Consider the following 54739-nt stretch of genomic DNA (forward strand, 5'->3'; position numbering starts at 1 on the left):
CCAGCTGCGGCGGGTCCTGGCCATCTCGCTGCTGGTCGGCTGCACGCTGAGCAGCCTGGAGCTGGTGGGGCCGCTGCACGTCGCGGCGCTCACCGGCAGCCGGGCGGAGGGCGCGGCGGTGTTCGGCGTCGTGATGGCGGTGTCGTACGCGGCGGCCGGCGTCGGCGCGCTGCTGGCCCCCCTCGCCCGGCGCGGCGCCCGGGGGTCGGCCGGCCGGGCCACGGCGGGGCTGGCGGTGCTCGGCGCGGCCGCCGTCGCGCTCGTCCCGCTCGGCGGTGCGCCGGCCCTCGGCTGCCTGTTCGCCGTCTTCTACGTCTCGAACGCCGCGGCCTGGCCGCTGTGGAAGGACGTCCTGCACGCGCGGGTGGCCGCCGGACAGCGGGCGACCGCGCTGTCGGCGTCGTCGCTGGCCCTGCAGGTCGGCGGGCTCGCCGCCAGCCTGCTGGTGCTCCGGCTCGCCGACGCCACCGGCACCCCCGCCGGCTTCTGGGTGGCCGCGGGCGCCCTGGTCGTCGTCGCGCTGGTGTCCCTCGGCCTGCGCTCGCGGGCGGCGACCCCCGCGCCGGTGGGGTGACGCGGCTCCCGGTTGCCGCCCCGTGACGCGGGTAGCGCCCTGGCATGGCTGAGCTCCCCAGTGCCCACCTCAACGGCCTGAAGGTCGCCGTCACCGGCGCGAGCGGCAACGTCGGCACGGCCCTGCTGCGGCGGCTGACCGCCCCGGGCAGCGGCGTGGCCGAGGTGCGCGGGCTCGCCCGCCGGCAGCCGCCGGACCTCGAGCCGTACTCCTCGGTCACCTGGTACACCGCCGACCTCGGCGAGACCGCCAGCGAGCAGGCGCTGACCAACCTGCTCGAGGGCGTCGACGCCGTGGTCCACCTGGCCTGGGTGCTGCAGCCGGGGCGCAGGACCGAGCAGCTGCACGAGGCGAACGTCAACGGCACCCGCCGCGTGATGCGCGCCGCGGTGGCCGCCGGGGTCCGGCACGTGGTGCACATGTCCTCCCTCGGCGCCTACGCCGCGGGCGGCGGAGCCCGGCCGGTGACCGAGGACTGGCCGGTCACCGGCATCCCGAGCTCGCAGTACAGCCGGCAGAAGTCCGAGGCCGAGCGGGTCGTGCGCGAGGTCGTCGGCCGGAAGCAGGACGTCACGCTGACCGTCGTGCGGCCCACGCTGGTGCTGCAGCCGGAGGCCGCCAGCGAGATCGGCCGCTACTTCCTCGGGCCGCTGCTGTTCGGCGCCGCCCGGCTCGTGCCCGGCCAGGTCGCCTCCCTGCTGCCACTGCCCCTGCCGTCGCTGCAGGTCGGGCTCGTGCACGCCGACGACGTCGCCGACGCGATCACCCGCATGCTCGACCGGCGCGTGCCGGGCCCGTTCAACCTCTCCGCCGACCCGGCGCTCGACGCCGACGGGATCGCGCGGGCGCTGGGCACCACCCGGGTGCCGGTGCCGGCGATGGTCCTGCGCGCCGGGCTGACCGCCGCCTTCCGTGCCCACCTGACCCCCACCGAGCCCGGCTGGCTGGACCTCGGGCTGCAGTCGCCCGTGCTGGACACCGCCCGCGCCCGCACGCAGCTGGGCTGGCAACCGGCCCACCGCGGCGACGACGTCCTGCGCCAGTTCGTGGCCGCGCTCGGCCGTGGCGACGGCGGCCCGGGCCCGCTCCTGGCCGCGAGCGGCGGACGCGAGCACGACCCGGCCGGCGACCCGCGGAACGTGCCCGACCCGCGCTGAGGACCCCGCCGCCGACCTGAGCCGCGGCCTGGCCCACGGGCCGGGCCACGGCCGCTCCCCGCCTCCGGTGAGCGCTGACCTCGGTCGGCGGACGTCTCCGTGTCGAGCCGCTGACCAGCGCCTTTCCGGTCCACAGGTCTTGCTGGGGACCCGGTTCGAACGTATGATCGAACGCGTGATCGGATCCTCGACCGCGGTGCTCGACGCGCCGGTCTTCACGCCTCCGGGTGTCGGCTGGGCGTCGGGGCCGCTGGGTGAGGTGCAGGCCGCCGACCGGGAGATCTCGCGCCAGACGGCACGGCGGTACCGGGCGATCGCCGCCTTCGCCGCCACCCGCCCGGCCTCGGCCGACCGCGCGCAGGGTGAGCCCGGGGCGATGTCGGCCGAGCGGTGGGCTCGGCGGTCTGCGGTGTTGCGGCCGGTGAGCGAGTGGGCCACCCAGGAGCTGGCGGTCGCGCTGTCGCTGTCGGCCGAGGCGGCGCAGGCGCTGCTGGAACGCTCGCTCACGCTGGTGCACCGGCTGCCGGCCACGCTGGACGCATTGGAGGCCGGGGTGCTGCACGCCGGGCACCTGTGGCCGCTGCTGGACAGGGTCGCCCCGATCGCCGACGACGCGCTGCGCACCCGGCTGGAGACCGACCTGCTGGCGTGGGCGGCGGGGCGGGTGACCACCCCGGCGCAGCTGGGCGACAAGGCCCGCCGGGAGGTGCTCAAGCACGACGCCCGCGCCGCGGCCGACCGGCTGGCCCGGGCGGTCCGCGAGCGGGGCGTCAGCGCCCGGCCGGACCGGATCGAGGGGACGAGCGTGGTCTCGGCGCTGCTGACCACCCCGGAGGCGGCCGCGCTGGTGGCGGCGCTGGGTGCCTACGCCGACACGCTGCCCGCCGACGGGCGCAGCCGCGGGGAGAAGATGGCCGACTGCCTGCTCGATCTGGTGCTGCGGCCCGGTGAGACCGACCTCCCGCCGGTGCAGGTGGCGCTGTCGGTGGTCGCCCCGCTGGGGGCGCTGCTCGGCGGAGACGCTCCGTGCGAGATCGACGGGCAGGTGGTGCCGGCGGAGACGGTCCGCGCGCTGCTGGCCGCGCTGACCGGCCACCCACTCATCACCCCGGCCGACACCGGACCCGCCGAGACCGCACCGGCCGACAGCGCGGCCAGCAGCACCGCACCCGCCGACTCTCGGCCCGCCGGCAGCCATGACCTTGGCCCGATCGAGGTCCCGGTCCGGCCGGCCGTGCCGGTGGACCCGGAGTTCGCGCGGTGGTGGACGGCCACCGTGCGCCGCGTGCTGACCGAGGAGCTGACCGGCCGAGGTGCACCCCGCCTCGACCTCGCGGACGTCGAGGCCGCCTGGGCCGCCGACAATCCGCCGCCGGATCTCGCGACCCGGTCTTGCTCCGACAGGCCACCCATCGACGCCGACACCCAGGACGATGGTCGGTGGGCGCACGCGGATCGCGCGGTCGACGCGGCCGGCGATGCGGTCCTCGCCGCCCAGCAGGCACTCGGTCGTGCCCGCCGGCTGGTCACCACCGCCGCCCGAGCCGGCACCGCGGACGAGGCCGCCTGGGCGAACAGCCCCGCCGGGCGGGTCACCACCGCACCCGACGCCCTGACCGCCGCCACCGACCACGCCCGCGCGGCCCTCACCGGCCTGCTGGCGCGCACCGCCGGCGGCGGGCTCGCCGACCGCCCGCGCCTGGTGCTCACCGACGCCCTGACCGGCGCGCTGCTCACCCTCACCGACCTGCCCGCCCTGCGCCGCGCCGCCCGCCACGGCACCGACCTCGGCCCGCCCGGGCTCACCGACGGCTACCGCCCCGGCGCCGCCCTCGACCGGCACGTCCGCACCCGCGACCGCCGCTGCCGCTTCCCCGGCTGCCGCCGCCGCGTACCGAGGAACGGCGACCTCGACCACGCCGTCCCCTGGCCCACCGGACCCACCACCGCCGCCAACCTGGTCGGCTACTGCACCGGCCACCACCGCGGCAAGCACCAGGCACCCGGCTGGCGACACACCCTCGCCCCCGACGGCACCCTCACCGTCACCACACCCACCGGCCTCACCGCCGCCACCACCCCACCGCCCTACTGAGGCGCACCGGGGCAGGGACCGTCAGGCGTCGGAGGACGAGGTCCAGGCGCCGACACTGCGGCCGGTCGCGGCGAAGACGTCGGCCGCCCGCTCCGGCCGCAGCGCGACGAAGAGGCCCTCCGCCTCGGCGAGCACCACCTCGGGACTCTCCTCGGCCACCAGCCGGGCGTGCGCGGTGGTGCGCCGGCCGACGGTCTCGCCCATCTCGGCGGTGAGCAGCAGCGGCACACCGAGGTGCACCGGACGCCGGTAGGTCACCGTGAGCGTCGCGGTCAGCCCGCCCCGGCCGGCGGCGCGGAGGGCGCGGGCCAGGACGTGGTCGAGCAGCGTGGCCACCACGCCGCCGTGCACGAGCCCGGGCGGACCCTCGTGCGGCTTGCCCACGGTGACCCGCCCGGTCGCCGTCCCGTCGGGGGTGTCCGAGGCGACCAGCGGCGGCGCCACCGGGCTGCCCGGGCCGTAGACCGGGCTGTACCAGCGCTCCCCGGTCTCCGGGTGGTCGACCCGGGCGATCTCGTGCAGGTCCCGCCCGTGCGTCCGCAGCCGGGCGGTCAGCTCCCGTGCGGCGACGGCTGCGGCGGCCAGCTCGGCGTCGTCGACCTCGGTGCGGACGGCGGCGTCGACCAGCTCGCGCAGCGCGTCGCCCAGCTCCCCGACGGCGGCCCGCCGGGCGGCCCGCTCCTCCGGGGACAGTGCCGGCGGCTCAGCCACGCGGCATGCCGGCCGCGCGCAGCAGCCCGCCGCCGACGATCACCCGCTGCACCTCGCTGGTGCCCTCGTAGAGCCGGTACAGCCGGGCGTCGCGGTAGAAGCGCTCGACCGGCGTGGTGCGCAGGTACCCCAGGCCGCCGTGCACCTGCACCGCGCGGTCGGTGGCCCGCCCGACCATCTCGCTGCACCACAGCTTCGCCGACGACGGCCCGATCCCGGTGTCCTCGCCGGAGTCGTAGCGGGCGGCCACCTCGCGCACCATGGCCCGGCCCGCCAGCCACTCGGCGTGCATGTCGGCGATCAGCGCCTGCACCAGCTGGAACCGCCCGATCGGGGCGCCGCCCTGCCGTGCGGTGGCCGCGTAGGCGACCGACTCGTCGAGCACCCGCTGCGCCATGCCCACGCACAGCGCCGCGATGTGCAACCGTCCGCGGGACAGCACCGTGAGCGCCTTGGAGTAGCCGCGGCCCTCCTCGCCGATCAGGGCGTCGGCGGCCACGCGCACGTCGTCGAAGAACACCTCCGACGTCCAGGCACCCGACTGCCCCATCTTCTTGTCCCTGGGCCCCAGCGTGACCCCGGGCGCCTTCGCGTCCACGACGAAGCTGGAGATCCCCCGGCCGCCCTTCTCCTGCGGGTCCGTCCGGGCGAAGACGACGAACAGGTGGGCCAGCGGCGCGTTCGTGATGTAGCGCTTGGCGCCGCTGATCACCCAGCCGTCGCCGTCGCGGCGGGCGCTGGTGCGCAGGCCCGCGGGGTCGGAGCCGGCCTCGGCCTCGGTGAGGGCGAAGGAGCCGATCAGCTCACCTGCGGCCAGCCGCGGCAGGTACGCCTTCTTCTGCTCCTCGCTGCCGAAGCGCGCGATCACCTGCCCGGCGATGCCGTTGTTGGTGCCGAACAGCGAGCGGAAGGCCGGCGTGGTGTACCCGAACTCGAAGGCCAGCTCGACGTCCTCGCTCATCGAGACGCCCAGGCCGCCGTACTCCTCGGGCAGGGCGTAGCCGAACAGGCCCATGTCGGCGGCCGCACCACGGAGCTCCTCGGGGATGCGGTCGTCGAGGTCGATCTCCTCCTCGCGCGGGACCACCACCTCCCGCACGAGCTGGCGAACAGCGTCCCGGATCTGCGTGAAGTCCTCGGCGTCCACGCGCCCATGGTGCCGCCTGGAGCGGTCCCCCGACGAGCCGGGGGTGCAACACCACGCGGAGGTTGTTGCAGGCGGGGACCGCCGACTGACGGTTGCGGATCGAGCACTCCCCGTTGCCGGTCACCGTGAGCCGCACTAGCGTCACCCACGGCTCCCGAACCAGCGGTGCCGCGTCCACTCCCGGAGTCCCCGTGCACCTCTCCGTCGCCGTCGTGCCCGCTCCCGGCCAGGTCGTCGTCCGCATCACCGGCGACGCCGGCCGCCCGACGCTGCCCCGCCTCGCCGCCGGCCTGACCCGGGCCGCCGAGCACGGCACCGCCAGCGTCGTGGTCGACGTGGCCGGCGCCCGGTTCCACGACGGCACGGCCCTGCGCACCCTGGCCGGCTTCAGCGACACGCTCACCGCCGCGGGACGGCAGTGCCGCGTGGTCGGCGCCCCGGCGGTCACCCGGCGCCTGGTGGCCGAGGCCGGCCTCGCCGGCGTCCTCGAGCTCGACGGGCCGCTCACCGGCGCGGACCCGGTGCGGCCCCGGCCGCGGCCGGCGGCCGAGCCCCCCGCGCCGGCGGCGGACTGGCAGCCGCCGGCGCGCGAGGAGGCCCGGCGGCCCGGGCCGCCGCGCACCCCCTGCGGGGACCCGCCGGCGCGAGCCGCCACCGGGTCCCCGTGCCGCTCGACCGCTGGCGCTGAGGACTCAGGCGAGGGCGTCCAGGCGGGCCATGTCCTCGTCGGAGAGGGTCAGGCGCGCCGCACCCATGTTCTCGGTGAGGTGCTCCACCGACTTGGTGCCGGGGATGGGCAGCACCACCGGCGACTTCTGCAGCAGCCACGCGAGCGCGACCTGCGCCGGGGTGGCGTCCAGCTCACGGGCGACGTCGGCCACGGGGCTGTGCGGCGCGGCGAGGTCGCCGGTCGCGATCGGGAACCACGGGATGAAGGCGATCCCGTTCTCGGTGGCGTGGTCGAGGACGTCCTGCGACTGCCGGTTGGTCAGGTTGTAGAGGTTCTGGACGCTGACGACGTCGACGATCTCCCGCGCCGCGCGCAGCTCGTCCACCGAGACCTCGGAGACGCCGACGTGGCGGACCTTGCCCTCGTCCTGCAGCTCCTTGAAGGCACCGAGCTGGTCGGCCAGCGGCACGTCGGCGTCGATGCGGTGCAGCTGGATGAGGTCGATCCGCTCCACCCGCAGGTGGCGCAGCGACAGCTCGACCTGCTGCTTGAGGTACGCCGGGCGGCCGACCGCCGTCCAGATGCCCGGGCCCTGCCTGGTCAGCCCCGCCTTGGTGGCGATGACCAGGCCCTCGGGATAGGGGTGCAGGGCCTCGGCGATGATCTGCTCGCTGATGAACGGCCCGTAGGAGTCGGCGGTGTCGATGAGGTCGACGCCCTGCTCGACCGCGGCGCGGACCACGCGGAGCGCACCGTCGCGGTCGGCCGGCTCGCCCCAGACGCCGGGGCCGGGCAGCTGCATGGCGCCGTAGCCCAGCCGGTGGACGGGCAGGTCGCCGCCGATGGCGAAGGTGTCGGCAGGTGTGGTGGCGGTCATGGACCCTCCCGGTGCGTGTGCCCCGGGCCGGTCGCCCGGGGCCCCGCTTCCCGCCAGCACGGCGACCCGCGCGGCTCTTCCCGGCACCCCGGGATGTGACCGTCGACACAGAGCAGGAGAGGACGGCGATGGGCGAGATCCTGGTGCTGCGGCACGGCGCGACGGAGTGGAGCAAGAGCGGCCAGCACACCGGCGGGACCGACCTGCCGCTGCTGCCCGAGGGCGAGGAGCGCGCCCGGTCGCTGGCCCCCGCCTTCGCCCGCCGGCACGTCGTGGAGGTCTGGGTCAGCCCCCTGCAGCGGGCCCGGCGCACCGCCGAGCTGGCCGGGCTGACCGCCACCGCCGTCGACGCGGACCTCGTCGAGCTCGACTACGGCGGCTACGAGGGCCGCACCACCGCGGAGATCAGCGACGAGCTGGGCCGCGAGTGGTCGGTCTGGCGGGACCCCGTCGTCGCGGGCGAGACGCCCGGGGAGACCCTCGCGCAGGTCGGCGAGCGGGTGGACCGGGTGCTCGAGCGCGCCCGGGCGCGGCTCGCCGACGGCGACGTCGCCCTCGTCGCGCACGGGCACGTGCTGCGCGTCCTGACCGCCCGCTGGCTGGGCCTCGAGCCCGCGGCCGGGGCGCTGTTCGCGCTGCCGGCCGGCGCCTACGGCGCGCTCGGGCACGAGCACGCCCGCCCGGTCCTCACGGGGTGGGGGCTGGGCTGACCTCCACCGGCTCGGTGGCGGCGGGCGCCGCGGGCCGGCCGAACAGCCACCCCTGGGCGAGGTCGGCACCCAGCGCGGCGGCCTCCTCGGCGACCTCCTCGGTCTCCACGCCCTCCGCGACGACGACCGCGCCGAGCCGGTGCGCGTGCTCGGCCACCGTCCGCACCACCGCGCGGGCGCCGTCGTCGGGCAGCGCGGACACCAGCGCGCGGCCGAGCTTGACGACGTCGGGACGGACGACGTCGAGCAGCGAGCGGCTCGACCAGCCGGCGGCCACCTCGTCGAGGGCCACCCGCCAGCCGCGCGCCCGGTAGGACTCGAGGACGGCGAGCAGGTGCCCGCGGTCGGCGACGGCGGCGCGCTCCCCCACCTCGAGCACCAGCTGCCGCGGCCGCAGGCCGGCGGCCCCCACCGCCTCGGCGGTGCTGGCGAGGTCGGCGTCGGGGTGCAGCACCGAGGTCGGGTGGGTGTTGACGAACAGGTCGGCGTCCCCGAGCCAGCCGGCCGCCCCGGCGATGGCGCACTCGCGGCCCACCCGGTCCAGTCGCGGCAGCCACCCGGCGGAGTCGGCGACGAAGAACAGGTCGCCGCCGTCGACGGTGCGCCCGTCGGAGTCGCCCCGCAGCAGCGCCTCGTGCGCGACGACGGCGCGGTCGGCCAGGGCGACGATCGGCTGGTACGCCGACCACAGCTCCGCCTCGGCCAGCACGCCGACCTCGGCGGTGACCGCCCGGCGCGCCAGCTCCTGCGCCAGCGTCGGCGCGGTGAGCAGGCCGGTCACGAGCGGGGTGTACTCACCGGCCGGGTCGGTGGCCACCCGCACCGCCTCGGCCTCCGCACCGGTGAGCGCGCGGGAGAGCCGGTCGAAGAACAGCTCGACGCCCACACCCTCGCGCTCGTCGGACAGGTCGAGCAGGCCGGGGGTCGAGAACACCGACAGCCCCACCGAGCGGGCGACGGCGGCCACGGCGGGCAGCACGTTCTCCTCCGCGGTCGCCAGGAGCACGCGGGTCGCGGCCTCGGGCAGGGGCCACTCCTCGCGCCGCCGCGCCGCGCCGATCGGACTCGCCACGCGCAGCAGGATGACCGACCCGTCCGGCGGGGACGGGCAGGCGCGCGGACCGGCTCCGGTCGGGCCCGGTACCGCGTCGCGGACCTGCCTCCACGGGCACGAGAAGCCCTAGTGTCGCTCCATGACCGCACTCGTCACCGAGCCGCCGACGCGCGCAGGCCGCGGCGGCCGTCCGCGCGACCCGAGCCGCGACGACGTCATCCGTGCAGCGATCCTGCAGCTGCTCGGCGAGGTCGGCTACGGCGCGCTGACCATGGACGCCGTCGCCGCGGAGGCCGGCGTGGGGAAGGCGACGATCTACCGCCGCTGGCGCACCAAGCAGGACCTCGTCGTCGACACCGTCTCCGACCTCAACCGGGCCTGGACGGTCACCGCCGACACGGGGTCGCTGGAGGGCGACCTGCGCTCGCTGGTGCACCGGATGGTGGAGATGATGGCCAGCCCGGTCGGGGCGGCCACCCGCTCGCTGCTGGCCGCGATGCAGCACGAGCCGGCGCTGATCGAGGCGTTCCGGGACGGGCCGCTGGCGGTGTGGCGGCGGGCCTACGACGAGCTGTGGGCGCGGGCGCAGGGCCGCGGCGAGCTCGGCCCGGGCCTGCCCCAGTCGATCCCGGCCGAGGCCACCACCGCGCTGCTGGTGCAGCGCTGGCTCGTCACCCGCGAGCCGGTGGACACCGCCTACGCCGACGCGGTGCTCGAGACCGTGGTGCTCCCGCTGGTCCGCCGGGCCGGCTGAGCCCCACTCACACCCCCGTCACCAACCCAGCGTCCCCGGCTCGCCCTTGAACGGGCCGACGACGTCGCCGGTGATCCAGCCGCCGTAGAAGTCCCCGGCCTGCGCGCGCACCTGCTCGCCGTCGACCAGCGCCCGCTCCACCCTGCTCGGGTAGAACGCCACCGCGCCGCGCAGGTGCTCGTAGCCCGGCGTCGGCTGCTCGTAGGACCAGCCCACCGCGGGGTACCGCCGGCCGCCGACGACGGCGTCCCAGTAGGTCGCCTGCCCCTTCCACTCGCACCACGACGAGCCCCGGCCCCGCTCCAGCACGCCCGGGACGACGTCGTCACGGGGCACGTAGTAGACCGGCGGGTGGCTGGTCTCGCAGACCCGCACCGCCCGGGTGGTGTCGGCGACGACCTGCCCGCCCATCTCGACGACGACGCGGCGGGGCGTGACCTCGGCCGAGGGCGGGCGCGGGTAGTCCCACACCGACTCCTGGCCGGGACCGACGGGATCCCGGCGGGGCGTGCGCACGCCGGCCGCTCTAGTCCCTGCGGTGGCGGACCTTCTGGACGACGACGAGCGTCACCAGGAGGCCGAGGGCGCCGATGGTCGCCTTGCCGGCGGTCGAGGTCAGGAACCGCTGGACGGCGTCCCTGCCCTGGGCCTTGAGCCGTGTCGGGCTGCCCCGGTAGGCGAGGTGGTCCAGGGTCGCCGCCAGCGACTCACGGGCGGCGTCGATCTCCAGCTGGATCTCTCGAGGGTCGCGAGGCACGGCGACAGCCTGCCAGACAGCGCGCCGACCGGCCCGTTCCGGAGATCGCGGGCACCCGGCCGGGCGACCGCGCCCTAGACTCGGCGGCCACGCGGGAGTGGTGTAACGGCAGCCACGCCAGACTTAGGATCTGGTGCCCTCGGGCGTGCGGGTTCGACTCCCGCCTCCCGCACTCGACGGGCGCTCAGCGCAGGGTGACGGTCAGCTCGACCTGCGGCGAGGGCAGCTCCGGGTCGTCGGCGTCGACGACGGCGAGCAGGTCGACCCGGTCGCCGTCGCCGCTGCCGCGCAGCGCCAGCCCCTCCACCTTGACCACGCGCCCCTCCACCTCCGGGACCGGCGCGACGTCGAGCACCCGCCCGCCCTCGGCCAGGACGAGGGCGGTGGCCACCACCGGGCCGTCGTCGACGGCGTTCGGGGTGTCCTCGGCCGCCGCCGAGAGGACCTCCCGCCCGTCGGGCAGCGCGACGGCGTCGGTGACCGCCAGCCCGACGCCGGCCACCTCGCCGAGGTCGAGCACGTGCGCCGCCCCCAGCCGCACCGACGCGGGGGCGGCGCGGCCGAGCAGGACGGCGACGAGGTCCGCCAGCCGGACCTCGACCCCCGCGTTCGGCACCCCCGCCGCGAGGTTGCCGCGCTGGTACCAGCGGAGGACGTCGCCGGCGCGGCTGGCCCCCTCCAGGTTCAGCTGCCCGGCCGGCACGCCCAGGCGGTCGGCGACGGCGGCGTAGAGCGGCCCGAGGTCGGCCGCCCGCACCGACGGCCGGTCGCCGTCGAGGACGACCAGCACCCCGCGCGTGCGCCGCCCGGTCGAGCCGGACCCGAGCAGCAGGACCGCCTCGTGCCCGTCGGCCTCCACGGGGCACGCGGTCTCGAGGTCCGGCTTGAGCGACTTGGTGCCGGCCGCCTCGGAGAAGCGGTCGTGCCCCTTGACCGGCGGGAGCAGCCGCACCGGCGCCACCCCGCCCGGCCGCTGCCAGGCCGCGGAGGTCGCGTCGTCCTGCGCCACCAGCCAGCCGTCGCCGAGCGGCGCGAGTCCGGAGGCCGCGGTCACGGGCGTCCCGTCGTCGAAGCGCAGGTCGCGCACAGCGGTGAGGTCGACGCGCACGGACCCCCCGTGCCCAGCACGCCGGGATGTCACGCAGCACGGGTGACGAGACCGTCTCTTCGCAGGTCAGCACGCTGGAAACCGGGGAACGCCGCTGCACGGGCGCCCCGTCCGACGTAGTCTCGGGAACGGCCGGCCGGCCGCACGACGGGGTGCCCGGGGCCGGCCCTCTTCCCCGCACGCAGTCCCCCGGACACGACCCGTCGGAGCCCATGACCTCCCCCCGCACCGAGCCCAGCACCTCCCCCGGCGGCACCCCCGAGCCGGTCCCCGACAAGCCCCGCACCTCGCTGAGCGTCACCCAGGTGGCCGCCGGCGCCCTCGCCGCGGTGTCCGCGGCGGTGCTCGCCTCCTTCTTCGGCGTGGCCGGCACCGTGATCGGCGCGGCCCTCGTCAGCGTCGTCAGCACGGTCGGCTCCGCGCTCTACAGCGCGTCCCTCAACCGGACCAGCGAGAAGCTGCGCAGGGCCCGCGAGCAGCTGGCCACCCGGCCGGTCCCCGCCCCCGGCGACGCCGCGACCCGCGAGCTGCCCACCGCAGGGGACGCGGCCACCCGCCGGCTCCCCGCCCCGGGCGAGGCCGCGACCCGTGAGCTGCCGGCTTCCCTCGACCCCCGCCGGGCCCCGGCGCCGAGGCGGCGGATCCGCTGGCCGCGGGTGGCCGTGTACGCCGTCGGCGTGTTCGTCCTCGCCATGGGGATCGTCACGAGCATCGAGCTCGTCGGTCAGCAGCCGGTCTCGGCGCTGGTCGGCGGCACCGACACCTCGTCGTCGTCCACGACGATCGGCGAGCTGTCCAACGCCTCGTCCTCGCGCGACGTGACGCCGTCGGATCCCGACCCGACCGACCCCGCCGGCACCACGACCGAGGCCCCCGCCTCGGGCACGCCGGAGGACGGCGCCGAGGAGTCGGCCACCCCCACCGAGGAGCCGGAGGAGTCCGCGCCCGCGACCGAGAGCGGCAGCGGCGACGAGGAGCCCGGGGAGCCCGGGGAGTCCGCGCCGGCCGAGGACTCCACGCCGGCCGAGCCGTCGACGCAGGCACCGCAGACCGGATCGGGCAGCGGCTCCGGCAGCGGCTCCGGGAGCGGCTCCGGGAGCGGCTCGGGCAGCAGCCCCCAGGCCGACGCGGGCACCGGGGCCCCGCCGGCCGGCTGAGGTCCCCGGTGCCGGGGGTCAGTTCTTCGCGCGCCGCGGGACCAGCTTGAGCAGCGCCAGCCCGGCGAACAGCAGGGTGACGCCGGCGACGACGATCGCCAGCGCGTCGACGCCGGTGTAGGCGAGGGCGGTCGACCCGCCCACGCCGCTGGCCGTCACGTAACCCGCCTTGCTGTACACGTGCACCTCCTCTCGGGGGATCAGCCCGCCGCGGGAGCCGCGACGTGGTGCCAGGTGGCCTCCCGGCGGCGGACGACGTCCGCCAGGGAGCGGACGAAGACGGCCTGGATGAACAGGTCGTAGGCCAGCTCGACCACCAGCGGCGCCGCCAGGAGCAGCGCCCACGCGCCACCCCTGCGGACCGTCACCAGCCGCTCGGCCAGGAACACCAGACCGACCGCGGCCCAGAACCGGTCGAGGTGCGGGGCGCCGTCCCGGAGCAGCACCAGCACGGTGAGCAGCAGGTACGCCTGGAAGGCGAGGACGCCCAGGCCGATGCCCACCTGCTGTCCCCAGTAGCGGACCGTGACCCGGGTGAGCCCGTAGTGCCGCAGGTTCTCCAGGGCGCCGCGCTGCCACCGCATGCGCTGCTTCCACAGGTCCCGCCAGGTCGGCATGATCTCGGTGACCACCGAGCACGCCGCCGGGCTGGTCATGCGCCAGCCGAGGGTCTTGAGGGCGAGGGTCAGCTCGTTGTCCTCGGTGAGCGCGAGGGTGTCGTAGACCTGCCCCTCCCGTCCGGGCAGCGTGGTGCCGCGCGCGGCGGCGACCTCCCGCAGGGCCCGGACCCGGAAGAGGGTCCCCGTCCCGGTCAGGACCATGACCCGGCCGGTCCGGGAGACGTCGCGGCTGTAGCGGAGGTACTCGTTGCGCTGGAGCTGCCCGAGGACACCCGCGCCCGGGTGGCCGTAGAACAGCCCGCCGGCGGCGCCGATGCGCGGTGAGGACGCGAGGCTGGCCGCGGCCGCCTCGAGGAAGCCGGGTGCCAGCTCGGTGTCGGCGTCCATCACGAGCACGAGGTCGTCGTCGTGCAGGTCCGGCGTGGGACCGGCCGGGACGTCGTCGTCCCCCGGGTCCGCGGCCGCCCGGTCCCGGCGCCGGTCGGGGCCGCGACGCGGGTCCTCGGAGGTCCCCCGCCGGTCGGAGGTGGCGGTGCGCCGGAACCGCGCGACGATCGCCTGGTTCAGGGCCCCGGCCTTCTTGTCGGTGTTGCCGACGGTCTCGTAGACCTCGGCGCCGCGCTCGCGCGCGATCCGGGCGGTGTCGTCGGTGCAGTTGTCGGCGACGACGACCACGCGGTCGGGGCGCCGCGTCTGGCGCTGCAGCGCGTCGAGGGTGGTCCCGATGGTGGCCGCCTCGTCGTGCGCGGGGATCAGCACCACCAGCCGGGCCGCCGGTGTCGTGCCGTCCCCCGCCGTGCCGTCCCCCGCCGTGCCGTCCCCTGCCATGCCGGCTCCTCCTGGCGTCGCGTCCCGTCAGGAGGTCAACGGCAGGGTCCGGCCGGGGCTGTCGCGGAGCGGGCCGGGACCACCCCGAACGGGTCAGGAGCCGACCAGCGCCCGGTGCAGGACGGCGACCAGCTCGGCGCGGGTGACGATCCCGGCCAGCCGCCCCTCGCGGTCGACCACCGGAAGGTGCCGCAGGCCGCGGTCGGCCATGAGCCCGACCAGCTCCGAGACCGGGGTGTCCACGCCGACCGTGGTGACCGGGCTGCTCATGACCTCCGCGACCGGGTCGAACGCCACGACGTCGAGGTTGAACAGGTCGTGCACGGTGACGATGCCGACCACCTCGCGGTCGGGCGTGACGACCGGCAGCGCCTTCACCGCGTGCTGGTTCATCAGCATCCGCGCCCGGTAGAGCGTCTCCTGCGGCTGCACGGTGCGGACGTCGCGCTCCATCAGCGCGCCCACCCGCAGCTGCCCGAGCCGGCGGTCCAGGGCGTGCGCCTCGGCGTCGCGGACCAGCGCCAGCACGTCGCCGGGCAGCACGTCGAGGCCGCGGTCCAGCCGCTGCATCGCCGCCGTGACGTCCTCGGCCTGCAGCCCGACCCGCTCGGTGGGGGGCGCGTCGGGCCCGCTCCGCGGCGGCTCGGGGACGTGCGGATAGGGGCGGCCGGTCAGGTTGTTGACCAGCGCCGCGACCAGCAGCAGCACGACGGTGTCGACGCCGACCGGCCACAGCGCGAACGCCCAGCCGTGGTCGGCGACCGCCGCCCCGCCGACGGCGGTGAACAGCGCGCAGGCGCCGCCGGGTGGGTGCACGCAGCGCAGCACCATCATCAGCGGGATCGCGACCCCGACGGCGACCGCGGCGGCCAGCGTGACGTCGTCGAGGAGCTTGCCGGCCGCGACGCCGACCAGCGTGGACACGGTGTTGCCCGCCAGCACGGGGTAGGGCTGGGCCAGCGGGCTGGCCGGGGCGGCGAACAGCAGCACCGCGGTGGCGCCCATCGGCGCGACGATCCACGGCAGCCCCGCCGGCCCGCCGGGGACCGCGTGCGCGGTGACCGCGGCCAGCGCGATGCCGGCCAGGGCGCCCAGCCCGCCGCGCAGCACCTCCGAGCGGCGGTAGCCCACCGGCCCGGGCCGCAGCCCGGCCCTCCACGCCCTGACGTCCGCGCGCACCCCGCTCCCCTCCCGCGGGCCCCGCTGCCCCGCGCGGGCGCAGACAGTACGTCGTCGCGAGCCCTGGTGGGGGCTCCCGGTCAGGACCCGCCGAGGGTCCGGGCCACCACCGGGACCAGCGCGGCGAAGGCCTGGCCGCGGTGGCTGCGCGCGTCCTTCTCCGCCGGCTCGAGCTCGGCCGAGGTGAGGTCCAGGCCGTCGGGCACGAAGACGGGGTCGTAGCCGAAGCCGTTGCTGCCGCGCGGCTCGCGGACCACCCGGCCCCGCCACTGCCGCTCCACGACCGACTCGGCGCCGTCGGGGGTCACCAGGGCGGCGGCGCAGACGAACGCCGCGCCGCGCCGCTCGTCGGGGACGTCGGCGACCTGGGCCAGCAGCAGCGCGGTGTTGGCGGCGTCGTCGCCGTGCCGGCCCGACCAGCGCGCCGACAGCACGCCGGGCATGCCGTTGAGCGCGTCGACGGCGATGCCCGAGTCGTCGGCCACGGCGGGCAGGCCGGTGTGGCGGACGGCCTCGCGGGCCTTGAGCAGCGCGTTCTCCGCGAACGTCGCGCCGGTCTCCGGGGCCTCGGGGTACTCGGGGACCTCGCGCAGGCCGACCACCTCGACGCCGGGGACGGCGTCGGCGAGCAGCCGCTGGAGCTCGGCGAGCTTGCCGGCGTTGCGGGTGGCCAGGAGCAGACGGGTCATCGCTGCAGCGCCTCCTGCTGGACGCGGGTGAGCTCGGCGCACCCGGCGACGGCGAGGTCGAGCAGCCGGTCGAGGGTCGGACGGTCGAACACCGCGCCCTCGGCCGTGCCCTGCACCTCGACGAACCCGCCGTCCCCGGTGCACACCACGTTCATGTCGGTCCCCGCCTTCACGTCCTCCTCGTAGGCGAGGTCCAGGCGCGGCTCGCCGTCGACGACGCCCACGCTGACCGCGGCCACCGACTGCGCGAGCGGGTCCTTCCTCGACAGCTTCCTCCGGTCGCCCAGCCACGACACGGCGTCGGCGAGGGCCACGTAGGCGCCGGTGATCGCCGCCGTCCGGGTGCCGCCGTCGGCCTGCAGGACGTCGCAGTCCAGGGCGATGCTGTTCTCCCCCAGCGCCGCCAGGTCGATCGAGGCGCGCAGCGAGCGGCCGATCAGCCGGCTGATCTCGTGGGTGCGGCCGCCGATCCTGCCGCGCACCGACTCGCGGTCGCCGCGGGTGTGCGTGGCCCGCGGCAGCATCGCGTACTCGGCGGTCACCCAGCCCAGGCCCGAGCCCTTGCGCCAGCGCGGCACCCCCTCGGTGACGCTGGCGGCGCACAGCACGCGGGTGCGGCCGAACTCGACGAGCACCGAGCCCTCGGCGTGGTCGAGCCAGTTGCGGGTGATGCTCACCGGGCGGAGCTGGTCGGCCGCGCGGCCGTCGGGACGGGTCACGGACGCCGAGCCTATCGACGCCGGCTCGCCGTCTCCCGCGGGAGCGGTCACGATCGTCCCCGTGCGATCGGAGCTGCGGACGGTGCGGACCGGCGGGGTGCCGGTGGTGGTCGACCTGACCGCGGAGTGCGAGGACTTCGTCGGCAGCGAGGGCGACGGCCTGCTGCACGTCTTCGTCCCGCACGCCACGGCCGGGCTGGCGGTCATCGAGACCGGCTCGGGCAGCGACGACGACCTGCTCGCCCAGCTCGACGAGCTGCTGCCCCGCGACGACCGCTGGCGGCACCGGCACGGCAGCCCCGGCCACGGCCGCGACCACGTGCTGCCGGCGTTCCTGCCGCCCCACCTGAGCGTCCCGGTGCTCGAGGGCCGGCTGCAGCTGGGCACCTGGCAGCGGATCTGCCTGGTCGACCCGAACCGCGACAACCCGCAGCGGCAGGTCCGGCTGTCGTTCCTCCGCGGCTGACGCCCCACTCGCACGGGCCGTCGCCCCGGCACGGCATCATGCCGGGCATGACCGAGACCGTGCCCGCTCCCGTCCGCCTGGCGCCCGGTGACCCGGCGCCGGACTTCACGCTGCCCGACGCCGACGGCCGTCCGGTCTCGCTCGCCGACCACCGCGGCCGGCGCGTGGTCGTCTACTGCTACCCCGCGGCGCTCACCCCCGGCTGCACCACGCAGGCCGTCGACTTCACCGCCGCGGCCGGCGAGCTGGCCGAGGCGGGGCTCGACATCATCGGCATCTCCCCCGACCCGCCGGAGAAGCTGCACCGCTTCCGCGAGCAGGAGGGGCTGGGCATCACGCTGCTCTCCGACCCGGACAAGCAGGTGCTGACCGCCTACGGCGCCTTCGGCACCAAGAAGCTGTACGGCAAGGAGGTGCAGGGGGTCATCCGCTCCACCTTCGTCGTCGACGCCGAGGGCCGGATCGAGCGGGCCGCCTACAACGTCAAGGCCACCGGGCACGTCGCCAAGCTGCGCCGCGACCTCGGCCTGGGCTGACGGGCCCGGCCGGCCCGGTCAGTCGGCGCGGATCCCCAGCACGCCGGTCACCAGCGCGTCGACCACCGTCGTCGCGGCCTTGAGGTCGGGGTCCCGGGCCACCATGACGTCGGAGTAGAGGAACGACTCCCCCAGCCGGACGACCGCGTAGGACAGCACCGGCAGCGGGACCTCCGAGGACAGCCCGCGTGCCTCGACGTCGCGCTCGAGCAGGTCGGTGTAGGCCTCGACCAGCCGCGGCTGGACCCGCCCGCGCGGGTCGGTGAGCACGCGCAGCGCGGTGGTCGGCTCGTCGTCGATGAACCGCCGCAGCGACGTGGCGGTGCCCAGCACGTTGCGGAAGTCCTCCATGATCGCCAGGCTGCGCAGCCGGCCGGCCGGCTCGGCGCCCTCGGGGCGGGCGTCGTGGGCGTCCGCGGCCCGCTGCAGGGTCCGCTCGGCCAGCCACCACATCGCCTCACCGAGGATGGCGTCGCGGTTGCCGACGCGGCGGAACAGCGTCACCCGGGAGATGCCCAGCTGACCGGCGAGCGTGGTGGTGTCCAGCCGCTCGCCGTCGAGGAGGGTGCGCGCCGCCCGTCGGACGACCTCTTCCCGGGGCGCGATCACGGTGCGAGCGTAGGCGCGCCCGACCTGCGGGTACACGAGCGCGCTCCCGTCCTCACCCGCACAGAGGAGGGCGGGCACCGTGCGTGCACGGTGCCCGCCCCGTCCACGGACTCCCGGGGTCGGACCGGGCAGGTGTTCCGGTGGTCCGGGACGCTGCCGGAGGCGCTCACCGGCGGGCCGGGGCGGAGGAACCGCGAGTACCGGGTGCCGGTCGGGAGACGTCTGATGCGCACGGATGTCCTCTCGACCGGACCGCGGGCACGCAGCACCCACCGCCGGAGGAGGGGAGGCCGCCCCGGCGTCGGGTCCACGGGGTCGTGGTCGCCTGGCGCGCACCGGCTGACCCGGAGCCGGCGGTGTGCACGGGGGCGGCTCAGGCCGTCCACGTGCCCGGGCGCGGCTGCCCGTGACGGCCGCCGTCCCAGCCCGGGTCCCACGGGAAGCACCCCACCGGCGAGGCCCAGGTCAGCACACACGCCGGCACGGAGTAATCCGCCGGGCGCCGGTACCAGCGGTTGGCGCCCAGCAGCACCTCCCCGGGGTTCGGGCACTCCTCCACGACCAGCTCCTCCCGGCCCACCTCCAGCAACTCGCCGGGTACCACCGAGCGGCCGGCGACGACCTCGCCGGCGACCGCGTCGAGCAGGCCGTGGGTGGCCGACGACCCGCGGCCGACGACCACCAGCTCCGGGGAGCCGAGGCCGAACAGGCCGATGGTGTAGCCGAACGCCGGCTCGTCGGGCCGCTCCCCGGGCCCCACGTACTGCACGGCGAAGCGGGCGCGGCGGATGACCGCGGCGAGGTGGGCGTCCTCCTGGTCCAGCCAGGCGGTGGTCTGCGGGTCGTGCGTCATGCCGGGAGCCTGCGGGTCGGCACTGACAGGACGCGCCCGGGCACATCCGGTGGTGGACGGCCGGGCTCCCTGTGGACGACGGGGACCGGATCGTCAGCCCGCTTCAGCCCTCGGTGGCGCGCTTCGCCCGCGCCCGCCGCTTGCCCTCGTGCATCGCGGCCACCCGCGCGACGGGGATGGCATGGCCCTCGGCGAGCAGGTCGGCGGGCAGCTCCTGCGGCTCCGGCAGCAGCGCCGTCCACGGGTCGCCGTCTCCCAGCCGCTCAGGCGCCGTCCCCACCGTGACGTCGCCCGGCCGGACGGAGGGCAGGTCCGCCCAGGCCACCGGGGCCGACACCGGCAGCCCGGGGCGGATCCGCGGGCTGTAGGCGGCGACGATCGTCGACGAGCCCGAGCGGGTCGAGTCCAGGAAGACGCGGCCGTGCCGGTCCTCCCTGATGTAGGCGGTGGTGGCCAGGTCGGGGTCGAGCGCCGCCGCCCGGGCGGCCAGGGCCCGGGTCGCGGCCGCGGCGTCCTCGGGCCCGACCCCGCGGACCGGGACGACGACGTGCACGCCCTTGGACCCGCTGGTCTTCACCGCGCCGGCCAGCCCGGTGTCGGCCAGCGCCCGCCGCACGAGCTCCGCGGCCTGCACGACGACGGCGAAGTCGGCGCCCTCCGGCGGGTCGAGGTCGAGCACGATGCCGGTGGGCTCGGTCTCCGCGCCGGCGCGGAAGAAGGGGACGTGGAACTCCACCGCCCGCTGGTTGGCCAGCCACAGCAGCGTGCGGCGGTCGTCGCAGAGCACCTGGTGCACCTCGCGGTGCGCCCCGGAGGACCACACCGGCACGGTGCGCACCCAGTCCGGCGCACCCTTGGCCACGTTGCGCTGCATGAACGGCTCCTGGCCCGGGCGCACGCGCTTGACCGACAGCGGCCGGCCGGCCAGCTGCGGCACCAGCCGGTCGGCGAACGCGTCGAGGTGGTCGACCAGGTCGCCCTTGGTCACCTCGAGCCCGTCGCCCAGCGGCGCGTCGAGGCTGGTCAGCCGGACGCCGTCCCGTTCGTCGTCGACCACCGGCCCACCGTGCCCGTCGGGGACGGGCGGGGCAACAGCGCCCTACACCTCGTAGGTGGCGCCCGGGCGGACCAGCTCGGCGCCGGGGAAGGCCGTGCGGGCGGCGGCCAGCTGAGCAGCGGGGTCCACCCAGGGCGGGACGTGGGTGACCAGCAGCCGGCGCACGCCGGCGGCGGCCGCGGCCTCCCCCGCCTGCCGGCCGGTGAGGTGCAGGTCCGGCGGCAGCCCGTCGCGCTCGGGGTGGGCGGCCTCGGCCAGCAGCACGTCGGCTCCGTGCGCCAGGTCGACGACGGCCTGCGACGGCCCCGTGTCACCGGTGTAGACCAGCGAGCTGCCGTGGGCGGTCAGCCGGACGGCGTGGCACTCGACCGGGTGCGCGGTGCGCACGGTCTGCACGGTGAACGGGCCGAGGATCGCCGACACCGGCGTGACCGCGAAGTCGAAGACGTCGGTCAGGGGGGCACCGCCGCCGTCGTACACCAGGGCCAGGCGCCGATCGGCGCCGTCGGGCGCGATCAGCGGCAGCCGACGCCCGGACGCGCGGCCGGAGTACCGGTGCCACACCACCAGCGGAGCGACGTCGAGGCAGTGGTCGGCGTGCAGGTGGGAGAGGTAGACCGCGTCGATCGAGTCGGGGTCGACGAGCGCCTGCAGCGCCCCGAACGCACCGCTCCCGAGGTCGAGGAGCACCCGGAAGCCGTCGTGCTCGACGAGGTAGCAGGAGGCCGCCGACGTCGGGCCGGGCCCGCTGCCCGAGCAGCCCACCACCGTGAGCCTCACGCCGCGCTCCCCGGCCGGCCGCATCTCCGCACGCTGTCCATCGCGGGCGCCAGGTTAGCCGTCCGGCAGGACCGACCCGGCGGCCACCGTGAGGACGCCGTCGTCCCAGCGCAGACCGGTGAGGTCCCGGACGACGACGTCGGCACCGGCGCCGACCGCCCGCTCCCCCACCCCGACGACGCGCGCGCCCGCGGCGCGGCCGGCGGCGATGCCCGCGGGGGCGTCCTCGAGGACCACGGTCTGCTCCGGGCGCAGGCCGAGCAGCCGGGCGCCGAGCAGGTAGCCCTCGGGGTCGGGCTTGCCGGTGCGCACGTCGTGCCCGGTCACCATCGCCGCGGGCAGCGGCAGGCCGGCGGCGCGCAGCCGCGCGGTGGCCAGTGCCGGGGTGCCGGAGGTGACGACGGCCCACACCTCCGGCGGCAGGGACGCCAGCAGGTCGGCGGCACCGGCGACGGCGGGGACCGTGCCGGCGTCCTCGAGCTCGTAGCGGTCGATGAGCGCGGCGGCCTCGGCCCGGCCCGGCCCGGCGACGAGGTCGGCCACCGTGTCGGCGGCCCGGCGCCCGTGCACGACGGCCAGGACGCCGGCGGGGTCGAGGTCGTGCTCCACCGCCCAGCGTGACCAGGAGGTGACGACGGCGGCGTCGGAGTCGACGAGGACGCCGTCGTTGTCGAACAGCAGCCCCCGGGCCGGCAGCTCGACCGGCGCGCTCAGGCCCAGAGCTGGCCCTCGAGCGCCGCGGTGGCCTCCTCGACGGTGCCCCCGTAGGCGCCGGTGGACAGGTACTTCCAGCCGCCGTCGCAGACGACGAAGACGATGTCTGCCTTGCGCCCGGCGGCGACCTCGCGGTCGGCGATCCCGAGCGCGGCGTGCAGGATCGCGCCGGTCGAGATCCCGGCGAAGATGCCCTCGCGCTCGACCAGCTGCCGGGTGCGGTGGACGGCGTCCTCCGGGCCGACGGAGAACCGGGAGTCCAGCAGCTCGGCGTCGTAGAGCTCGGGGATGAAGCCCTCGTCGATGTTGCGCAGGCCGTAGACCAGCTCGCCGTAGCGCGGCTCGGCGGCGATGACCTGGACGTCGGGCTTGTGCTCGCGGAAGTAGCGCGAGCAGCCCATCAGCGTGCCCGTGGTGCCCAGGCCCGCGACGAAGTGGGTGATCGACGGCAGGTCGGCGAGGATCTCCGGGGCGGTGCCGGTGTAGTGCGCCTCGGCGTTGGCCGGGTTGCCGTACTGGTAGAGCATCACCCAGTCGTCGTGCTGCGCGGCCAGGTCCTTGGCCATCGCCACGGCCTGGTTCGAGCCACCGGCGGCCGGCGAGCTGATGACCTGCGCGCCGTACATCTCCAGCAGCTGCCGGCGCTCGACCGAGGTGTTCTCCGGCATGACGCAGATCAGCCGGTAGCCCCGCTGCCGGGCGACCATCGCCAGCGAGATGCCGGTGTTGCCGCTGGTCGGCTCGAGGATCGTGGCGCCCGGCGTGAGCGTCCCGTCCTTCTCGGCCGCCTCGATCATCGAGATCGCGGCGCGGTCCTTGATCGACCCGGTGGGGTTGTGGTCCTCGAGCTTGGCCCACAGCCGCACGTCGGAGGTCGGCGACAGGCTCGGCAGCCCGACCAGCGGGGTGCCGCCGAGGGAGTCGACGAGGGAGTTGAAGCGGGCCATGGCAGAGCTCTTCCCGGGGACGAGGGGGACGGGCGGGCGGGGCTGCGTCAGCAGCCGCCGGCGACCGCCGGGAGGATGGTGACCGAGTCGCCGTCCTTGACCGCGGTGTCCAGGGAGCCGGTGAAGCGCACGTCCTCGTCGTTGACGTAGACGTTGACGAAGCGGTGCAGCTTGCCCTCCTCGGTCACCAGGCGGCCCTTGAGACCCGGGTGCTTGGCGTCGAGGTCGTCGACGAGCGCGGCCAGGGTGTCCCCGCTGCCCTCGACGGTCTTGTTGCCGCCGGTGTGGGTGCGCAGGATGGTCGGGATCCGGACCTCGATGGCCATGGCGTGCGGTTCTCCTCGGGAGGGTGGGGACGTGCGGGAGCGCTCGACGTGAGCGCGTGTCGGTGCGGGCAACGCCCGCTCGCCGCGGGTCATTCCGCGGCCGGCCCCGTCCAGGGCACCGCCCCGAGCTCGCGAGGGGTGGGGAGGACGGGGTCCTTCGTCAGTCGTAGACGACGGTGGTCGGCGAGTGGCCGAACAGGTAGGACTCGACGACCTCGACGTCCTCCTCGCTCACCTCGCCGTCGACGATGCGGAAGCTGCGGAACTCGACCTCGTCCCCGGCCAGGCCGGTCTCCCGGCCGTGGTGCCGGGTGGACACGAGCACGTAGTGGGCGCCCGGCTCCGACGCGTAGCTGACGTCGGTCCGCGACGGGGACGCCTCGGTCGCGGTGTGCGAGTGGTAGACGACCACCGGCTCCTCGCCCCGGTCGTCCATGTCCCGGTACAGGCGCAGCAGGTCGGCCGAGTCGAACTCGTAGAACGTCGGCGACCGCGCGGCGTTGAGCATCGGGATGAACCGCTCGGGACGGTCGCTGCCCTCGGGGCCGGCGACGACGCCACAGGCCTCGTCCGGGTGGTCCTCCCGGGCGTGGGCCACGATGGCGTCGTAGGTCGCGCGGTCGATGCGCAGCACGGTCCCAGTCTAGGCGGCGCTCCGACGGCACCGGGACGACGGTCGCCCGACCGGGGGCGGACACCGGCCGGTCGGCCACCGGCTACGGTGCGGACTCGTGGTGCTCGAGCTGATCATGGTGGCCGGCGTGCTCGTCGTCGCCCTGCCGGCGCTGTGGCTCGGCACCCGGGGGCTGACGCATCGCACCGGGCACTACAGCAGCGACGTGGGCGCCGACCGCGTCTCGCTCGTGCTGCTGGTCACGCTGCGCGCGCTCCTGCTGCTGCTGGTGCTGGTGCTGTCGGCCGTCACCCTCGTCTCCGCCGTCGGCGCGCTGGTCCGCGACCTGGAGCTGCCGAGCCTGGTGCTGGTCTTCTTCGTCCTCGACCTGCTGCTCGCGACCCTCGTGGTGCTCACCTTCGGCCGGCGGCGACCGCGTCCACGAGCGACCCCTGCAGCGCGGTGAGCCAGTAGTAGACGGCCAGCTGCTGGCCCTCCTCGCCGGCCGGGTCCTCCGGCGGCTCGGTGTCCTCGGTGATCCCGATCCGCTCGCCCAGCGCCAGCCGCAGGTCGTTGGTGGTGCGCAGCCACGCGTCGGCCTGGTCGCGGTCGAGCCGCACCTCGCCGCCGTCGGCCGGCAGGCTGGCCCGGACGGCGGCCAGGTCGTCGGTCTTCCCCGACCGCAGCGCCGACTCCGTCAGCTCCCGGTAGTCCGCGGCGATCTCGGGGTCGGTGCGGTGGCCGGCGGGCAGCAGCCGCGCGATCACCGGGTCGCCGTCGACGTCGTCGGCGTCGGCCGTGAGCAGCTGCTCGAGCTGGTCGAGCAGCAGCCCGAGGACGCCGGCCTCGGCCGGCTCGAGCCGCGCGACGACGTCCCCGCGCCTGCGCCGGAACGGTCTCATGCGTCCTTCTGGTAGGTGGCCCACAGGCCGTAGGCGTGCAGCCGGCTGGTGTCGTGCTCCATCCGCTCGCGCGGGCCGGAGCTGACGACCGCCTTGCCGTCGTTGTGCACCTGCAGCATCAGCGTGGTCGCCGTCGGCTCGTCGTAGCCGAACAGCTCCCGCAGCACGTGGGTCACGTAGGTCATGAGGTTCACCGGGTCGTTCCAGACGATGGTGACCCAGGGCCGGTCGAGGTCTGCGGTCTCCTCGACCGTGGTCTCGGGCGTCCGTGTCGGCGCCAGGGGTCCGGCCACCCGTCCACTCTAGGACGGCCGCTCCCCCCGCTTCCCGGGTGGAGACGCGGCGGCCGACCTAGAGTCCCGTGCCATGCCGACGGGTCCCGCCCTGCTCACCGACCGGTACGAGCTGACCATGGTCGCCGCGGCCCTCGCCGACGGCACCGCCGACCGCGACTGCGTCTTCGAGGTCTTCGCCCGCCGCCTGCCGCACGGCCGCCGCTACGGCGTCGTCGCCGGCACCGGCCGCCTGCTCGAGCAGCTGCCGTCCTTCCGCTTCGGCGACGACGAGCTGGCCACGCTGCGCGAGCAGGGCCTCACCGACGCCCGGCTCCTCGACTGGCTGGCCGACTTCCGGTTCTCCGGCGACGTGGACGGCTACGCCGAGGGCGAGCTGTTCTTCCCCGGCTCGCCGGTGCTCACCGTGCGCGCGCCCTTCGCCGAGGGCGTGCTGCTCGAGACGCTGGTGCTCTCGGTCCTCAACCACGACAGCGCCATCGCCTCGGCCGCGGCCCGGATGGTCGGCGCGGCGTGCGAGCGGCCGTGCATCGAGATGGGCTCGCGGCGCACGCACGAGCAGGCCGCGGTCGCGGCGGCGCGGGCAGCCCACCTCGTCGGCTTCGAGGCCAGCTCCAACCTCGAGGCGGGCCGGCGCTACCGGGTGCCGACGACGGGCACCAGCGCGCACGCGTTCACGCTCCTGCACGACGACGAGTCCGCCGCCTTCCGCGCGCAGGTCGACACCCTCGGCGTCGGAACCACGCTGCTGGTGGACACCTACGACGTCGCCAAGGGCATCGCCACGGCCGTCGAGGTGGCCGGCCCGCAGCTGGGCGCGATCCGGCTGGACTCCGGCGACCTGCCGACGCTGGCGACCGCCGCCCGCCGCCAGCTCGACGACCTCGGCGCGACCGGGACGCGGATCATCGTCACCAGCGACCTCGACGAGTACGCGATCGCCGGGCTCATGGCCGCGCCGGTCGACGGCTACGGCGTGGGCACCTCGCTGGTCACCGGCTCCGGCGCCCCGACCGCCGGGATGGTCTACAAGCTCGTCGAGCGCGACGGCGTCCCGGTGGCCAAGCGCTCCGAGGGCAAGAACTCCGTCGGCGGCCGCAAGACCGCCGTCCGCCGGCACGACGCCGACGGCACGGCGACCGCCGAGGTGGTCACCAGCGGGCCCGTGGAGCCGCGCGAGGGCGACCGGCAGCTCGTGGTCCCCCTGGTGCGCGGCGGCGAGGTGGTGTCGCCGTCGTCGCCGGCCGAGGCGCTGGCCGCCGCGGTGGAGCACCACCGACGGGTGCGGGATGCGCTGCCGCCGGAGGCATGGGCGCTGTCCCGCGGGGAACCGGTCCTGGAGACGGTGACGGCGTGAACGGAGGGTCCGGGGTGAGGCGCGCACTGCTGGTCGTGGACGTGCAGAACGACTTCTGCGAGGGCGGCAGCCTGGCCGTGGCCGGGGGCGCCGCGGTGGCCGGGGCGATCAGCGAGCACGTGCGGTCGGCCGGGTACGCGCACGTCGTCGCCACCCGGGACCACCACGTCGACCCGGGGGGCCACTTCGCCGAGCAGCCGGACTACCTGGAGACGTGGCCGGCGCACTGCGTCGCCGGCACCGGCGGGGCCGAGCTGCACCCGTCGCTGGACCGCGGGCCGATCGAGGCGGTGTTCGACAAGGGCGAGTACGCGGCGGCCTACTCCGGCTTCGAGGGCCGGGCCGACGGCGTGGGGCTGGCCGACTGGTTGCGCGAGCACGGGGTCGACGCGGTCGACGTCGTCGGGATCGCGACCGACCACTGCGTGCGGGCCACCGCGCTCGACGCGGTCGCCGCCGGGTTCGCCACGCGCGTGCTGCTGCCCCTGACCGCCGGGGTGTCCGAGGCCTCGACCGACGCCGCCCTCGACGAGCTGCGCACCGCCGGAGTCGAGCTGGAGGGCACCGTCCACCGCCCGTGACGTGAGCCGCCCCGCGAGGCGGCGTGAGGAGTGGGGGCCGCAGGCTCCCGCGATCGAACGCGGGAAGGGCTCAGTGCAGCCGGGGGACGGCACCTGGCCGCGATGTCATCCGGAGGACGACGGTGTCGTCGCGTCCATCACCTCGTCCCTCGTGAAGCCGAGGACCTGCAGGACGGCGTCGAGGTAGGGCTGGTTCAGCGCGGTGTGCGCCTGCTCGCGCACGACGGGCTTGGCGTTGAAGGCGATGCCCAGCCCGGCGGCGTTGAGCATGTCGAGGTCGTTGGCGCCGTCGCCCACCGCGACCGTCTGCTCCAGCGGGATCCCGTGCTCGGCGGCGAAGCGCGCCAGCGCCCGGGCCTTGCCCGCCCGGTCGACGATCTCGCCCTCCAGGCCGCCGGTGAGCCGCCCGTCGGCGACCTCGAGGGTGTTGGCCGCGGCGAAGTCGAGGCCGAGGGAGGCCGCGAGCGGGTCGGTGATCTGGCTGAAGCCGCCGCTGACGATGCCGCAGCGGAAGCCGAGGCGCTGCAGTGTGCGGATCAGCGTGCGGGCGCCCGGCGTCAGCTCCAGGTGCTCGCGCACCTCGTCGAGGACCTCCACCGGCAGGCCCGCCAGCGTGGCCACGCGCGCCCGGAGCGACTCGGCGAAGTCCAGCTCGCCGTTCATGGCCGCGGCGGTGATCCGGGCGACCTCGGCGGCCCGCCCGGCGCGGGCGGCGAGCTCGTCGATGACCTCGCCGCGCACGAGCGTCGAGTCCACGTCGAGGACGATCAGCCGCTTGCTGCGCCGGGCCAGCCCGACCTGCTCGACGGCGATGTCGGCACCGGTGGAGGCGGCGACGGCGGCCAGGGCGGTCCGCAGCTCGGTGGCACCGGCCCCCGAGACGGTCAGCTCCAGGCTGGTGACCGGATGGTCCGACAGTCGCCGGATCGCGTCGATGTTGCCGCCGACGCCGGCGATCGCCGTGGCCGCGCCGGCGACCGCGGACGGCGGCACCGGGCGCCCCAGCAGGATGACGTGGTGCGGGCGGCCGGCCGGCGTCCCCCGTCCGCCGCGGCCGGAGGCGGCCTGCACCTCGACGCGGACGCCGGTGGCCCGCGCGACGCCGTCGGCGAGGCGGCCGAGCGCGGCGAGGAAGGTGGTCCCGTCCACCGGACCCTCGTGCGTCGGCAGGGCGCCGACGACCACGCCGAGGACCAGCTGCCCGTGCACGACGACCTGCTCGACGTCGACCACCTCGACCGGCGGGACGCCGTCGCCGCCCTGCGCCAGCGCCCCGAACAGGCGAGCGGTCACCCCCGGCCGGTCGGCGCCGGTGACGGTGAGCAGCGCCCCGGGCCGCGGGGCGGCGGGCTCCGGCGGGACGCGGGGGGCGGGGTCGAGCGGCACGGCCGTCATCGTGCCGCACCGCTCCGCGCCCTCCCCCGGCCGGTCGGGCCCCGGTGGACGCGGCGACGCCCCGCCGGCCGGAGCCGACGGGGCGTCGCAGGGGACCGCGTGCCGTCTGTCAGAACGGGTCCGGGTCGTTGGGACCCTGACGCGCACCGGTGCCGCCGGCGAGTTCGCTCACGCCGCCGTACGGCTCGTGCCGCTTGCCGACGTGGGCCTCGCGGTGCAGCCGCTCGATGAGGTGCGGGTAGTGCGCCTCGAACGCCGGGCGCTCCGACCGGATCCGCGGGATCTCGGTGAAGTTGTGCCGCGGCGGCGGCGAGGAGGTGGCCCACTCCAGCGAGTTGCCGTGGCCCCACGGGTCGTCGCGCAGCGCGAGCCGGCCGTACTTCCACGACTTCGCCACGTTGTAGAGGAACGGGATCGTGGAGGCCCCCAGGACGAACGAGCCGATCGTCGAGATGACGTGCAGCGTCGTGAAGTTGTCCGTGGGCAGGTAGTCGACGTACCGGCGCGGCATGCCCTGGGTGCCCAGCCAGTGCTGGACCAGGAACGTGGCGTGGAAGCCGATGAACGTCAGCCAGAAGTGCAGCTTGCCCAGCCGCTCGTCCATCATCCGGCCGGCCATCTTCGGGAACCAGAAGTAGATGCCCGCGTAGGCGGCGAACACCACGGTGCCGAAGACCACGTAGTGGAAGTGGGCGACGACGAAGTAGCTGTCGTTGACGTGCCAGTCCAGCGGCGGGCTGCCCAGCAGCACGCCGGTGAGCCCGCCCAGGAGGAAGGTCACCAGGAAGCCGATCGAGAACAGCATCGGCGTCTCGAACGTCAGCTGGCCGCGCCACATGGTGCCGATCCAGTTGAAGAACTTGATGCCGGTCGGGACCGCGATCAGGTACGTCAGGAAGGAGAAGAACGGCAGCAGGATCGCGCCGGTGGCGAACATGTGGTGCGCCCACACCGTGACCGACAGCGCGGCGATCAGCAGGGTCGCGCCGACCATGCCCTTGTAGCCGAACAGCGGCTTGCGGCTGAACACCGGGATGATCTCGGTGATGATGCCGAAGAACGGCAGCGCGATGATGTAGACCTCGGGATGGCCGAAGAACCAGAACAGGTGCTGCCACAGCATCGGGCCGCCGTTCTCGTCGGAGAAGACGAGCGCGCCGAGGTTGCGGTCGGCCAGCATGGCCATGATCGCCGCGGTCAGGATCGGGAATGCGAACAGCACCAGCAGGCTGGTGACCAGCGTGTTCCAGGTGAAGATCGGCATCCGGAACAGGGTCATGCCCGGCGCCCGCAGGCAGGCGATCGTGGTGATGAAGTTGACCGCGCCGAGGATCGTGCCCAGACCGCTGACGGCCAGGCCCGCGAACCACATGTTGGCGCCGACACCCGGGCTGTGCACCGCGTCGGAGAGCGGGGCGTAGGCGTACCAGCCGAAGTCGGCGGCACCGTTGGGCGTGAGGAAGCCCCCGACGGCGATCGCGCTGCCGAAGAAGAACAGCCAGAAGGACAGCGCGTTCAGCCGCGGGAACGCGACGTCGGGCGCACCGATCTGCAGCGGCATGATCAGGTTCGAGAACGCGAAGAACAGCGGCGTCGCGAACATCAGCAGCATGACGGTGCCGTGCATCGTGACCAGCTGGTTGTACTGCTCCGGGGACAGGAACTGCAGCCCGGGCTGGCCGAGCTCACCGCGGATGAGCATGGCCATGAGGCCACCCACGAGGAACCAGGCGAACGAGGTGGCCATGTACATCAGGCCGATGGTCTTGTGGTCCGTGGTCCGCAGCAGGTTGGAGAGCCGCGCACCCCGCTGGACCTCGCGAGCCGGGCTGGGCCGGCTCACGATCGGTGCAGGCGCGATCGTCACGGCCGCAGCTTAGACCGTGCCCAGGAGGCCCGTCGGGCTGACCGGACAGGCGCGCCGCCGCACGGAGCGTGCACCCCGGCACTCTCCCGGGTGACGTCGTGGTCACGTCATGATCACGATGGTTTCCGCCCTGCTCAGACCGGGAACAGGACCGTCCGACCCTGGAGATCCCAGGCACGGCCACCCCCGGCCATTCCTCTCAGGAGGTCCTGATGGAGCTTCTCTGGAACATCATCGTGCTGATCGTGGTCGGCGCCATCGCCGGCTTCATCGCACGGGCCGTCGTCCCCGGCAAGCAGTCCATGAGCGTCGGGATGACCATCGTCCTCGGCATCGTCGGCTCCCTCGTCGGCAACCTGCTCGGCAGCCTGATCTTCGAGCCGCACCGCTTCGAGATCGGCACCTCCGGGATCATCGGCTCCATCATCGGCGCCATCGTGGTCCTGCTCGTCTACGTCTTCGCGACGCGGGGACGCAGCCGCGCCGTCCGCTGACGCAGCCTGCTCCGGCGCCTCGGGGGACGGCGGAGCAGCGAGCACGCCCAGGAGGGGCCCGGCCGTCACGGCCGGGCCCCTCCTGCGTCCCCGGGGACCGTCCAGGTCGTGACGTCGACGGCGAGGGTCGCCCGCACCCGCTCCGGCAGCCCGGCGACGGCGGCCGCCAGCCGTTCCGGCGTCAGGTGCCGCGCGTGCGGGCCCATCCCCACGACCGTCCCCACGGTGCGGCGGTCGAGGTCGAGCTCCTCGCGGTGCCGCACCCGCCCGGCCGCGACCAGGTGCGGCTCCAGGGCCGCCGCCAGCCGGGCCTCCTTGTCCGGGTCCACCCGCAGCAGGCCCAGCGGCTCCACGAGCTCGGCCAGGTGCTCGCGCGCGGGGGTGACCACCACGAGCCGGCCGCCGGGGCGCAGCACCCGCGCGGTCTCCGGGCCGTTGCGCGGGGCGAAGACCACCGTCACCCGGTCGACGGCGGCGTCGCGGACGGGGAGCCGCGCCCACGTGTCGGCGACGACCGCGATCACGCGGGGCGAGACCCCGGCCGCCCGGCGGGCCGCGTACCGCGAGGAGTCGAGGACCACCCCGACGGCGTCGGGCAGCCGGTCGAGGACCCCCGCCAGGTGGTGCCCGGTGCCGCCGCCGAGGTCGAGGACGGCCTCCACCGGCCCCTCCCCCGCCGCGACGGCGTCGGCGAGGACCCGGGTCAGGCCGGCGTACGTGCCGGCGGAGAGCACGTCGGCGCGGTCGGCGACCATCGCGGCGGTGTCGCCGGTGGGCGGGGTGTGCCGCGGCGGCAGCAGCGTCACGTGCCCCTGCCGCGCCCGGTCGAAGGAGTGCCCGGCCGGGCAGCGCAGACCCGTGTCGCCGGGCAGGGCCGCCAGCCGCGCACCGCAGACCGGGCAGGCCAGCAGGGCCACCGCCCGCGGCGGCCAGGGCCGCCGGCTCACCGGGCGCCCGCGGCGACGGCCGGCCGCTCGGCCGCCGGGCCGGGGACGACGCCGACGGCCCCTGCCGCGGCGGCCGCGCCGAGGGCGAACGCCGCCGGGTAGCCGGGGCCGCCGTCGGCCAGGAGCGCCGCCAGCGGGACGGTCAGCGCCGCCGCCAGGTTCTGCACGGTGTTGTGCGCGCCGAGCGCCCGCCCCGCCCACGCGCTCCCGGCCTGCTCGGCCACCGAGGTGAAGGCCACCCCGTTGGGGCTGACCGTGGCCACCGCCGCCAGGGCCACCGCGACCGCGGCCGCCGCGGGCCCGAGGACGTCCGGGGTCAGGGCGGCGACGACCGCGAGCAGTCCGACGACCACCGCCACCGCGACCGCGACCTGCCGCAGCGGCCCCAGCCGGCTGCCCACCCGGTCCGACCAGGTCCCCGCACCCAGCCGCGCGGCGACGCCACCGACCTGGGTGACCGCCAGCAGCGTGCCCGCCCCGGCCGCACTCCAGCCGGCCTCGCGCACCAGCCAGTCGAAGGCGAGGCCGGCGACGGCGAACTGCGGCACCACCAGCAGCGTGCTGGCCGCGTGCACCCGCCACAGGACGGGGCCGCGGTAGGGCGAGGGCGGACGAGGGGCGCCGTCGGTGCGCGGCGGGCGGGCGGGGTCGCGGACGAGCAGGCCGACGAGCACGGCGGTGACCGCGCAGCCGGCCGCGAGGAACGCGAAGGCGCCGCCGGGGCCCTCGGTCGCGAGCCGCGGGAGCACGAGGGCGGCCAGTCCGACGCCCAGCGGCTGCCCGGCCTGCCGGATCCCCATCGCGAGGCCCCGCTGCCCGGGCGGGAACCAGCCGAGCACCAGCCGGCCGCTGGCGGCGTGCACCGACGCGCTCCCCGCCCCGGCCAGCAGCAGCCACAGCCCGGTGGGCACGGCGGCGTCGGCCAGGGCGGCCCCGGTCAGGGCCGCGGCGGCCACGGCGAGCCCGCAGGAGAGCACCAGGCGCTCGCCGTACCGGTCGGCGAGGACACCCCAGGCGAGCAGCGCGCAGACCAGGCCGGCGGTGGGCGCGGCGACCAGCAGGCTGACCTGCGGGAGCGACAGCCCCTCGCCGCGCAGCGCCACGGTGAGGAAGGGCAGCCCGTTCTGCGCCGCGCAGGCGGCGACCAGGCCGGTGAGGCCCACGAGGAGGTGGCGCCAGCGGGCGGCCGGCGGGGACGCCGTCGGGACGGCCGTCACCGGGGTACCGGGTGGAGGACCACCTCGGACAGCACTCCGCCGTCGGCCACGGCGGTGAGGAAGGTGCCGTGCGGCTGCCGGCGCCGGTCGGTGGGCGAGCCGGGGTTGAGCAGCCGCAGGCCCGTCGCGGTGGTGGTGTCCCACGGGATGTGGCTGTGCCCGAAGAAGAGGACGTCGGTGTCGGGGAACCGGGCGGCACAGCGGCGCTCGCGGCCCTTCGCGTCGCCGGTCTCGTGGACGACGGCGACCCGCAGGCCGCCGACCTCGGCCCTGGCCACCTCCGGCAGCCGCCGGCGCAGCGGCCCGTGGTCGTTGTTGCCGTACACGGCGAGCAGGCCGCGGGCGCGCGACTCGAGTGCGTCGAGCAGGGCGACGTCGACCCAGTCGCCGGCGTGCACGACGAGGTCCGCGGCGTCGATGGCCTCCCACAGGGGACGAGGTAGGTCACGTGCTCGCCTGGGCAGGTGCGTGTCGGCGGTCACCACCAGCGATACGGGCACGGTCACATGGTCGCAGGGGGTTACGTTGCTGCCTCGGCCGACGATCTCGGCCCCCTGTCTCCACTCCCCGAGGACCTCATGACCCACCCGTCGTCCACCCCCGCCACCGGGCCGGACGCCCCGGCCGCGGAGCCCTACGAGAAGCGCTGGCTGGCCCTCGGCGTGATCGCGATGACCGTCCTGCTGGTCATCCTCGACGCCACGATCGTCAACATCGCGCTGCCCGCGGTGTCGGCGCCCGAGTCCGCGGGCGGGCTGGACATCAGCGCGGCGACCCAGCAGTGGATCGTCACCGCCTACACCCTGACCTTCGGCGGCTTCCTGCTGCTCGGCGGCCGCATCGCCGACTTCTGGGGCCGCAAGCGCACCTACCTGGTCGGTGCCGCCGGGTTCGCCGTCGCCTCGGCGTTCGGCGGCCTGGCCCAGAACGAGGCCATGCTCTTCGGCGCCCGCGCGCTGCAGGGGGTGTTCGGCGCGCTGCTCGCCCCGGCGTCGCTCGCCCTGCTGACCGTGCTGTTCACCGACCCCAGGGAGCGCGCCAAGGCCTTCGGCGTCTACGGCGCGATCGCCGGCGGCGGATCGGCGGTCGGCCTGCTGCTCGGCGGCGTCCTCACCGAGTACGCCGACTGGCGCTGGTGCTTCTGGGTCAACCTGCCGGTGGCGCTGCTCGCCATCGCCCTGGCCATCCCGTTCGTGCCGGAGAGCAAGGCGCCCGGCGACACCAGGTACGACATCCCCGGCGCGATCGTGATCACCCTCGGGCTGGCCGCCATCGTCTACGGGTTCACCCGCGTGGCCGAGGCGTCGCAGAGCAACGCCGCCGACGCCGCGGCGGCCAACCAGCAGGCGGCCGCGCAGGGCAACCCGGCCCTCGTGACGCCGGACAGCGGCTGGACCGACGGCCTGGCGTGGCTGTTCATCGTCGGCGGGCTGGTGCTGGTGGCGCTGTTCGTGCTGCTGGAGCTGCGCACCCGCAACCCGCTGCTGCCGATGCGCATCGTGCTCGACCGCAACCGCGGCGGCGCCTACCTGACCTCGACGCTGGTCGGCGCGGGGCTCATCGGGGCGTTCTTCTTCCTCAGCCTGTACTTCCAGCTGGTGCTCGGCTACGAGCCGCTGGTGGCGGGGCTGGCCTCGCTGCCGACCACGCTGGGCGTCTTCCTCTCCGCCGGTGCGGCCAGCGCGCTGGTGCCGCGGGTGGGACCGAAGCCGCTGATGGTGCTGGGGGGCCTGCTCGCGGCCGCCGGGCTGTTCACGCTGTCGTTCGTCGGCCTGGACACCGGTTTCTGGCAGCTGCCCTTCCCCGGCCAGCTGCTGCTGGGCCTCGGCCTGGGCTTCACCTTCGTGCCGCTGTCCAACCTGGCGCTGGTGGGCGCCGGTGAGCACGACGCCGGGGCCGCGAGCGCGATGCTCAACGCCACGCAGCAGGTGGGTGCCTCGATCGGCACCGCGGTGCTGGTCTCCCTGTCGGTCGGGGCCGCCAGCGCCTACACGGCGGACGTGTTCTCCTCGGGCGCACCCCCGCAGGACCCCGCGGCCGCGGGCCTCGCCGCGCAGGTGGAGGGCTACACGACGGCGTTCACCTGGGCCGCCGGCCTCCTGGTGCTCGGCGCCCTCGTCGCCGGGCTGCTGATCAAGGCGACGAAGGACGACATCCCGACCGGCGACACCGTCGTCCACGTCGGGTAGGTCCCCGCACGGCCCGGCGCCCGCGTCCCCGTCCCGGGGGCGCGGGCGTCCGTCGTCCCGGGCGCCGTCGTCCCGGGCGCCGTCGTCCCGGGTGCCGTCGTCCCGGGTGCCGTCGTCCCGGGTGCCGTCGCCTCAGGTGCCGGAGCGGGCGGCCATCGCCCTGAGACGGGCGTTGTAGGCCTCGAGCTCGGCGTCGTCGGTGCGCGCGGCGGCGCGGTCGAGGCGTCGGCCGCGGCGGTCCTCCGAGCCCATCCAGCTGAACAGCACGACGGCGAGCACCAGCACCGTCGGCAGCTCGCCGAAGGACCAGGCGATGCTGCCGGCGGTGTTCTGGTCGGCGAGCGGGTCCACGCCCCAGCCGGCGGGCGGGTCGGCGAAGGTCCGCACCACCAGCGACGACGACATCATGATCGCGACGCCGAAGAAGGCGTGCAGCGGCATCGGGATCAGCAGCTCGAGCATCCGGCCGGCGTGACCCACCTGCCGCGGCCACGGGTCCTGGGCCAGGATCGGCCCGAAGAACAGCAGGCCCGTGACGGTGAAGTGGGCGAGCATGAACTGGTGCCCGACCGGGTCACCCATGAGGGCGTCGAAGACGGGCGTGAAGTAGACGCCGTAGAGGCTGACCAGGAACAGCGGCAGCGTGAAGAACGGGTTGGACAGGAAGCGCGCCACCCGGCTGTGCAGGGCGTCGAGCAGCAGCGCCCGCGGGACGCCGGCCAGTCCCCTGCCCCGCGGCAGGGACCGCAGCGCCAGCGTGACCGGCCGGCCGAGGAGCAGCAGCAGCGGCGAGACCATCGACAGCACCATGTGCTGGGCCATGTGCACGCTGAACAGCACCATGCTGTAGCCGTTGAGCCAGGTCCCCGTGACGGCGAACAGGGACAGGCAGCCGGCCACCCACGACGCCGTGCGCCACCACGGCCAGGGCACCCCGGAGCGGCGCAGCCGGACGAGGCCGACGGCGTAGGCCAGCACGCCGAGCAGCGCGAGCACCGGCAGCACCGACCACGCGTCGAGGTGGGGCAGGAACACCCGTCCCCACGTGGGTGGCTCGCCGGGCACCCACATGCCCGAGTGGTGCCCGTGCTCCATCTGCCACCTCCGGTCCTCCGCGCTGTGCGCCTCCCACTGTCCCACCGGCGCTAGTCGTGCACCGGGGCCTCGTGACCGGCGTGCGTCTCGGCCTCGATCTGGAAGGTGCAGTGGGCGACGTCGAAGTGGTCGCCGAGGCACGTGCCGAGGGCGTCGAGCACCCGGCCGCCGTGCCCGGCCGCGAGGGCTTCGTCGGTGACGACGACGTGCGCCGAGAGCACGGGCAGCCCCGAGGTGATCGTCCAGGCGTGCAGGTCGTGGACGCCGATGACGCCCGCCACGCCGAGGACGTGCGCCCGGACCCGGTCGAGGTCGACGTCGCGCGGCGCGGCCTCGAGCAGCACGTCGAGGGACTCCCGCAGCAGCGCCCACGCCCGCGGCAGCACCAGGCAGCCGATGAGCAGCGCGGCGATCGTGTCGGCCGGCGTCCACCCGGTGAGCGCGACGACGCCGGCGGCGACGAGGACGGCCACCGAGCCGAGCGCGTCGCCGAGCACCTCGAGGTGCGCCCCGCGGACCGCGAGCGAGCCGCGGCGGCCGCGGTGCAGCAGCGCCAGCCCGGTGAGGTTGGCCGCCAGCCCCAGGGCGGCGACGGCGAGGACGACCCCGGAGGTGATCTCCGGCGGGTCGGCGATGCGGCGCACCGCCTCGACCAGCACCACCACCGCGACGGCGGCCAGCAGCAGCCCGTTGGCGACGGCGGCGAGGATCTCCACCCGCTGCCAGCCGAAGGTCCGGCGGCCCCGCGCGGGACGCTGCGCCAGCGTCACCGCACCGAGCGCCAGGCCCACGCCGAGCGCGTCGGTGGCCATGTGGCCGGCGTCGGCGAGCAGCGCCAGCGACCCGGAGACCAGCGCCCCGACCACCTCGGCGACCAGCACGGCCAGCGTCAGCCCGAGGACGACGGCCAGCCGCCCGCGGGAGGCACCCGCGGCGGTGCCGTGCGCGTGGCCGTGCGCGTGGCCGTGCGCGTGGCCGTGCGCGTGCCCGGCTCCCATCGGCCCACCTCCCCCTGCAGTGTCCTCGCCGACGGCGGCGCCCCCTGCCCGGACCTGCCGGGAGGGGGCGCGTTGTGGTGCCGGTGCGGGGACGCTAGACGGCGACGCCGCGGTCCCGCAGCCACGGGATCGGGTCGATCTTCTCGCCGTCGATGCCGCCGACGTGCACCTCGAAGTGCAGGTGCGGGCCGGTCGACTGGCCGCGGTTGCCGAGCAGCGCGATCGTGTCGCCGGCGCGGACCACCTGGCCGGGCTGCACGAGGATCTCCTCCATGTGCCCGTAGACGGTGACGTCGCCGTTCTCGTGCTGGATGTAGACCGCGTTGCCGAAACCGCTGGCGGGACCGGCCTCGAGGACGACACCGTCGGCGGCCGCGTACTCCGGGGTGAGCATCGGCGCGGCGAGGTCGATGCCGGCGTGCAGCGTGCCCCAGCGCGCACCGAAGGTGCTGGAGAGCCGCGCGCCGGCCACCGGCAGGACGGTCCTGGGCCGGGCGGCCTCCGCGGCCGCCGCGGCGGCGGCCTCCTGCACGGCCCGGTCGGCGTCGGCCTGGACCTGGGCCGCAGCGGCCTCCTGCGCCTCGCGGGCGTTCCGGCTGGCGGTGATCTCGCCGAGCAGCGCGGCGTCGGAGCGCAGGGTCGCCGCCTCCGCGGCGGCGGGCAGGTCCTCCTCGCCGATGCCGAGCTCCTCGGCCACGCTCACCGAGTGGCTGACCGCCGCCGGGCCGTCGGCCTGCGCGACGCGGTCGCCGATCGAGAGCGAGCCGAGGCCCACGGCGCCCACGAGCGCGGCGGCGAGGTAGCAGGCCGGGCGGCGGTGCGGCGTCCGCAGCAGCCGGGCGATCGCCCGGTGCCGGCCGTGTCCGGCGGCGACGGTGACGGGGACCCGTTCGGCGGCACCGGCCTCGTCGGCGACACCCGCGGGGAGCTCGACGGGGTCGGCCGCGACGGCGGCCAGCGCCTGGGCGTCGGCGGCCCCGTTCAGCCCGGCGAGGTCGGTCACCGGCTCGGCGGAGCGCACCTCCTGGACGACGTCGGCGGTGTCGGCGACGTCGGCGGTGTCGGCGACGGCGGCGGGATCGACGGCGACGTTGCCGGTCACCACGACGGTGCGGACCTCGAGGTCGGCTGCGGGTGTCGCTGCGGTCGCGCTGCGCCGGTACGGCGTCGGTCGCGACGGGGGGCTCGGGCGGCGGGCGGGCCGGGACCCGGGACGGGGCTCCCCGGTCGGCGACGTCTCCCCCTGACGTCGGTACGGGGTGGGCCTCGAGGCCCCCGCGGCGTCGGCGGGTCGCCGGTCGGGCGGCGCCGCCGCTGCCGTCCGGAGGGGGGTGCCGGCCGCGGGGTCGGCTGCCGTCCCTCCGTCGAGGAGGCGGTCGGGGTGGAGCTCGGTCATACACCTGGCTTCCGTCGGGGACAGGACGTCGTGCTGTGCCGGGGGAGCGGACGGGGCCCATGTAAACACGCCGTAACCGTTCCGTGATCTGGAGACCTGGGTACGGAGGGCCGGTTCTGTGGCGCGGGCCACGGAACTGCACGGTTGTCGTTCGACACGGTGTCGATCCGGTCTCACGCAGCGTGAGGGACGCGCCGGTCGAGCGTCGAACCAGGAGCGACGAGGCCCACAGCGGGCACGAGGGCCCTGGACACCCCGTCCGACGCCGTCCCTGCTCACGACCCGAGGAGAGGTCTCTCGTGCGCGCAGTCACCTGGCACGGACGTGCCGACGTACAGGTGGACACCGTCCCCGACCCGACGCTGCAGGAGGACACCGACGTCGTCGTCGAGATCACCTCCAGCGGCATCTGCGGGTCCGACCTGCACCTGATCGAGGTGATGGCGCCGTTCATGACGGAGGGCGACGTCATGGGCCACGAGCCGATGGGCGTCGTCCGGGAGGTCGGCTCCGCGGTGACCGCCGTGCGGCCCGGCGACCGGGTCGTCGTCCCGTTCAACATCTCGTGCGGGACCTGCTGGATGTGCTCGCAGGGCCTGCAGTCGCAGTGCGAGACCACGCAGAACCGCGAGCAGGGCTTCGGCGCCTCGCTGTTCGGCTACACGAAGCTCTACGGGCAGGTGCCCGGCGGGCAGGCCGAGTACCTGCGGGTGCCCTTCGGCAACACGCTGCCGATCAAGGTCCCCGACGGCCCGTCGGACGACCGGTTCGTCTACCTCTCCGACGTCCTGCCCACCTCCTGGCAGGCGGTCCAGTACGCCGCGACGCCGCCCGGCGGCACGCTGCTCGTGCTGGGGCTCGGGCCGATCGGCGACATGTGCACGCGCATCGCCTCGCACCTGGGCCTGCGGGTGGTCGCCTCCGACGTCGTCCCCGAGCGGCTGGCGCGGGCCACCGCGCGCGGCACCGAGGTCATCCGCTCCACCGACCAGGACGACGTCGTCGGCGAGATCCGCGAGCTGACCGACGGCCGCGGCGCCGACGCGGTCATCGACGCCGTCGGCATGGAGGCGCACGGCTCCCCCGGCGCCCGGCTGGCGCAGAAGGCCACCGCGGTGCTGCCCGACGCGCTCATGGAGCAGGTGATGAAGGTGGCCGGCATCGACCGGCTGGCCGCGTTCAACACCGCGATCGAGGCGGTCCGCCGCGGCGGCACCGTGTCGCTGTCGGGTGTCTACGGCGGTGCCACCGACCCCGTTCCGCTCATGCGGATGTTCGACAAGCAGATCCAGCTGCGGATGGGGCAGGCCAACGTCTGGCGGTGGGTGCCCGACATCCTGCCGCTGCTGGTCGACGGCGACCCGCTCGGCGTCGACGACTTCGCCACCCACCGCGTGCCGCTCGAGCAGGCGCCGCAGGCCTACGCCGACTTCCGCGAGAAGAAGGACGGCGCGGTCAAGGTGCTGCTGCAGCCCTGACCCGGCTGTGACCACACCCACCGGCCGTGCGGGGCATGTCCCGCCCGGCCGGTGGCTTGCTCCTCCGTAGGACATCCCGGACGACGACGTCCGCGCTCCTCCGTCCGCCTCGTCGTCCCCCTGGAGTCCCCCGTGCCCCGTGGCCTGCTCGCGCTCGCGATCGGCGCCTTCGGCATCGGCACCACCGAGTTCGTCGTCATGGGCATGCTGCCCGAGATCGCCGGCGGCCTCGGCGTGTCGGTGTCGGCCGTCGGCCTGCTCATCTCGGCCTACGCCGTCGGCGTCGTCCTCGGCGCCCCGACGCTCACCGCCCTCGGCGTGCGCTTCTCGCCCCGCCAGACGCTGGTGGCGCTGATGGTCGTCTTCGTCGTCGGCAACGCGCTGTCGGCGGTGGCGCCCACCTACGAGACCCTCGCCGCGGCGCGGGTGCTCACGGCGCTGGCGCACGGGTCGTTCTTCGGCGTCGGCGCGGTCGCCGCGCGCAGGCTGGTCCCCCCGGAGCGGGCCACCCAGGCCATCTCGCTGATGATCTCCGGCCTGACGCTGGCGAACGTGATCGGCGTCCCGCTCGGGACGTTCGTCGCCCAGCAGCTGAGCTGGCGCCTGGTGCTCGGCGCGATCGCCGTCATCGGCCTGGTGACCATCGCCGGGCTGCTGGCCTGGCTGCCCGCGGGCACCGGGGAGCGCGGCGACCTGCGGGCCGAGCTCGCCGCCTTCCGCCGCCCGCAGGTGTGGCTGGTGCTCGCCCTGACGATGGTCGGCTTCGCGGCGCTGTTCGCCGTCTACAGCTACGTCAGCCCGATCCTCACCGAGCTGGCCGGCCTGCCCGAGGGCTGGGTGACCCCGGTGCTCGCGCTGTTCGGCGTCGGCACCACGGTGGGCACGCTGGCCGGTGGGCGGCTGGGCGACCGGTTCGGCTTCGCCTTCGTCGCCGTCGGGCTGTTCGTCACCGCGCTGCTGCTGGGCACCTTCGCCGTCCTCGCCCGCACGCCCGTGGCCGCCGTGGTCCTGCTGGTGCTCTTCGGCGCGGTCTCGTTCGCGATGGGCCCGGTCGTGCAGAACGGCGTCATCGAGGCCGCGCGCGTGCGCGGCGGCAGCCTCGTGTCGGCGGCCAACCAGGCGGCGTTCAACGTCGCCAACGCGATCGGTGCGGCGCTCGGCGCCCTGGTCATCTCCCTCGACCTCGGCTACGCCGCGCCGATGTGGGTGGGGGCGGGCCTCGCCCTCGTGGGCAGCGGACTGGCGCTGGTCGTCCGGCGTGCCGACCGGCGGGAGACCGCGCGGGTGGCGGCCGACGTCCGTGCCTGGCGGACCGAGGTGGCCGGCCGGCTCGACCGGGCCGCCTGAACCGGGGTTCGATCGCGCACGACGGGTAGGAGGTGGTCATGACGACGACGACCGCCGAGCGGTCAGGACAGTTCACCCTCGGGGACCGCCCGGTCCACCGGCTCGGCTACGGGGCCATGCAGCTGGCCGGACCGCACGTGATGGGCCCGCCGGCCGACCGGGAGGCCGCCGTCGCCGTCCTGCGCCGTGCCGTGGAGCTCGGCGTGGACCACATCGACACCAGCGACTACTACGGCCCGCACGTGACCAACGAGGTCATCCGCGAGGCGCTGCACCCCTATCCCGAGCAGCTGACGATCGTCACCAAGGTCGGTGCCCGGCGGACGCCGGAGGGCGAGTGGCCCGAGGCGCTCTCCCCCGACGAGCTCAGGCAGGCCGTGCACGACAACCTCGACCACCTCGGCCTCGACGTGATCGACGTGGTGAACCTCCGGATGCCCGGGTTCGCCGCGCCGGTGGAGCGCTCGCTCGCCGAGCCGTTCGAGACGCTGGCCGAGCTGCAGCAGCAGGGACTCATCCGTCACCTCGGCGTCTCCAACGTGACGACGCAGCAGTTCGCGGAGGCGCGCGCGATCGCGCCGGTGGTGTGCGTGCAGAACCACTACAACCTCGTGCACCGCGAGGACGACCCGATGGTCGACGCGCTGGCCCGCGAGGGCGTCGCCTACGTGCCGTTCTTCCCGCTGGGCGGTTTCTCGCCGCTGCAGTCGGCGGCGCTGGAGACCGTGGCACGGCGGCTGGAGACCACGCCGATGCAGGTGGCGCTGGCCTGGCTGCTGGCGCGCTCGCCGAACGTCCTGCTCATCCCGGGGACGTCGTCGGTGGCGCACCTGGAGGAGAACCTGCAGGCCGCCGCGCGGGTGCTCGGGCCGGCCGAGATGGCGGAGCTCGACCGCATCGGCGGCACCGGGGAGCCCGACGTCGACCTCTGAGCCCGGACGGCGGATCCGGCCCTTCCCGCCGCTCAGGCCCGCCCCACCCCCGCCCCGACCGGGCCGAGCACCCGGTCGAGGTGGGCGTTGGCGAACACGCCGGCCGGGTCGAGCCGGTCCCGCAGCGCGGTGAACTCGCCGAAGCGCGGGTAGCGGCCGGCCAGGGCGGCGGCGTCGAGGCCGTGCAGCTTGCCCCAGTGCGGGCGCCCGCCGGCCGCGCCGGCGATCGCCTCGAACGCCGCGAACCACCCCCCGGAGGGACCTCGGGCGGGCAGGTGGACGGCGACGTAGGCGGTGTCGCGCCCGGAGGCGGTGGACAGCGGGACGTCGTCGGCGGCGGCGACGCGCACCTCCACCGGGAAGGGCACCCGCTCCGCCCCTGCGTCGGCCACCCGCCGCAGCTCGGTCAGCACCTGCGGGGCCGCCTCCCGCGGGATCGCGTACTCCATCTCGCGGAACCGGACCCGGCGACGGGAGACGAACACCCGGTGCGCGACGTCGGTGTAGGTCCGCGCGCCCAGGGCACCGGCGGAGAGGCGGGCCAGCGGCGGCACCAGCGCGGGAACCCGGCGGCCGGCCGCGACGACGGCCGCGAACCCCGCGTTGGCCAGCACCTCGTCGTCCCAGAACGCGCGGGCCCGGCCGAGCGGGGCGACCTCGCTGATCGGCACCCGGGTGTTGTGCTTGGTCAGGCAGCGGTCGGTGTGCGGGAACCAGTAGAACTCGACGTGGTCGGTGGCGGTCACGACCTCGTCGAAGGCCTCCACCAGGTCGGGCAGCCGGGCCGGCCCCTCCTCCGCGCGCAGGGCGAAGGCCGGCACCGCCTGCAGCGTCACCGTGCTGAGCACGCCGAGGGCGCCGAGTCCGATGCGCGCGGCGGAGAACACCTCGGCGTGCTGGTCCCGAGCGCAGCGCAGCACGGTCCCGTCGGCGGTCACGAGCTCCAGCGCGCGCACCTGGCCGGCCAGGCCGCCGAAGCGGGCGCCGGTGCCGTGCGTGCCGGTGGACAGCGCCCCGGCGACGGTCTGCCGGTCGACGTCGCCGAGGTTGGTCAGCCCCCACCCGCGGGCGGCGAGCTCCGCGGTGAGCCGGTGCAGCGGCATCCCCGCCTGCACGGTCACCAGCCCGTCGTCGTCGACCCCGACCAGCCCCGCGTGGTGGTGCAGCGCCAGGGCGACGTCCTCCGGGCGGCCGATCCCGCTGAAGGAGTGGCCGCTGCCGAGCGCGGTGACCCGCCGGCCGGCCGCCGCGGCCGCCCGCACCTCGGCGGCGATCGCCTCCGTCCCGGCCGGGGCGACGACGGTCAGGCCGCTCGCGCGCTGGTTGCCGGCCCAGTTGCGCCAGGTGCCGGTCACGGTCGCCCTCCTCCGGTGTCCGCGGCAGTGTGTCGGCTCGCGGGGAGCGAGTCGAGGCCCGCGGCGCTTGCCCCGGCGCGCCGCCGGACGGGAGGCTCCGGGACCGTGACCTCGGCACGTGCCCGGCTCGACGCCGCGACGGCGGACCTCGACCCGCCGCTCGCCGTCCTCGACCTCGACGCCCTCGACGCCAACGCCGCCGACCTCACCCGCCGCGCCGGCGGGCGGCCGATCCGCGTGGCGAGCAAGTCGGTGCGCAGCCGCGCGGTGCTGCGGCGCGTGCTGGCCCGGCCGGGGTTCGCCGGCGTGCTCGCCTACACGCTGGCCGAGGCGCTGTGGCTGGCCGGCGGGGACGACCCCGTGTGCGACGACGTCGTCGTCGGCTACCCGACCGTGGACCGGGCGGCGCTGCGCCGACTGGTCGCCGACCCGGCGCTGGCGGCCCGCGTGACCCTGGTGGTCGACTCCCCCGACCACCTCGACACCGTCGACGCGGTGGCCCTCCCCGGGAGGCGCCCGCCGGTGCGGGTCTGCCTCGACCTCGACGCCTCGCTGCGGGCCGCCGGCGGCCGGGTGCACGTCGGCGTGCGCCGCTCCCCCGTGCACGACCCGGCCGGCGCGGCGGCGCTGGCGCGGGCGGTGTGCGACCGGCGCGGCTTCACCCTCGTGGGACTGATGGCCTACGAGGCGCAGGTCGCCGGCGTGCCGGACGCGCCGCCCGGCCGCCCGCTGCGCGGCCTCGCGGTGCGCGGTGTGCAGGCGCTGTCGGTGCGCGAGCTGGCCGGACGGCGGGCGGCGGCGGTGGCCGCGGTGTCGGCGGTGGCGCCCCTGCGGTTCGTCAACGGCGGCGGCACCGGCAGCCTCGAGCGGACCGCCGCCGACCCCGCCGTCACCGAGCTCGCCGCGGGCTCGGGCCTCTACCAGCCGACGCTGTTCGACGGCTACCGCGCGTTCCGCGGCCGGCCGGCCCTGCTGTTCGCGCTGCCGGTGACCCGCCGTCCGGCGCCCGGGACGGTGACCGTGGCCGGCGGCGGGTGGATCGCGTCGGGGCCGCCCGGGGCCGACCGGCTGCCCCGCCCCGTGCACCCGCCCCGCCTGCGGCTGCTCGGCACCGAGGGCGCCGGGGAGGTGCAGACGCCCCTGCGCGGGCCGGACGCCGACGCGCTGCGGGTGGGCGACCGCGTCTGGTTCCGCCACGCGAAGGCCGGCGAGGTGTGCGAGCACGTCGACGTCCTGCACACCCTCGCCGGCGACGCGCGCAGCGGCGCCGTCCCCACCTACCGCGGCGAGGGCCGGGCGTTCTGACCGGCACGAACGGCGATCTGCCCCGTTCTAGTCGGCGTCGTTGGCGAGGAGGGCGCGGGCCTCGGCCGCCTCGTCCTCGGTGAACCCGCCCGAGCCGTCGGAGCGGCCGACCTGGGTGTCGATCCAGCGCCGGTGCGCCTCCCACGCCGACTGCCGGGTGGCGCCGAGCGCGCGGCCGATCTGCGCCCAGGACGCCCCCGTCGTCCGCGCCGTGCGCACGGTGAGCTGCCGACCCTGGGCCGCGCGCCGGGCGATCACCTCGCCGAGCGCCAGCAGCTCCAGTGCCTCGTCCCGGGTGAGCGGCCGCGGGCCGTCCGGGTCGTCGGGGTCGGCGAGGGAGTCCCGGGCGCGCAGCTCCTCGTAGCGCCGGACGGCGCTGCCGAGGGTGTGCCGCCGTTCGAGGTCGTCGACGTCCATGACCCAGCGTCCGTCAGGCTGCCCTGACAGTCAAGCCGGCCTGACGGACGCTCAGCGGGCGCGGGCCACCCGCGTCTCGTCGAACACCGGCTCGGCGGACTCGTAGACCCGCCCGTCGGCGCCGAAGACGAGGAACCGGTCGAAGGACCGGGCGAACCAGCGGTCGTGGGTGACGGCGAGGACGGTCCCGTCGAACGCGGCCAGGGCCTCCTCCAGCGCCTCGGCCGACAGGACGTCGAGGTTGTCGGTGGGCTCGTCGAGCAGCAGCAGCGTGGCGCCCGACAGCTCGAGCATCAGCACCTGCAGCCGCGCCTGCTGCCCGCCCGACATGGTGCGGAACGGCTGGTCGGCGGCGTCGGTGAGCCCGTAGCGGCGCAGCGCGGCCATCGCCCGGCCGCGATCGACGCCCGGGCGGCCCGGCTCGCCGTGCCACAGCAGGTCCACCGGCGTGCGGTCCAGCCACTCCGGGTGGGCGTGGGTCTGCGCGAACATGCCCGGGACCACCCGCGCGCCGAGCCGCCAGGACCCGGTGTGCGCGACGTCGGCTCCGGCCAGCAGCCGCAGGAAGTGCGACTTGCCCGCGCCGTTGGCGCCGAGGACGCCGACCCGGTCGCCGTACCAGACCTCCAGGTCGAACGGCCGCATCAGCCCGCTCAGCTCCAGCTGCTCGGCCATGACCGCCCGCACGCCGGTGCGCCCGCCGCGCAGCCGCATCGTCACCTCCTGCTGCGGAGGGCGGTCGGGAGGCGGGCCGGCCTTCTCGAACTTCGCCAGCCGGGTCTGCGCCGCGGAGTACCGGCTGGCCATGTCCGGGGAGTTGGCCGCCTGCTGCTGCAGCGTGCGCACCAGGTCCACCAGCCGCTGGTGCTCCTCCTCCCACCGGCGGCGCAGCTCGGCCATCCGCTCGTGCCGGGCGGCCCGCGCGTCGGGGTAGCCGGCCCACCCGCCGCCGTGCACCCACGCCGTCCGGCCCTCGACGGTCACCACCCGGTCGGCGACGGTCGCGAGCAGCTCGCGGTCGTGGCTGACGAACAGCACCGTCTTGCGCGTCTCGAGCAGCCGCTGCTCCAGCCACCGCTTGCCCGGGACGTCGAGGTAGTTGTCCGGCTCGTCGAGCAGCAGCACCTGCTCGGGCCCGCGCAGCAGCGCCTCCAGCGCCAGCCGCTTCTGCTCACCGCCGGACAGCGTGGACAGCTCGCGGTACTTGCACCGGTCGTAGGGGACGCCGAGAGCCGCCACGGTCACCGTGTCCCAGGTGACCTCGGCCTCGTAGCCGCCGACGTCGCCCCACTGCGCGAGCGCGCCGGCGTAGGCCAGCTGCGCGGGCTCGTCGTCGGTCTCCATGAGGGCGAGCTCGGCGGCCTCCAGGGCGTCCCACGCGGCCCGCACCGCCGGGGCGGAGAGGTCGACGAGGAAGCGCTGGACGGTGGTGTCGTCGCGCACCGAGCCGATGAACTGCCGCATGACGCCGAGCCCGCCGCTTCGGGCGACGGTGCCGGCCTCGGGGACGAGGTCGCCGGAGACGATCCGCAGCAGCGTCGTCTTCCCGGCGCCGTTCTCCCCGACCAGCGCCGCCCGGGCGCCGTCGCCGACCCGGAACGAGACGTCGTCCAGCAGCACCCGGCCGTCCGGCAGCGTGTGCCGGACCCCGCTCACGTCGACGTAGCCCACCCGGTCATCGTCCGGGGTGCGGCAACCGGATTCGGCGGGGGGTCAGCCGACCGACTGCAGCCGGGTGCGCGCGAGCCGCTCGACCATCTCCGGCAGCGCCGTCGCCGGGACGCCGCTGAGGTCCCGGCGGGCGGAGCGCACCACGCGACCGACGACCTGGGGTCGCAGCCGCGTGCCGAACTCGTCCACCAGACGGGTGACGGCCTGCTCGACGGCGGGGTCGACGGGGAGCTGCTCGTGAAGCGTCATGGGCGCGCGGGACTCCTCGTGCGGTCCGTGCGAGGGGGACGGCCTCCACGGTGGCGTGCCGGGACCCGCCGATCCAGGGACCTAGGTCCCTCCCATGGGCGGCTCCGGCGTGTCGGTCAGGAGACGAAGAACGCGTTGCCGCCCGACGACGTGACCGCCGCGGCGTCCCGCACGAGGGCCGCGAGCTCTCCGGCGTCCACCCGGTCGAGGGAGGTGAAGCGGACGCAGCTCCTGCCGCAGGACACCTCCCCGAGCCGCCCGGCGCGGGCCTCGGGCAGGTACTCCCCGTCCACGACGGCGCAGACGTAGAGCGACAGGTGCCGCTTCTGCGCGGCCAGGGCGACCAGCGGCCAGCGGGTGGTCTCCCTCGCCGACCGCGGCCGGTAGGGCAGCAGCCCGTACCCCAGCACCTGCCCGGCGCCGGCCGGGACGAGTTCCCGGTCCAGCCCGGGCGCCGCCTCGCGCACCAGGGCGTCGACCCGCCGCAACTCGGCCTCGCGCGGCCCGGCCGCGGCGAACCACTCCTCGATCGGATCGGGCACGGCCGCCTCCTCAGTCCAGGGCGAGGGAGAGCACCGTCGCGCCGGCCGCCAGCACCATGGCGAGCACGATCACCGCGGCCACCAGCCGCCGTCGCCGCTCGGCACCGGGGCCACCGGCCCCGCCCATCCCCATCACGGCTCAGACGCTAGCGCCGGGGGACGACGGTCGGCGTCCCCACAGCAGGGTGTCCAGCGCGGTCCCGGCGGGCGTCTCCCGCGGCACCGTGGCGAGCCGGTCGACGTCGAGCAGGCCGGCGACCGGGGCCAGCCGGCGCGGGCTGTGCAGGATCGCCGGGTCCTGCGGCCCGCCCACGCCGTGCGCGAGGTTGTCGACGTCGTGGCCGAGCAGCAGGAACCGCCCGCCCGGCCGCAGCCAGCCCACCGCCCGGCGCAGCAGGTCGGTCATCGGCGGGTCCGGCAGGTGCAGGTACGCCACCAGCACGAGGTCCAGCGACCCCGGCGGTGCGGACCACCCGGTGACGTCGGCGGTCACCCAGGTGACCCGGTCGGCGCCGGCCTGGGCCCGCCCGCGCGCCAGGCCGGTGGCGGAGAAGTCGACGGCGGTCGCCCGCCAGCCGAGGCGGGCCAGCCACAGCGCGTGCCGCCCCTCCCCCGCGGCCACGTCCGCGGCGTCGCCCGGCGGGAGGTCCTGCACCAGCGAGGCGACGAGCGGGTTGGGCTCTCCCGACCACTGCTGCCGCTCGGCGTAGCGCGCGTCCCAGTCCCCGGCCTGCACGCGCCGCAGTCTGTCAGTGCCGGGGTGCGCGGAGCCGGGGCGGGACCAGGCTGGAGCGGTGCCCCGCGTCCGGCTCGTCCCCTTCCAGCCGGAGCACCTGCCCGCCGTGCTGCCCTGGTTCGACGACCCGGAGACGCAGCGCCGGCTGGGCGGGCGCGAGTGGCCGCAGCGCGAGTTCGCGCTCAGCACGGCCGCCCGGGACGAGGAGTTCCGCGGCCGCCGGGTGCTGCGGGCCCACAGCTTCGTCGCGCTCGACGACGCCGACCGCCCGGTGGCCCAGATCGGCGGGGACGTCTACGACCGCTGGACGCTCTGGGACCCCGCGGCCGAACGGGTGGTGGAGGTCCTCGAGCGCCGCACCATGGGCTCGGCCTACGTCGTCGCCCCGCCGTGTCGCGGGCACGGGTACGGCAGCGCGACCCTGCGGGCGCTGGTGGCCGCCCCGGAGACCGCCGACGTCGAGCAGTTCGTCCTGGGCGTCGAGCCGGACAACGCGGCGAGCCTGCGGGTGGCCGCCGCCGCGGGCTTCACCCCGCTCACCACCGAGCCCGACACCGAGGACATGGTCTACCTGCACCTCGTGCGCTGACGGCAGGATGCCGGGCGTGCCCGCCGCCGCCTCCGACGTCGACGACCTCGTCCTGCACGGCCCCCGCGTCCTCGGGTTCGCCTCCACCGGCCGGATCGCCGCCCACTACGGTCTCGACCCCGACGACGTCGAGGACCACCTGCTCGGCCACGGCGCCCGCGGCTGGGTGGGCACCGCCTCCTTCGACGGGACCTCCGGCTGGTTCCTCACCGCCGAGGGCCGGGCCGAGGACGAGCGCCGGATGAGCGCCGAGCTCGAGCGGACCGGTGCCCGCGAGATCGCCGGCGCGGCGTACGCGGACTTCCTGCCGCTCAACGCCCGCTTCACCCGGGTCTGCACGGACTGGCAGCTGCGGCCCACCCGCGCCGACCCCCTCGCCGCCAACGACCACTCCGACCGGCGGTGGGACGAGCGGGTCCTGCGCGCCCTCGGCACGCTCGGTCGGGAGCTGACCGCGGCGACGGCCGCGCTCGCCGGCCGCCTGCAGCGCTTCGACGGGTACGCCCCGCGGTACACCTCGGCGCTGGCGCGGGTCGACGGCGGGCAGTGGCAGTACGTCGCCGGCCCCGGCATCGAGTCCTGCCACACCGTGTGGATGCAGCTGCACGAGGACCTGCTGGCCACGCTGGGCATCGACCGCGGCAGCGAGGGCTGACCGTCGGCGGGGCGTGGCACGCTCGCGCCATGACGACGGCGACGCCCGGGGAGGTCGCGCTGCTGCGCCTGGTCGCCCAGCGGGTGGCCGGCCCGCCGTTCCCCGACGCCGCGGCGGCGGTGCGCGGGCTGCTCGCCGTCCAGGGACAGGACTGGCCGGGCGCGGTCACGTCCGTGGCGCTGCGCACCGCCGGCCGCTCGCGCGCCGGGGTGGAGGCGGCGCTGGACGCCGGCGACGTCGTCCGGTCCTGGCCGATGCGCGGCACGCTGCACCTCACCGCCGCCGAGGACCTGCCCTGGATGCTCGACCTGCTCGGCCCCCGGGTGCTGGCCGGCGCGGCGAAGCGGAGGGCCGTCGTCGGGCTGACCGAGGACGACCTCGAGCGCTCGCGCGGGGTCGCCGTCGCCGCGCTCACCGGCGGCCGGCGGCTCGGGCGCAGGGAGCTGCTGGCGGTCCTCGCCGACGGCGGGTGCGACGTCGCGGGCCAGAAGGGCTACCACACGCTCTGGTACCTCTCGCAGACCGCGACCCTGGTGCTGGGCCCGGTCGAGGCAGGCGACCAGGCGTTCGTGCTGCTCGACGAGTGGGTGCCCGCGCCGCGGCGGCTGGACCGCGAGGAGGCGCTGGCCGAGCTGGCGCTGCGCTACTTCACCGGGCACGGGCCGGCCACGGTCGCCGACCTGGTGCGCTGGGCGGGCACCACCGTCCGCGACGCCCGCGCCGGGCTGGCGGCCGTCCGGGACCGGCTCGCCGCCGTCGACGTCGACGGCACCGAGATGCTCATGGACCCGGAGACGCCGGAGCGGCTGGCCACCTGCCGCGACGACGCCGCGGGGCTGCACCTGCTGCCCGGCTTCGACGAGGTCGTCCTCGGCTACGCCGACCGCACGTGCACGGTGCCGGCCGAGCACGCCGACCGCATCGTGCCCGGTGGCAACGGGGTCTTCCGGCCGACCGTCGTCACGGGCGGTCGGGCGGTCGGGACCTGGCGGTGGACGGGCACGGGCGGGCGGCGGACGGTGACGGCCGAGCCGTTCACCGCCTTCCCCGACGGCGTCGCCGACCGCGTGCCCGCGCTGGCCGCGCAGCTCCCCTAGCGGCGCGGTCGCCGGGCGGGGGACGGGAGCGCAGGGTGGGGGCATGGAGTACGTGCGCCTGGGCGCCACCGGCCTGGAGGTCTCGCGGATCTGCCTGGGGATGATGAGCTTCGGTGAACCGGAGCGCGGGATGACGCCGTGGAGCCTGCCCGAGGACGAGGCGCTCCCGCTGATCCGCAAGGCGCTCGAGGCCGGCGTCACCTTCCTCGACACCGCCAACGTCTACTCGGCCGGCGGCAGCGAGGAGATCACCGGGAAGGCCGTCCGCGAGTTCACCACCCGCGACGACGTCGTCCTGGCCACCAAGGTGCACGGCCGGATGCGCCCGGGCCCCAACGGCGGCGGGCTGTCGCGCGTGGCGATCCTGCGCGAGCTCGAGGCGAGCCTGCGGCGGCTGCAGGTCGACCACGTCGACCTCTACCAGATCCACCGCTGGGACCCGGCCACGCCGATCGAGGAGACCCTCGAGGCGCTGGACGCGTGCGTGCGCAGCGGCAAGGTCCGCTACCTCGGCGCCAGCAGCATGTGGGCCTGGCAGTTCGGCAAGGCGCTGCACCTGGCCGGCGAGCACGGCTGGCACCGCTTCGTGTCGATGCAGGACCACTACAACCTGCTCAACCGCGAGGAGGAGCGGGAGATGCTGCCGCTGTGCGCCGACCAGGGCGTCGGCGTCATCCCGTGGAGCCCGCTGGCCCGCGGCCGGCTCACCCGCGACTGGGAGGAGACGACGAACCGGTCGGAGAACGACGCGTTCGGCGGCCGTCTCTACGACGAGCGCAGCGACCGCTCGATCGTGGAGCGGGTGGCCGAGGTGGCCCGCGGGCGCGGCGTCGCGCGGGCGCAGGTGGCGCTGGCCTGACTGCTGGCCAAGCCGGTGGTCACCGCGCCGATCGTCGGGGGCACGAAGGCCGCACACCTCGACGACGCCGTCGCCGCGGTCGGCCTGTCCCTCACCGACGAGGAGGTCGCCCGCCTCGAGGAGCCGTACCGGCCGCACGCCGTCGTCGGCTTCTGAGCCGCCGGTACTCGCGCAGCACGAGCACGACGACCGCGAGGTCGAGGGCGGCCGCGGCCCACATGGACCACGCGTCCCGCTCCACCGCCCGGTACACCTCGTAGGCGCAGAACACGCCGAGGACGCCGGCGGCGAGCGGGTACGCGGGCAGCACCTGCCGCAGCAGCGCGACGACCAGGCCGAGCTTCACCAGGCCGTGCAGGGTCAGGTACAGCACCGCGAACGTCCGGTCGCCACCGCTGAGCGCCGCCTCCCCCGCGGCGAAGCGCTCGGCCAGGGCGCCGTGCGGGCTGCCCAGCAGGTGGTGCTCGACGACCCACCGGGGAAGGCCGTCCAGCTCCCGGGGGCCCACCACCAGCAGCGCCAGGCCCGCGAGCAGCTCGACCGCGCCGTCGAGTCCCTTGAGGAACAGCGCGGCGCGCAGGAGCCGGTCGGTCGTCGTGCCCGGCATCGTCGCGGAGCCGGGCGGGGCGCGTCCAGGACCGCCGGCCGGCTACCTCTTCCGCTCGACCAGGAAGACGGGGATGACCCGGTCGGTCCTCTGCTGGTACTCGGCGTAGGGCGGGTAGGCGGCCACCGCGCGCTCCCACCACTGCGCCTTCTCCTCACCGGTGATCTCGCGGGCGACGCCGTCCCAGGGCTCGGGGCCGTCCTGCACGCTCACCTGGTCGGGGTGCTTCCGCAGGTTGGCCACCCACGCCGGGTCCCTCGGCGCGCCCCCCTGGGAGCCGACCATCGCGTAGACGCCGTCCTTCTCGACCCGCATGAGCGGCTGCTTGCGGACCTTCCCCGTGGTGGCGCCGCGCGTGGTGAAGATCACCACGGGCAGGCCGGTGTCGCGCAGCGTGTTCGCCTCGCGGCCGCCGGTGGCCTCGTAGCGCTCGACCTGGTCGCGGACCCACTGCTCCGGACTGGGCTCGTACTCCCCCTCGACTGGCATGACCCGACCGTAGGGCGGTGCGGCGGGTCGCGCCGCTCAGCGGGCGTCGACGGTGTGCGGGACGAAGAAGCTCAGGTTGTCGGTGATGAGCCCGTCGCTCTCGCGGATGCCCAGGCCCGCGGGCTCGCCGTCGACGACCCAGGCCCCGAGCACCGGGTGGTGCGGCCCGTCGACGCCGGCGAAGTCCGGCAGCGGCGCGAACTCCTGGACGACGAATCCCTCGGTGCCGTAGCGGCCGGGCAGCGCGGTGACCACCTGACCGTCGCGGACGATCTGCACGTTGGCGCCCTCTCGGCCCCACAGCGGCTTGCGCACGTAGTCCCGCCACGTCGAGGGCATCTCGTCGGCGAAGTAGGCCGGCAGCAGGTACTGCCCGAGCACCGGGTCGCTGCCGAACAGCTGCCACAGCACCGGCAGCAGTGCCTTGGTGCTCCACAGCATCTTGTAGACCGGCTCGACCCACGTCGTCCCGCCCGGGCGGGCGGCGTCGGCGAGGACGGCGGCGCCGAACTCGTCGTCGACCAGCCACTCCCAGGGGTAGAGCTTGAAGACGACGTCGAGGTGGCGGCCCGACGGGTCGTAGAAGCGGCCGTCGGCGGAGTCCAGCGCGATGTCCTCGACCAGGACCTCGACCGCCTCGTACCCGGCCTGCACGACGGTGTCCATGAGGTAGGCGACGGTCATGCGGTCCTCACCGGAGGTCTCCGCGCTCGTCCAGGCCAGGTGCACGCGCGGCCGCAGCCCCGTGCGCCGCTCCCACCGGGTCAGGTTGCGCTGCCAGGCGGCCACCAGCTTCTCGTGCAGCGCGTTCCACTGGTCGCGGCCCTGTCCGGTGAACAGGTGCCAGTTCCACTGGGTGACGGCCGACTCGACCAGGCCGGTCGGGGTGTCGGCGTTGAACTCCAGCAGCTTGGGCGGGCCCTCGCCGTCGTAGCGCAGGTCGAAGCGGCCGTAGACGCTCGGCGGCTCGCCCTCCCACGTGGCGCGGATGCCGGAGCGGGCGATCAGCGGGATGCCCATCCGGTCGAACAGGTCGTTGTCGACGACGTGGTCGCCGGCGGCCACGCACATCTCGAACAGCTGGGCGACGGCGCCCTCGAGCCGCTCGACCTCCGCGGCGGTGAAGTCGTAGAACGGGCCCTCGCGCCAGTAGCTGCGGACCTCGCCGCCCGGCGTCGTCGTCCGGTTGTAGACCAGCCCCTGCGCCTCGACCTCGGCCTCCCAGCCGGGCCGGACGACGCCGCCCTCGACGCGCCGCACCCCTAGGACCCCGAGCCGCCGCCGGTGCCCGACCCGATGCCGCCGGTCACCCGCTGGCCCGCGGACACCTTGCCGGTGCCGGGCAGGCCGTAGCGCTGGCGGGCCGCGGTGTCGGTGGGGTTGATGCGCGTGCCGCCGCGGGGCAGCACGGTGCCCACCGGCAGGCCGGTCCGGAAGCCGCCGAGGTAGAGGAAGAACAGCCCGCCGCCGCCGCGGTAGTCGTCGTCGCAGTAGTCGTCGTCGACGATCTCGCCGTCCTCGTTCGTGCAGTAGGCGACCTGCTCCTGCTCGTCGTCGGAGCCGCAGCCTGCGAGGAAGCCGGTGGCGGCGGTCGCCAGGACCGTGGTGGTCAGGGCGCTGCGCACCCGGTTCGAGAACGCCATGGGCTCCTCCCCGCTCGGTCGTCGGCTCCGAACCCTAGGGCCACGCCCGCGACGGCCGCGTCCCCGGGCAGCGCGGACGGTCCCGTGCCGCTAACGTCCCGGGACGACGCCGCAGCCCCCGGGAGGCGCGATGACCGCCAGGGAACCCGCCGAGATCGCGAAGGTCGCCAGCGCGGCCGGCGCGAAGAAGGTGCACCGCACGTGGGACCGGGTGCTCGTCAGCGCCTTCCTCGCCGGCGCCTACATCTCCTTCGGCGCGCTGGTCGCCGTCACGGTCTCCTCCGGCCTGGACACCGGGACGTGGGGGACGCTGCCCACCCTGTTCATGGG

Annotated in this window: 63 protein-coding genes, 1 tRNA gene and 1 pseudogene (2 of these 65 only partly in view); 24 read left to right on the forward strand and 41 right to left on the reverse strand. The window is 75.9% G+C overall.

What is annotated here, in order from left to right; all coding sequences use genetic code 11:
- The 3 genes from JD79_RS00300 to JD79_RS00310 form a co-directional block, all read left to right on the forward strand.
- On the forward strand, nt 1-574 hold the final stretch of the coding sequence (locus tag JD79_RS00300) for an MFS transporter (protein ID WP_170149061.1). Its footprint begins 677 nt before the window's first position; only the last 574 of its 1251 coding nucleotides appear in the window; its start codon lies off the left edge, out of view; the stop codon is at nt 572-574.
- A 44-nt stretch (nt 575-618) separates the two neighbouring features.
- Nucleotides 619-1731, forward strand: a complete 1113-nt coding sequence (locus tag JD79_RS00305) for an NAD-dependent epimerase/dehydratase family protein (protein ID WP_110003921.1) — start codon at nt 619-621, stop codon at nt 1729-1731.
- 175 nt (nt 1732-1906) lie between these two features.
- Nucleotides 1907-3826, forward strand: coding sequence for an HNH endonuclease signature motif containing protein (locus JD79_RS00310; RefSeq protein ID WP_245899462.1), 1920 nt, complete (start codon nt 1907-1909; stop codon nt 3824-3826).
- A 21-nt stretch (nt 3827-3847) separates the two neighbouring features.
- On the opposite strand, the gene JD79_RS00315 is transcribed toward JD79_RS00310, so the two are convergent.
- Together JD79_RS00315 and JD79_RS00320 are read right to left on the reverse strand one after the other, a co-directional pair.
- Nucleotides 3848-4537 (reverse strand): PaaI family thioesterase, encoded by a 690-nt coding sequence (locus JD79_RS00315; protein ID WP_110003922.1) that lies wholly within the window; start codon nt 4535-4537, stop codon nt 3848-3850.
- The gene (locus JD79_RS00320) at nt 4530-5684 is read right to left on the reverse strand and encodes an acyl-CoA dehydrogenase family protein (RefSeq protein WP_110003923.1); all 1155 of its coding nucleotides are present in this window, start codon (nt 5682-5684) and stop codon (nt 4530-4532) included. Before JD79_RS00320 ends, JD79_RS00315 begins: the two co-directional genes overlap by 8 nt.
- Before the next feature lie 212 nt (nt 5685-5896).
- On the opposite strand from JD79_RS00320, the pseudogene JD79_RS24425 reads away from it, so the two are divergent.
- Nucleotides 5897-6160, forward strand: a pseudogene (locus JD79_RS24425) (STAS domain-containing protein); the annotation flags it as partial.
- Nucleotides 6161-6376: 216 nt separating this feature from the next.
- On the opposite strand, the gene JD79_RS00330 reads toward JD79_RS24425, so the two are convergent.
- A complete protein-coding gene (locus JD79_RS00330) occupies nt 6377-7231 on the reverse strand; it encodes an aldo/keto reductase (RefSeq protein ID WP_110003924.1) in 855 nt (284 codons plus the stop codon).
- Nucleotides 7232-7359: 128 nt separating this feature from the next.
- On the opposite strand from JD79_RS00330, the gene JD79_RS00335 reads away from it, so the two are divergent.
- Nucleotides 7360-7941: a histidine phosphatase family protein gene (locus JD79_RS00335; RefSeq protein WP_110003925.1), complete on the forward strand. Its 582-nt coding sequence runs from the start codon at nt 7360-7362 to the stop codon at nt 7939-7941.
- Here JD79_RS00335 and JD79_RS00340 read toward each other — a convergent pair.
- Nucleotides 7919-9013 (reverse strand): EAL domain-containing protein, encoded by a 1095-nt coding sequence (locus JD79_RS00340; RefSeq protein WP_110003926.1) that lies wholly within the window; start codon nt 9011-9013, stop codon nt 7919-7921. The two genes, JD79_RS00335 and JD79_RS00340, sit on opposite strands and share 23 nt — an antisense overlap.
- A 121-nt stretch (nt 9014-9134) precedes the next feature.
- Here JD79_RS00340 and JD79_RS00345 point away from each other — a divergent pair, with 121 nt between their 5' ends.
- A complete protein-coding gene (locus tag JD79_RS00345) occupies nt 9135-9749 on the forward strand; it encodes a TetR/AcrR family transcriptional regulator (protein WP_110003927.1) in 615 nt (204 codons plus the stop codon).
- 18 nt (nt 9750-9767) lie between these two features.
- Here the strand turns inward: JD79_RS00345 and JD79_RS00350 are convergent, their stop codons facing one another.
- Together JD79_RS00350 and JD79_RS00355 are read right to left on the reverse strand one after the other, a co-directional pair.
- A complete protein-coding gene (locus JD79_RS00350; RefSeq protein WP_110003928.1) occupies nt 9768-10265 on the reverse strand; it encodes a DUF427 domain-containing protein in 498 nt (165 codons plus the stop codon).
- A 10-nt stretch (nt 10266-10275) separates the two neighbouring features.
- Nucleotides 10276-10506 (reverse strand): DUF3618 domain-containing protein, encoded by a 231-nt coding sequence (locus JD79_RS00355; RefSeq protein WP_110003929.1) that lies wholly within the window; start codon nt 10504-10506, stop codon nt 10276-10278.
- A 91-nt stretch (nt 10507-10597) separates the two neighbouring features.
- On the opposite strand from JD79_RS00355, the gene JD79_RS00360 reads away from it, so the two are divergent.
- A tRNA-Leu gene (locus tag JD79_RS00360) sits at nt 10598-10678 on the forward strand.
- Between the two features lie 12 nt (nt 10679-10690).
- On the opposite strand, the gene JD79_RS00365 is transcribed toward JD79_RS00360, so the two are convergent.
- Entirely contained in the window at nt 10691-11614 is a 924-nt protein-coding gene (locus JD79_RS00365; RefSeq protein WP_110003930.1) for a DUF6910 family protein, read from the reverse strand.
- Nucleotides 11615-11826: 212 nt separating this feature from the next.
- Here JD79_RS00365 and JD79_RS00370 point away from each other — a divergent pair, with 212 nt between their 5' ends.
- Nucleotides 11827-12771, forward strand: a complete 945-nt coding sequence (locus JD79_RS00370; RefSeq protein WP_110003931.1) for a hypothetical protein — start codon at nt 11827-11829, stop codon at nt 12769-12771.
- A gap of 18 nt (nt 12772-12789) precedes the next feature.
- Here JD79_RS00370 and JD79_RS22345 read toward each other — a convergent pair whose 3' ends face one another.
- The 5 genes from JD79_RS22345 to rph all read right to left on the reverse strand — a co-directional run bounded on the left by JD79_RS22345 (nt 12790) and on the right by rph (nt 16806).
- Entirely contained in the window at nt 12790-12951 is a 162-nt protein-coding gene (locus tag JD79_RS22345) for a hypothetical protein (RefSeq protein ID WP_170149062.1), read from the reverse strand.
- A 20-nt stretch (nt 12952-12971) separates the two neighbouring features.
- On the reverse strand, nt 12972-14219 hold the full coding sequence (locus JD79_RS00375) for a glycosyltransferase family 2 protein (RefSeq protein WP_110003932.1): 1248 nt from the start codon (nt 14217-14219) through the stop codon (nt 12972-12974).
- A gap of 93 nt (nt 14220-14312) precedes the next feature.
- Nucleotides 14313-15398 carry an HPP family protein gene (locus JD79_RS00380; protein WP_146220352.1) on the reverse strand — a complete coding sequence of 362 codons (1086 nt, stop codon included), beginning with the start codon at nt 15396-15398 and terminating at the stop codon, nt 14313-14315.
- Between the two features lie 80 nt (nt 15399-15478).
- Nucleotides 15479-16087, reverse strand: a complete 609-nt coding sequence (gene rdgB / locus JD79_RS00385; protein WP_110003934.1) for an RdgB/HAM1 family non-canonical purine NTP pyrophosphatase — start codon at nt 16085-16087, stop codon at nt 15479-15481.
- Nucleotides 16084-16806 (reverse strand): ribonuclease PH, encoded by a 723-nt coding sequence (gene rph / locus JD79_RS00390; RefSeq protein ID WP_110003935.1) that lies wholly within the window; start codon nt 16804-16806, stop codon nt 16084-16086. The genes rdgB and rph overlap by 4 nt, the downstream gene beginning before the upstream one ends.
- A gap of 61 nt (nt 16807-16867) precedes the next feature.
- Here rph and JD79_RS00395 point away from each other — a divergent pair, with 61 nt between their 5' ends.
- Nucleotides 16868-17272, forward strand: a complete 405-nt coding sequence (locus JD79_RS00395; RefSeq protein WP_211307802.1) for a YjbQ family protein — start codon at nt 16868-16870, stop codon at nt 17270-17272.
- Between the two features lie 47 nt (nt 17273-17319).
- Nucleotides 17320-17808, forward strand: coding sequence for a thioredoxin-dependent thiol peroxidase (gene bcp, locus JD79_RS00400; RefSeq protein ID WP_110003936.1), 489 nt, complete (start codon nt 17320-17322; stop codon nt 17806-17808).
- An 18-nt stretch (nt 17809-17826) separates the two neighbouring features.
- Here bcp and JD79_RS00405 read toward each other — a convergent pair whose 3' ends face one another.
- From JD79_RS00405 to JD79_RS00440, 8 genes are all read right to left on the reverse strand, one after another.
- A complete protein-coding gene (locus JD79_RS00405; protein WP_110007272.1) occupies nt 17827-18417 on the reverse strand; it encodes a QsdR family transcriptional regulator in 591 nt (196 codons plus the stop codon).
- A 373-nt stretch (nt 18418-18790) separates the two neighbouring features.
- On the reverse strand, nt 18791-19270 hold the full coding sequence (locus tag JD79_RS00410) for a DUF4262 domain-containing protein (RefSeq protein WP_110003937.1): 480 nt from the start codon (nt 19268-19270) through the stop codon (nt 18791-18793).
- Between the two features lie 103 nt (nt 19271-19373).
- On the reverse strand, nt 19374-20327 hold the full coding sequence (locus tag JD79_RS00415; protein WP_110003938.1) for a DNA polymerase domain-containing protein: 954 nt from the start codon (nt 20325-20327) through the stop codon (nt 19374-19376).
- Nucleotides 20328-20369: 42 nt separating this feature from the next.
- The gene (locus JD79_RS00420; protein WP_110003939.1) at nt 20370-21107 is read right to left on the reverse strand and encodes an MBL fold metallo-hydrolase; all 738 of its coding nucleotides are present in this window, start codon (nt 21105-21107) and stop codon (nt 20370-20372) included.
- Nucleotides 21108-21161: 54 nt separating this feature from the next.
- A complete protein-coding gene (locus JD79_RS00425) occupies nt 21162-21911 on the reverse strand; it encodes an HAD-IA family hydrolase (protein WP_211308107.1) in 750 nt (249 codons plus the stop codon).
- Nucleotides 21818-22768: a PLP-dependent cysteine synthase family protein gene (locus JD79_RS00430; protein ID WP_110003940.1), complete on the reverse strand. Its 951-nt coding sequence runs from the start codon at nt 22766-22768 to the stop codon at nt 21818-21820. The genes JD79_RS00425 and JD79_RS00430 overlap by 94 nt, the downstream gene beginning before the upstream one ends.
- Nucleotides 22769-22815: 47 nt before the next feature.
- Entirely contained in the window at nt 22816-23094 is a 279-nt protein-coding gene (locus JD79_RS00435) for a MoaD/ThiS family protein (protein ID WP_110003941.1), read from the reverse strand.
- A 160-nt stretch (nt 23095-23254) separates the two neighbouring features.
- Nucleotides 23255-23728: a M67 family metallopeptidase gene (locus JD79_RS00440; RefSeq protein ID WP_110003942.1), complete on the reverse strand. Its 474-nt coding sequence runs from the start codon at nt 23726-23728 to the stop codon at nt 23255-23257.
- Between the two features lie 97 nt (nt 23729-23825).
- On the opposite strand from JD79_RS00440, the gene JD79_RS00445 reads away from it, so the two are divergent.
- The gene (locus JD79_RS00445) at nt 23826-24173 is read left to right on the forward strand and encodes a hypothetical protein (protein ID WP_110003943.1); all 348 of its coding nucleotides are present in this window, start codon (nt 23826-23828) and stop codon (nt 24171-24173) included.
- Here JD79_RS00445 and JD79_RS00450 read toward each other — a convergent pair.
- Both JD79_RS00450 and clpS read right to left on the reverse strand, forming a co-directional pair.
- A complete protein-coding gene (locus tag JD79_RS00450; RefSeq protein WP_110003944.1) occupies nt 24121-24609 on the reverse strand; it encodes a DUF2017 family protein in 489 nt (162 codons plus the stop codon). The genes JD79_RS00445 and JD79_RS00450 overlap by 53 nt on opposite strands.
- Nucleotides 24606-24902, reverse strand: a complete 297-nt coding sequence (gene clpS / locus JD79_RS00455) for an ATP-dependent Clp protease adapter ClpS (protein ID WP_110003945.1) — start codon at nt 24900-24902, stop codon at nt 24606-24608. Before clpS ends, JD79_RS00450 begins: the two co-directional genes overlap by 4 nt.
- A gap of 73 nt (nt 24903-24975) precedes the next feature.
- On the opposite strand from clpS, the gene JD79_RS00460 reads away from it, so the two are divergent.
- Nucleotides 24976-26259 (forward strand): nicotinate phosphoribosyltransferase, encoded by a 1284-nt coding sequence (locus JD79_RS00460; RefSeq protein ID WP_110003946.1) that lies wholly within the window; start codon nt 24976-24978, stop codon nt 26257-26259.
- A gap of 14 nt (nt 26260-26273) precedes the next feature.
- Nucleotides 26274-26840 carry an isochorismatase family protein gene (locus JD79_RS00465; RefSeq protein WP_110003947.1) on the forward strand — a complete coding sequence of 189 codons (567 nt, stop codon included), beginning with the start codon at nt 26274-26276 and terminating at the stop codon, nt 26838-26840.
- Nucleotides 26841-26945: 105 nt separating this feature from the next.
- Here the strand turns inward: JD79_RS00465 and serB are convergent, their stop codons facing one another.
- Nucleotides 26946-28226: a phosphoserine phosphatase SerB gene (gene serB, locus JD79_RS00470; RefSeq protein ID WP_245899464.1), complete on the reverse strand. Its 1281-nt coding sequence runs from the start codon at nt 28224-28226 to the stop codon at nt 26946-26948.
- Between the two features lie 118 nt (nt 28227-28344).
- Nucleotides 28345-30102, reverse strand: a complete 1758-nt coding sequence (ctaD, locus tag JD79_RS00475; RefSeq protein WP_110003949.1) for an aa3-type cytochrome oxidase subunit I — start codon at nt 30100-30102, stop codon at nt 28345-28347.
- Between the two features lie 212 nt (nt 30103-30314).
- Between ctaD and JD79_RS00480 the strand changes: the two genes are divergently transcribed.
- Nucleotides 30315-30596: a GlsB/YeaQ/YmgE family stress response membrane protein gene (locus JD79_RS00480; RefSeq protein WP_110003950.1), complete on the forward strand. Its 282-nt coding sequence runs from the start codon at nt 30315-30317 to the stop codon at nt 30594-30596.
- A 65-nt stretch (nt 30597-30661) separates the two neighbouring features.
- Here the strand turns inward: JD79_RS00480 and JD79_RS00485 are convergent, their stop codons facing one another.
- From JD79_RS00485 to JD79_RS00495, 3 genes are read right to left on the reverse strand one after another with little or no spacing between them, the layout of a single operon-like run.
- Complete coding sequence (locus tag JD79_RS00485; RefSeq protein WP_425454182.1) at nt 30662-31513, reverse strand: putative RNA methyltransferase; 852 nt, start codon at nt 31511-31513, stop codon at nt 30662-30664.
- Nucleotides 31514-31539: 26 nt separating this feature from the next.
- Entirely contained in the window at nt 31540-32760 is a 1221-nt protein-coding gene (locus tag JD79_RS00490; protein ID WP_110003952.1) for an MFS transporter, read from the reverse strand.
- A complete protein-coding gene (locus JD79_RS00495; RefSeq protein WP_110007274.1) occupies nt 32757-33260 on the reverse strand; it encodes a metallophosphoesterase family protein in 504 nt (167 codons plus the stop codon). Before JD79_RS00495 ends, JD79_RS00490 begins: the two co-directional genes overlap by 4 nt.
- A gap of 78 nt (nt 33261-33338) precedes the next feature.
- Here JD79_RS00495 and JD79_RS00500 point away from each other — a divergent pair, with 78 nt between their 5' ends.
- On the forward strand, nt 33339-34949 hold the full coding sequence (locus JD79_RS00500; RefSeq protein ID WP_110003953.1) for an MFS transporter: 1611 nt from the start codon (nt 33339-33341) through the stop codon (nt 34947-34949).
- A 132-nt stretch (nt 34950-35081) separates the two neighbouring features.
- Here JD79_RS00500 and JD79_RS00510 read toward each other — a convergent pair whose 3' ends face one another.
- The 3 genes from JD79_RS00510 to JD79_RS00520 all read right to left on the reverse strand — a co-directional run bounded on the left by JD79_RS00510 (nt 35082) and on the right by JD79_RS00520 (nt 38144).
- Complete coding sequence (locus JD79_RS00510; RefSeq protein ID WP_245899467.1) at nt 35082-36089, reverse strand: cytochrome c oxidase assembly protein; 1008 nt, start codon at nt 36087-36089, stop codon at nt 35082-35084.
- Nucleotides 36090-36094: 5 nt separating this feature from the next.
- Nucleotides 36095-37042, reverse strand: a complete 948-nt coding sequence (locus JD79_RS00515) for a cation diffusion facilitator family transporter (RefSeq protein ID WP_110003955.1) — start codon at nt 37040-37042, stop codon at nt 36095-36097.
- Between the two features lie 94 nt (nt 37043-37136).
- Entirely contained in the window at nt 37137-38144 is a 1008-nt protein-coding gene (locus JD79_RS00520) for a M23 family metallopeptidase (RefSeq protein WP_245899469.1), read from the reverse strand.
- A gap of 593 nt (nt 38145-38737) precedes the next feature.
- Here JD79_RS00520 and JD79_RS00525 point away from each other — a divergent pair.
- The 3 genes from JD79_RS00525 to JD79_RS00535 all read left to right on the forward strand — a co-directional run bounded on the left by JD79_RS00525 (nt 38738) and on the right by JD79_RS00535 (nt 42195).
- A complete protein-coding gene (locus JD79_RS00525) occupies nt 38738-39916 on the forward strand; it encodes an alcohol dehydrogenase catalytic domain-containing protein (RefSeq protein WP_110003957.1) in 1179 nt (392 codons plus the stop codon).
- Nucleotides 39917-40048: 132 nt separating this feature from the next.
- Nucleotides 40049-41263 (forward strand): MFS transporter, encoded by a 1215-nt coding sequence (locus tag JD79_RS00530; RefSeq protein WP_110003958.1) that lies wholly within the window; start codon nt 40049-40051, stop codon nt 41261-41263.
- Nucleotides 41264-41301: 38 nt separating this feature from the next.
- On the forward strand, nt 41302-42195 hold the full coding sequence (locus JD79_RS00535; protein ID WP_110007275.1) for an aldo/keto reductase family oxidoreductase: 894 nt from the start codon (nt 41302-41304) through the stop codon (nt 42193-42195).
- A 32-nt stretch (nt 42196-42227) separates the two neighbouring features.
- Here JD79_RS00535 and JD79_RS00540 read toward each other — a convergent pair whose 3' ends face one another.
- On the reverse strand, nt 42228-43550 hold the full coding sequence (locus JD79_RS00540) for a D-arabinono-1,4-lactone oxidase (RefSeq protein WP_110003959.1): 1323 nt from the start codon (nt 43548-43550) through the stop codon (nt 42228-42230).
- Nucleotides 43551-43655: 105 nt separating this feature from the next.
- Here JD79_RS00540 and JD79_RS00545 point away from each other — a divergent pair, with 105 nt between their 5' ends.
- The gene (locus JD79_RS00545) at nt 43656-44855 is read left to right on the forward strand and encodes an amino acid deaminase/aldolase (RefSeq protein ID WP_110003960.1); all 1200 of its coding nucleotides are present in this window, start codon (nt 43656-43658) and stop codon (nt 44853-44855) included.
- Between the two features lie 27 nt (nt 44856-44882).
- Here JD79_RS00545 and JD79_RS00550 read toward each other — a convergent pair whose 3' ends face one another.
- From JD79_RS00550 to JD79_RS00570, 6 genes are all read right to left on the reverse strand, one after another.
- Nucleotides 44883-45272 carry a hypothetical protein gene (locus JD79_RS00550; protein WP_110003961.1) on the reverse strand — a complete coding sequence of 130 codons (390 nt, stop codon included), beginning with the start codon at nt 45270-45272 and terminating at the stop codon, nt 44883-44885.
- 51 nt (nt 45273-45323) lie between these two features.
- The gene (locus JD79_RS00555; protein WP_110003962.1) at nt 45324-46943 is read right to left on the reverse strand and encodes an ABC-F family ATP-binding cassette domain-containing protein; all 1620 of its coding nucleotides are present in this window, start codon (nt 46941-46943) and stop codon (nt 45324-45326) included.
- Nucleotides 46944-46985: 42 nt separating this feature from the next.
- Nucleotides 46986-47192: a three-helix bundle dimerization domain-containing protein gene (locus JD79_RS00560; RefSeq protein ID WP_110003963.1), complete on the reverse strand. Its 207-nt coding sequence runs from the start codon at nt 47190-47192 to the stop codon at nt 46986-46988.
- A gap of 116 nt (nt 47193-47308) precedes the next feature.
- Nucleotides 47309-47734 (reverse strand): DUF1801 domain-containing protein, encoded by a 426-nt coding sequence (locus JD79_RS00565; RefSeq protein WP_110003964.1) that lies wholly within the window; start codon nt 47732-47734, stop codon nt 47309-47311.
- Nucleotides 47735-47744: 10 nt separating this feature from the next.
- Nucleotides 47745-47870, reverse strand: coding sequence for a hypothetical protein (locus JD79_RS24100; RefSeq protein WP_281270257.1), 126 nt, complete (start codon nt 47868-47870; stop codon nt 47745-47747).
- Nucleotides 47871-47873: 3 nt separating this feature from the next.
- Nucleotides 47874-48470: a class I SAM-dependent methyltransferase gene (locus JD79_RS00570; protein ID WP_110003965.1), complete on the reverse strand. Its 597-nt coding sequence runs from the start codon at nt 48468-48470 to the stop codon at nt 47874-47876.
- A 58-nt stretch (nt 48471-48528) separates the two neighbouring features.
- Between JD79_RS00570 and JD79_RS00575 the strand changes: the two genes are divergently transcribed.
- Genes JD79_RS00575 through JD79_RS00590 form a run of 4 tightly spaced genes read left to right on the forward strand, consistent with a single transcriptional unit; the run spans nt 48529 to nt 51670 of the window.
- Entirely contained in the window at nt 48529-49059 is a 531-nt protein-coding gene (locus JD79_RS00575; RefSeq protein WP_170149064.1) for a GNAT family N-acetyltransferase, read from the forward strand.
- Between the two features lie 16 nt (nt 49060-49075).
- Nucleotides 49076-49714 carry a transcriptional regulator gene (locus JD79_RS00580; RefSeq protein ID WP_146220353.1) on the forward strand — a complete coding sequence of 213 codons (639 nt, stop codon included), beginning with the start codon at nt 49076-49078 and terminating at the stop codon, nt 49712-49714.
- Nucleotides 49715-49743: 29 nt separating this feature from the next.
- Nucleotides 49744-50811, forward strand: coding sequence for a winged helix DNA-binding domain-containing protein (locus tag JD79_RS00585; RefSeq protein ID WP_110003968.1), 1068 nt, complete (start codon nt 49744-49746; stop codon nt 50809-50811).
- A gap of 43 nt (nt 50812-50854) precedes the next feature.
- On the forward strand, nt 50855-51670 hold the full coding sequence (locus tag JD79_RS00590) for an aldo/keto reductase (protein ID WP_281270258.1): 816 nt from the start codon (nt 50855-50857) through the stop codon (nt 51668-51670).
- A gap of 91 nt (nt 51671-51761) precedes the next feature.
- On the opposite strand, the gene JD79_RS00595 is transcribed toward JD79_RS00590, so the two are convergent.
- From JD79_RS00595 to JD79_RS00610, 4 genes are read right to left on the reverse strand one after another with little or no spacing between them, the layout of a single operon-like run.
- Nucleotides 51762-52277 (reverse strand): DUF2127 domain-containing protein, encoded by a 516-nt coding sequence (locus JD79_RS00595; protein ID WP_110003969.1) that lies wholly within the window; start codon nt 52275-52277, stop codon nt 51762-51764.
- Nucleotides 52278-52319: 42 nt separating this feature from the next.
- Nucleotides 52320-52766: a nitroreductase family deazaflavin-dependent oxidoreductase gene (locus JD79_RS00600; RefSeq protein ID WP_110003970.1), complete on the reverse strand. Its 447-nt coding sequence runs from the start codon at nt 52764-52766 to the stop codon at nt 52320-52322.
- Between the two features lie 36 nt (nt 52767-52802).
- Nucleotides 52803-54026 (reverse strand): glutathionylspermidine synthase family protein, encoded by a 1224-nt coding sequence (locus JD79_RS00605; RefSeq protein ID WP_110003971.1) that lies wholly within the window; start codon nt 54024-54026, stop codon nt 52803-52805.
- A gap of 2 nt (nt 54027-54028) precedes the next feature.
- Complete coding sequence (locus tag JD79_RS00610; protein WP_110003972.1) at nt 54029-54409, reverse strand: hypothetical protein; 381 nt, start codon at nt 54407-54409, stop codon at nt 54029-54031.
- Nucleotides 54410-54539: 130 nt separating this feature from the next.
- On the opposite strand from JD79_RS00610, the gene JD79_RS00615 reads away from it, so the two are divergent.
- Nucleotides 54540-54739, forward strand: partial view of a formate/nitrite transporter family protein gene (locus JD79_RS00615; RefSeq protein ID WP_110003973.1) — the 5' portion only. The gene runs 646 nt beyond the window's last position; the window shows 200 of its 846 coding nt (coding positions 1-200); the start codon lies at nt 54540-54542; its stop codon lies beyond the right edge, outside the window.

Origin of the sequence: Geodermatophilus normandii (genome assembly GCF_003182485.1) — a bacterium.
Lineage (GTDB): Bacteria > Actinomycetota > Actinomycetes > Mycobacteriales > Geodermatophilaceae > Geodermatophilus > Geodermatophilus normandii.

Excerpts from the sequence above, each read along its gene's own strand:
- JD79_RS00600 (WP_110003970.1), bottom strand. The coding sequence starts at position 52,766 with ATGCCAGTCGAGGGGGAGTACGAGCCCAGTCCGGAGCAGTGGGTCCGC.
- JD79_RS00450 (WP_110003944.1), bottom strand. The coding sequence starts at position 24,609 with ATGAGACCGTTCCGGCGCAGGCGCGGGGACGTCGTCGCGCGGCTCGAG.
- JD79_RS00595 (WP_110003969.1), bottom strand. The coding sequence starts at position 52,277 with ATGCCGGGCACGACGACCGACCGGCTCCTGCGCGCCGCGCTGTTCCTC.
- JD79_RS00305 (WP_110003921.1), top strand. The coding sequence starts at position 619 with ATGGCTGAGCTCCCCAGTGCCCACCTCAACGGCCTGAAGGTCGCCGTC.
- JD79_RS00515 (WP_110003955.1), bottom strand. The coding sequence starts at position 37,042 with ATGGGAGCCGGGCACGCGCACGGCCACGCGCACGGCCACGCGCACGGC.
- bcp (WP_110003936.1), top strand. The coding sequence starts at position 17,320 with ATGACCGAGACCGTGCCCGCTCCCGTCCGCCTGGCGCCCGGTGACCCG.
- JD79_RS00330 (WP_110003924.1), bottom strand. The coding sequence starts at position 7,231 with ATGACCGCCACCACACCTGCCGACACCTTCGCCATCGGCGGCGACCTG.
- JD79_RS00550 (WP_110003961.1), bottom strand. The coding sequence starts at position 45,272 with ATGGACGTCGACGACCTCGAACGGCGGCACACCCTCGGCAGCGCCGTC.
- JD79_RS00560 (WP_110003963.1), bottom strand. The coding sequence starts at position 47,192 with ATGACGCTTCACGAGCAGCTCCCCGTCGACCCCGCCGTCGAGCAGGCC.
- JD79_RS00590 (WP_281270258.1), top strand. The coding sequence starts at position 50,855 with ATGGAGTACGTGCGCCTGGGCGCCACCGGCCTGGAGGTCTCGCGGATC.
- JD79_RS00610 (WP_110003972.1), bottom strand. The coding sequence starts at position 54,409 with ATGGCGTTCTCGAACCGGGTGCGCAGCGCCCTGACCACCACGGTCCTG.
- JD79_RS00435 (WP_110003941.1), bottom strand. The coding sequence starts at position 23,094 with ATGGCCATCGAGGTCCGGATCCCGACCATCCTGCGCACCCACACCGGC.
- JD79_RS00370 (WP_110003931.1), top strand. The coding sequence starts at position 11,827 with ATGACCTCCCCCCGCACCGAGCCCAGCACCTCCCCCGGCGGCACCCCC.
- JD79_RS00375 (WP_110003932.1), bottom strand. The coding sequence starts at position 14,219 with ATGGCAGGGGACGGCACGGCGGGGGACGGCACGGCGGGGGACGGCACG.
- JD79_RS00460 (WP_110003946.1), top strand. The coding sequence starts at position 24,976 with ATGCCGACGGGTCCCGCCCTGCTCACCGACCGGTACGAGCTGACCATG.
- JD79_RS00500 (WP_110003953.1), top strand. The coding sequence starts at position 33,339 with ATGACCCACCCGTCGTCCACCCCCGCCACCGGGCCGGACGCCCCGGCC.
- JD79_RS00345 (WP_110003927.1), top strand. The coding sequence starts at position 9,135 with ATGACCGCACTCGTCACCGAGCCGCCGACGCGCGCAGGCCGCGGCGGC.
- rdgB (WP_110003934.1), bottom strand. The coding sequence starts at position 16,087 with ATGACCCGTCTGCTCCTGGCCACCCGCAACGCCGGCAAGCTCGCCGAG.
- JD79_RS00480 (WP_110003950.1), top strand. The coding sequence starts at position 30,315 with ATGGAGCTTCTCTGGAACATCATCGTGCTGATCGTGGTCGGCGCCATC.
- JD79_RS00430 (WP_110003940.1), bottom strand. The coding sequence starts at position 22,768 with ATGGCCCGCTTCAACTCCCTCGTCGACTCCCTCGGCGGCACCCCGCTG.
- JD79_RS00535 (WP_110007275.1), top strand. The coding sequence starts at position 41,302 with ATGACGACGACGACCGCCGAGCGGTCAGGACAGTTCACCCTCGGGGAC.
- JD79_RS00585 (WP_110003968.1), top strand. The coding sequence starts at position 49,744 with ATGACGACGGCGACGCCCGGGGAGGTCGCGCTGCTGCGCCTGGTCGCC.
- JD79_RS00335 (WP_110003925.1), top strand. The coding sequence starts at position 7,360 with ATGGGCGAGATCCTGGTGCTGCGGCACGGCGCGACGGAGTGGAGCAAG.
- JD79_RS00410 (WP_110003937.1), bottom strand. The coding sequence starts at position 19,270 with ATGACGCACGACCCGCAGACCACCGCCTGGCTGGACCAGGAGGACGCC.